This window comes from Pectobacterium aquaticum (assembly GCF_003382565.3).
Classification (GTDB): Bacteria; Pseudomonadota; Gammaproteobacteria; order Enterobacterales; family Enterobacteriaceae; genus Pectobacterium; species Pectobacterium aquaticum.
Window position 1 is genome coordinate 3,456,827 of sequence record NZ_CP086253.1, and the last position, 57,671, is coordinate 3,514,497.

At 50.8% G+C, this 57,671-nt stretch carries 51 protein-coding genes, 3 pseudogenes and 1 riboswitch (2 of these 55 running past the window's edge); of the genes and pseudogenes, 33 read left to right on the top strand and 21 right to left on the bottom strand.

From position 1 onward, the window contains the following. From DMB82_RS16045 to DMB82_RS16055, 3 genes are all read right to left on the bottom strand, one after another. Positions 1-319: the start of a methyltransferase gene (locus DMB82_RS16045; protein WP_116164921.1), read on the bottom strand. The gene continues 713 nt to the left of window position 1, outside the view; only the first 319 of its 1,032 coding nucleotides appear in the window; it begins with the start codon at positions 317-319; its stop codon lies off the left edge, out of view. A 310-nt stretch (positions 320-629) separates the two neighbouring features. Further along, positions 630-1,556, bottom strand: a complete 927-nt coding sequence (locus DMB82_RS16050) for an AEC family transporter (protein ID WP_116164919.1) — start codon at positions 1,554-1,556, stop codon at positions 630-632. Between the two features lie 147 nt (positions 1,557-1,703). Continuing rightward, a complete protein-coding gene (locus DMB82_RS16055) occupies positions 1,704-2,597 on the bottom strand; it encodes a LysR family transcriptional regulator (RefSeq protein ID WP_116164917.1) in 894 nt (297 codons plus the stop codon). A 538-nt stretch (positions 2,598-3,135) separates the two neighbouring features. Between DMB82_RS16055 and DMB82_RS16060 the strand changes: the two genes are divergently transcribed. From DMB82_RS16060 to DMB82_RS16070, 3 genes are all read left to right on the top strand, one after another. Further along, a complete protein-coding gene (locus tag DMB82_RS16060; protein WP_116164915.1) occupies positions 3,136-3,825 on the top strand; it encodes a helix-turn-helix transcriptional regulator in 690 nt (229 codons plus the stop codon). 14 nt (positions 3,826-3,839) lie between these two features. Then, a complete protein-coding gene (locus DMB82_RS16065; RefSeq protein WP_116164913.1) occupies positions 3,840-5,156 on the top strand; it encodes a purine-cytosine permease family protein in 1,317 nt (438 codons plus the stop codon). Between the two features lie 184 nt (positions 5,157-5,340). After that, positions 5,341-7,206, top strand: coding sequence for an Svx/AvrXca family virulence/avirulence protein (locus DMB82_RS16070; RefSeq protein WP_102118253.1), 1,866 nt, complete (start codon positions 5,341-5,343; stop codon positions 7,204-7,206). A 122-nt stretch (positions 7,207-7,328) separates the two neighbouring features. On the opposite strand, the gene azuC is transcribed toward DMB82_RS16070, so the two are convergent. Beyond that, on the bottom strand, positions 7,329-7,385 hold the full coding sequence (gene azuC, locus DMB82_RS20815) for a stress response protein AzuC (RefSeq protein ID WP_125176151.1): 57 nt from the start codon (positions 7,383-7,385) through the stop codon (positions 7,329-7,331). A 418-nt stretch (positions 7,386-7,803) separates the two neighbouring features. Between azuC and DMB82_RS16075 the strand changes: the two genes are divergently transcribed. Together DMB82_RS16075 and DMB82_RS16080 are read left to right on the top strand one after the other, a co-directional pair. Next, on the top strand, positions 7,804-8,997 hold the full coding sequence (locus tag DMB82_RS16075) for a multidrug efflux MFS transporter (RefSeq protein ID WP_102118252.1): 1,194 nt from the start codon (positions 7,804-7,806) through the stop codon (positions 8,995-8,997). Between the two features lie 141 nt (positions 8,998-9,138). Beyond that, positions 9,139-10,500 carry an esterase-like activity of phytase family protein gene (locus DMB82_RS16080; protein ID WP_116155499.1) on the top strand — a complete coding sequence of 454 codons (1,362 nt, stop codon included), beginning with the start codon at positions 9,139-9,141 and terminating at the stop codon, positions 10,498-10,500. A 66-nt stretch (positions 10,501-10,566) separates the two neighbouring features. Here DMB82_RS16080 and DMB82_RS16085 read toward each other — a convergent pair whose 3' ends face one another. The 6 genes from DMB82_RS16085 to DMB82_RS16110 all read right to left on the bottom strand — a co-directional run bounded on the left by DMB82_RS16085 (position 10,567) and on the right by DMB82_RS16110 (position 18,224). Then, positions 10,567-11,253 carry a GntR family transcriptional regulator gene (locus DMB82_RS16085; protein WP_010309278.1) on the bottom strand — a complete coding sequence of 229 codons (687 nt, stop codon included), beginning with the start codon at positions 11,251-11,253 and terminating at the stop codon, positions 10,567-10,569. A 197-nt stretch (positions 11,254-11,450) separates the two neighbouring features. Then, positions 11,451-12,917, bottom strand: a complete 1,467-nt coding sequence (locus tag DMB82_RS16090; RefSeq protein ID WP_116164911.1) for a mannitol dehydrogenase family protein — start codon at positions 12,915-12,917, stop codon at positions 11,451-11,453. A gap of 274 nt (positions 12,918-13,191) precedes the next feature. Beyond that, positions 13,192-14,562, bottom strand: a complete 1,371-nt coding sequence (locus DMB82_RS16095; protein ID WP_116164909.1) for an MFS transporter — start codon at positions 14,560-14,562, stop codon at positions 13,192-13,194. Between the two features lie 200 nt (positions 14,563-14,762). After that, positions 14,763-15,785 (bottom strand): Zn-dependent oxidoreductase, encoded by a 1,023-nt coding sequence (locus DMB82_RS16100; RefSeq protein ID WP_116155496.1) that lies wholly within the window; start codon positions 15,783-15,785, stop codon positions 14,763-14,765. 29 nt (positions 15,786-15,814) lie between these two features. Continuing rightward, positions 15,815-17,029, bottom strand: coding sequence for a D-mannonate dehydratase ManD (gene manD / locus DMB82_RS16105; protein ID WP_039283781.1), 1,215 nt, complete (start codon positions 17,027-17,029; stop codon positions 15,815-15,817). A gap of 292 nt (positions 17,030-17,321) precedes the next feature. After that, positions 17,322-18,224, bottom strand: coding sequence for a LysR family transcriptional regulator (locus DMB82_RS16110; protein ID WP_102118247.1), 903 nt, complete (start codon positions 18,222-18,224; stop codon positions 17,322-17,324). 276 nt (positions 18,225-18,500) lie between these two features. Here DMB82_RS16110 and DMB82_RS16115 point away from each other — a divergent pair, with 276 nt between their 5' ends. The 6 genes from DMB82_RS16115 to DMB82_RS16140 all read left to right on the top strand — a co-directional run bounded on the left by DMB82_RS16115 (position 18,501) and on the right by DMB82_RS16140 (position 24,998). Then, positions 18,501-19,466, top strand: a complete 966-nt coding sequence (locus DMB82_RS16115; RefSeq protein WP_116164907.1) for an alpha/beta hydrolase — start codon at positions 18,501-18,503, stop codon at positions 19,464-19,466. Between the two features lie 517 nt (positions 19,467-19,983). After that, on the top strand, positions 19,984-20,682 hold the full coding sequence (locus DMB82_RS16120) for a 4Fe-4S dicluster domain-containing protein (protein ID WP_102118245.1): 699 nt from the start codon (positions 19,984-19,986) through the stop codon (positions 20,680-20,682). Next, positions 20,675-21,637, top strand: a complete 963-nt coding sequence (gene nrfD / locus DMB82_RS16125) for a cytochrome c nitrite reductase subunit NrfD (protein ID WP_116164905.1) — start codon at positions 20,675-20,677, stop codon at positions 21,635-21,637. The genes DMB82_RS16120 and nrfD overlap by 8 nt, the downstream gene beginning before the upstream one ends. Further along, positions 21,638-23,014 carry an MFS transporter gene (locus DMB82_RS16130; RefSeq protein WP_116164903.1) on the top strand — a complete coding sequence of 459 codons (1,377 nt, stop codon included), beginning with the start codon at positions 21,638-21,640 and terminating at the stop codon, positions 23,012-23,014. A 65-nt stretch (positions 23,015-23,079) separates the two neighbouring features. Further along, positions 23,080-23,427 carry an FMN-binding protein gene (locus tag DMB82_RS16135; protein ID WP_102118242.1) on the top strand — a complete coding sequence of 116 codons (348 nt, stop codon included), beginning with the start codon at positions 23,080-23,082 and terminating at the stop codon, positions 23,425-23,427. Between the two features lie 41 nt (positions 23,428-23,468). Beyond that, a complete protein-coding gene (locus tag DMB82_RS16140) occupies positions 23,469-24,998 on the top strand; it encodes an FAD-dependent oxidoreductase (protein WP_102118241.1) in 1,530 nt (509 codons plus the stop codon). 130 nt (positions 24,999-25,128) lie between these two features. On the opposite strand, the gene DMB82_RS20700 is transcribed toward DMB82_RS16140, so the two are convergent. Next, on the bottom strand, positions 25,129-25,260 hold the full coding sequence (locus tag DMB82_RS20700) for a hypothetical protein (RefSeq protein WP_264293055.1): 132 nt from the start codon (positions 25,258-25,260) through the stop codon (positions 25,129-25,131). A 371-nt stretch (positions 25,261-25,631) separates the two neighbouring features. Between DMB82_RS20700 and DMB82_RS16145 the strand changes: the two genes are divergently transcribed. Beyond that, on the top strand, positions 25,632-26,411 hold the full coding sequence (locus tag DMB82_RS16145; protein ID WP_102118240.1) for an L-threonylcarbamoyladenylate synthase: 780 nt from the start codon (positions 25,632-25,634) through the stop codon (positions 26,409-26,411). A 318-nt stretch (positions 26,412-26,729) separates the two neighbouring features. Here the strand turns inward: DMB82_RS16145 and DMB82_RS16150 are convergent, their stop codons facing one another. Continuing rightward, the gene (locus DMB82_RS16150; RefSeq protein WP_116164901.1) at positions 26,730-27,200 is read right to left on the bottom strand and encodes a multidrug/biocide efflux PACE transporter; all 471 of its coding nucleotides are present in this window, start codon (positions 27,198-27,200) and stop codon (positions 26,730-26,732) included. Between the two features lie 139 nt (positions 27,201-27,339). Between DMB82_RS16150 and DMB82_RS16155 the strand changes: the two genes are divergently transcribed. Both DMB82_RS16155 and fumA read left to right on the top strand, forming a co-directional pair. After that, positions 27,340-28,218, top strand: coding sequence for a LysR family transcriptional regulator (locus DMB82_RS16155; RefSeq protein WP_102118238.1), 879 nt, complete (start codon positions 27,340-27,342; stop codon positions 28,216-28,218). Positions 28,219-28,709: 491 nt separating this feature from the next. Beyond that, on the top strand, positions 28,710-30,353 hold the full coding sequence (gene fumA, locus DMB82_RS16160; RefSeq protein WP_116155491.1) for a class I fumarate hydratase FumA: 1,644 nt from the start codon (positions 28,710-28,712) through the stop codon (positions 30,351-30,353). A 208-nt stretch (positions 30,354-30,561) separates the two neighbouring features. Here the strand turns inward: fumA and DMB82_RS16165 are convergent, their stop codons facing one another. Further along, entirely contained in the window at positions 30,562-31,770 is a 1,209-nt protein-coding gene (locus DMB82_RS16165; RefSeq protein ID WP_228400007.1) for an IS256 family transposase, read from the bottom strand. A gap of 25 nt (positions 31,771-31,795) precedes the next feature. Between DMB82_RS16165 and DMB82_RS16170 the strand changes: the two genes are divergently transcribed. Beyond that, on the top strand, positions 31,796-32,377 hold the full coding sequence (locus tag DMB82_RS16170; RefSeq protein WP_226887661.1) for a hypothetical protein: 582 nt from the start codon (positions 31,796-31,798) through the stop codon (positions 32,375-32,377). Between the two features lie 31 nt (positions 32,378-32,408). Here DMB82_RS16170 and DMB82_RS16175 read toward each other — a convergent pair whose 3' ends face one another. After that, on the bottom strand, positions 32,409-32,861 hold the full coding sequence (locus DMB82_RS16175) for an acyltransferase (RefSeq protein ID WP_116165002.1): 453 nt from the start codon (positions 32,859-32,861) through the stop codon (positions 32,409-32,411). 160 nt (positions 32,862-33,021) lie between these two features. Between DMB82_RS16175 and DMB82_RS16185 the strand changes: the two are divergent. Then, positions 33,022-33,264 (top strand): annotated as a pseudogene (locus DMB82_RS16185) (fumarate hydratase C-terminal domain-containing protein); the annotation flags it as partial. A 396-nt stretch (positions 33,265-33,660) separates the two neighbouring features. Here the strand turns inward: DMB82_RS16185 and norR are convergent. Beyond that, positions 33,661-35,211 (bottom strand): nitric oxide reductase transcriptional regulator NorR, encoded by a 1,551-nt coding sequence (norR, locus tag DMB82_RS16190; RefSeq protein ID WP_116155490.1) that lies wholly within the window; start codon positions 35,209-35,211, stop codon positions 33,661-33,663. A 165-nt stretch (positions 35,212-35,376) separates the two neighbouring features. On the opposite strand from norR, the gene norV reads away from it, so the two are divergent. The 3 genes from norV to tehB all read left to right on the top strand — a co-directional run bounded on the left by norV (position 35,377) and on the right by tehB (position 39,028). Continuing rightward, on the top strand, positions 35,377-36,906 hold the full coding sequence (norV, locus tag DMB82_RS16195) for an anaerobic nitric oxide reductase flavorubredoxin (RefSeq protein ID WP_116165000.1): 1,530 nt from the start codon (positions 35,377-35,379) through the stop codon (positions 36,904-36,906). Between the two features lie 7 nt (positions 36,907-36,913). After that, positions 36,914-38,065, top strand: a complete 1,152-nt coding sequence (gene norW / locus DMB82_RS16200) for an NADH:flavorubredoxin reductase NorW (protein ID WP_228400008.1) — start codon at positions 36,914-36,916, stop codon at positions 38,063-38,065. A 102-nt stretch (positions 38,066-38,167) separates the two neighbouring features. Continuing rightward, on the top strand, positions 38,168-39,028 hold the full coding sequence (tehB, locus tag DMB82_RS16205; RefSeq protein WP_116164996.1) for an SAM-dependent methyltransferase TehB: 861 nt from the start codon (positions 38,168-38,170) through the stop codon (positions 39,026-39,028). Between the two features lie 87 nt (positions 39,029-39,115). Here tehB and ribB read toward each other — a convergent pair whose 3' ends face one another. Next, positions 39,116-39,769 (bottom strand): 3,4-dihydroxy-2-butanone-4-phosphate synthase, encoded by a 654-nt coding sequence (gene ribB / locus DMB82_RS16210; RefSeq protein WP_102118232.1) that lies wholly within the window; start codon positions 39,767-39,769, stop codon positions 39,116-39,118. Positions 39,770-39,896: 127 nt separating this feature from the next. Next, a riboswitch (FMN riboswitch) is annotated at positions 39,897-40,086 on the bottom strand. A gap of 201 nt (positions 40,087-40,287) precedes the next feature. Between ribB and ubiK the strand changes: the two genes are divergently transcribed. Then, positions 40,288-40,578 (top strand): ubiquinone biosynthesis accessory factor UbiK, encoded by a 291-nt coding sequence (gene ubiK / locus DMB82_RS16215; protein ID WP_039472052.1) that lies wholly within the window; start codon positions 40,288-40,290, stop codon positions 40,576-40,578. Positions 40,579-40,706: 128 nt separating this feature from the next. Here the strand turns inward: ubiK and DMB82_RS16220 are convergent. Then, positions 40,707-40,990: pseudogene (locus DMB82_RS16220) on the bottom strand (transposase); the annotation flags it as partial. A gap of 401 nt (positions 40,991-41,391) precedes the next feature. On the opposite strand from DMB82_RS16220, the gene DMB82_RS16225 reads away from it, so the two are divergent. From DMB82_RS16225 to DMB82_RS20710, 6 genes and pseudogenes are all read left to right on the top strand, one after another. Next, complete coding sequence (locus tag DMB82_RS16225; protein ID WP_116155487.1) at positions 41,392-42,177, top strand: arylamine N-acetyltransferase family protein; 786 nt, start codon at positions 41,392-41,394, stop codon at positions 42,175-42,177. A gap of 7 nt (positions 42,178-42,184) precedes the next feature. Further along, positions 42,185-42,748, top strand: a complete 564-nt coding sequence (locus DMB82_RS16230; RefSeq protein WP_116155486.1) for an RBBP9/YdeN family alpha/beta hydrolase — start codon at positions 42,185-42,187, stop codon at positions 42,746-42,748. A 2-nt stretch (positions 42,749-42,750) separates the two neighbouring features. Then, entirely contained in the window at positions 42,751-43,935 is a 1,185-nt protein-coding gene (locus tag DMB82_RS16235; protein WP_116155485.1) for an MFS transporter, read from the top strand. A 313-nt stretch (positions 43,936-44,248) separates the two neighbouring features. Beyond that, complete coding sequence (locus tag DMB82_RS16240; RefSeq protein ID WP_102119602.1) at positions 44,249-45,376, top strand: ISAs1 family transposase; 1,128 nt, start codon at positions 44,249-44,251, stop codon at positions 45,374-45,376. Between the two features lie 55 nt (positions 45,377-45,431). After that, positions 45,432-45,635 (top strand): annotated as a pseudogene (locus DMB82_RS20705) (ATP-grasp domain-containing protein); the annotation flags it as partial. A 48-nt stretch (positions 45,636-45,683) separates the two neighbouring features. Beyond that, positions 45,684-46,079: a hypothetical protein gene (locus DMB82_RS20710; RefSeq protein WP_267132200.1), complete on the top strand. Its 396-nt coding sequence runs from the start codon at positions 45,684-45,686 to the stop codon at positions 46,077-46,079. A gap of 128 nt (positions 46,080-46,207) precedes the next feature. Here the strand turns inward: DMB82_RS20710 and yjeH are convergent, their stop codons facing one another. Further along, positions 46,208-47,449, bottom strand: a complete 1,242-nt coding sequence (gene yjeH / locus DMB82_RS16250) for an L-methionine/branched-chain amino acid transporter (protein WP_116163166.1) — start codon at positions 47,447-47,449, stop codon at positions 46,208-46,210. Between the two features lie 114 nt (positions 47,450-47,563). After that, positions 47,564-48,592: a cell division protein ZipA gene (zipA, locus tag DMB82_RS16255; RefSeq protein ID WP_189338669.1), complete on the bottom strand. Its 1,029-nt coding sequence runs from the start codon at positions 48,590-48,592 to the stop codon at positions 47,564-47,566. Between the two features lie 224 nt (positions 48,593-48,816). Between zipA and cysZ the strand changes: the two genes are divergently transcribed. From cysZ to crr, 5 genes are all read left to right on the top strand, one after another. Next, a complete protein-coding gene (gene cysZ, locus DMB82_RS16260; protein ID WP_189645163.1) occupies positions 48,817-49,644 on the top strand; it encodes a sulfate transporter CysZ in 828 nt (275 codons plus the stop codon). 162 nt (positions 49,645-49,806) lie between these two features. Beyond that, on the top strand, positions 49,807-50,775 hold the full coding sequence (cysK, locus tag DMB82_RS16265; RefSeq protein ID WP_102118228.1) for a cysteine synthase A: 969 nt from the start codon (positions 49,807-49,809) through the stop codon (positions 50,773-50,775). A gap of 453 nt (positions 50,776-51,228) precedes the next feature. Next, positions 51,229-51,486, top strand: coding sequence for a phosphocarrier protein Hpr (gene ptsH / locus DMB82_RS16270; protein WP_005971891.1), 258 nt, complete (start codon positions 51,229-51,231; stop codon positions 51,484-51,486). 45 nt (positions 51,487-51,531) lie between these two features. Further along, on the top strand, positions 51,532-53,259 hold the full coding sequence (ptsI, locus tag DMB82_RS16275) for a phosphoenolpyruvate-protein phosphotransferase PtsI (protein ID WP_102118227.1): 1,728 nt from the start codon (positions 51,532-51,534) through the stop codon (positions 53,257-53,259). Positions 53,260-53,407: 148 nt separating this feature from the next. Continuing rightward, complete coding sequence (crr, locus tag DMB82_RS16280; protein WP_010301392.1) at positions 53,408-53,917, top strand: PTS glucose transporter subunit IIA; 510 nt, start codon at positions 53,408-53,410, stop codon at positions 53,915-53,917. A gap of 65 nt (positions 53,918-53,982) precedes the next feature. Here the strand turns inward: crr and DMB82_RS16285 are convergent, their stop codons facing one another. After that, on the bottom strand, positions 53,983-55,350 hold the full coding sequence (locus DMB82_RS16285) for an ATP-binding protein (protein ID WP_116163170.1): 1,368 nt from the start codon (positions 55,348-55,350) through the stop codon (positions 53,983-53,985). Then, positions 55,350-56,030, bottom strand: a complete 681-nt coding sequence (locus tag DMB82_RS16290) for a response regulator transcription factor (RefSeq protein WP_039283743.1) — start codon at positions 56,028-56,030, stop codon at positions 55,350-55,352. Before DMB82_RS16290 ends, DMB82_RS16285 begins: the two co-directional genes overlap by 1 nt. Before the next feature lie 250 nt (positions 56,031-56,280). On the opposite strand from DMB82_RS16290, the gene DMB82_RS16295 reads away from it, so the two are divergent. Both DMB82_RS16295 and DMB82_RS16300 read left to right on the top strand, forming a co-directional pair. Continuing rightward, entirely contained in the window at positions 56,281-57,480 is a 1,200-nt protein-coding gene (locus tag DMB82_RS16295) for an efflux RND transporter periplasmic adaptor subunit (protein WP_116163172.1), read from the top strand. Positions 57,481-57,483: 3 nt separating this feature from the next. After that, positions 57,484-57,671, top strand: partial view of a MacB family efflux pump subunit gene (locus DMB82_RS16300; RefSeq protein WP_116163173.1) — the 5' end (the start) only. 1,765 nt of this gene lie beyond the right edge of the window; the window shows 188 of its 1,953 coding nt (coding positions 1-188); its start codon is at positions 57,484-57,486; the stop codon falls past the right edge of the window.

The following is a 57,671-nucleotide window of genomic DNA, read 5'->3' on the forward strand; positions in this document are numbered from 1 at the left end:
GATAGTATTCATTACCGAACAGCATACAGAAATGCTTCATTGAGCTGATGTTATCCGACATCAGCAGCGCAGAACGTGCATTATTTTTAATAACACTTCCATTTTTCACTTCAAAAAAGCCAAAGACCTCAAGCACCTTGATAATATCAAAAATGTTCTTTTCACTCGCCTGACAGTCCTTTGACAATTCAGCGATGGTTGTCCCCTGCTCCCCTATTTTATCTGCTATCCCTATTTCCGCTGCAACGCATAATGCTTTTGCGGCCAAAGGCATCATCATAATTTCTGAAATACTTCTAATATGCTCAGCGGAATTCATATATTTCCCTTTATTCTCTGATTTCATAGTGAGGATGCGTTTACGAGCTAGATCGTCATTTATGCCGATACGCAAAGTATGCTGAAATCAGGCTAAAAACATATCATCCGTTTGACCGAACGGTAATCAGCCATCTACCATCCGGTCAGAAGGAATAAGGAATTAAAACGTCATGATTTAATGATAACCATACGAATTATTATTGTTATTTCAACGCAAGGATTAATTCATTTAGAATATAATCAGATAGAAAAGAACCGATCACCATGTCGTTAACAAATCATTGTTACAAAAAGAACATCCGAGGAATTTACAGTAGGCCACTCAGCCCAAGGACTGCCAGCGGCAGCGCGACGCCCGCTACCAGTGTCTGAACCGCAATGATACCCGCCATCAACGGTGCATCACCACCTAACTGACGAGCCATGATGTAAGACGACGATGCCGTCGGCAGCGCCTGAAACAGCAGTGCAGCAATTGCTGCTGGGCCTGACAGACTAAAGAGGTGGCAGGCAACAATCGTCACCAGCGGCATAGCAACAAATTTCGCGCATGATGCCATCACGACAGGGCGCAGCCAGCTACGCGTGGCAGAGAAATCCAGCGCAGCGCCTACACACAACAACCCCAGCGGCAGCGACGCCTGTCCCAATGATTTCATTACCGGCTCAATCCCCGGCGGCAAACCTAACTCGGTAATCTGCAAAGTAATGCCAATCGCACAGGCCACTACCAGCGGGTTTAGCGCCAGCAACCGCACGGTATTCTTGAATGACAGCGTCCCAGCATTGCCGTAGCGGGCGAAGATCAAAACACAGAGAATATTGACCGTCGGCACAATTGCCGCGTTCGCGACGGCGGCAAGCGCCACACCGTGTGCACCAAATAGCCCAGCAGCGGCAGACACGCCAACGTAGTTATTAAAACGGACGCCGCCCTGAAATATCGAGGTAAACGCTGCATCATCAACGAGAAAAAAGCGACGCACCGCGACCAACCCGACAGCAACGGCCACCGTCGAACACACCAGCGTCAGGATCATCGCTGTTACCGGCACGCCATCCAGACGCGCCGTCGCCAGCCCATGCAGAAATAGTGCGGGAAGTAGAATGTAATAACCCAGCCTTTCAGCCTGTGGCCAAAACGCCGCCGTCAGAAAAGCACGTTGACGTAACCACGATCCCAGCACGATCAGTAGCGCGATAGGCAACAGCGCCAGCAGGAGCGAGACGATCATAAACTGACACGCCACGGCGCAGAAGGTGAAAGCGGGAAGGATTGCGGGTTGGACACCATGAGTCAGTACCTGAAAGTGACGAAACAGGCACTACCATAGCGGGACTTCTGATGAGAAAAAAACGAGATTAACTCGACATTAAGTCAATTATTTCTCATGAATCGCATCCTCATCCGCCTGCGTTCGAATGGCTTCAGCCAGTGCCGCAGCAAGACGTCCCGCAGGGCGATCTTCACGCTCCAGCAACACAACGCGGCGCTGCTGTTGAGGATCGGCGAACGGAAGGCATGTCAGATGAGTCAGGCGACTCGTTTCCCGCTCGGACAGCGGAATAATCGCCACGCCAAGCCCGCAGGTAACCATCTGCATAATCGCATCCTGACTGTCCAGCTCCATATCAGTTTTTACCCGCAGCCGCTGGCGACGGAGCTCACGATCGATAGTTCGTCCAGCCCAGGCGCGGCGATCAAAACGAATGAAAGGATGATCTTGCAGGAGCTGTCTGACATCCCGAGACGCCAGCGCCGGTGGTGCAATAATCCAGAATCCTTCCTGATAGAGCGGCGTACTCACCAGACCAGTTGGGTAAGGTTTTACCGGCTCAGTGGTCACGGCAGCGTCCAGTTCGCCAGCATCAATACGAATGGCCAGCTCTGCCGACATCCCCGAATTCACCAGAACACGCAGGCGTGGATGAGCGCGACGCAATGCGGCCAGCGCGGCGGGCAAAACGCCAGCCAGCGCAGTCTGGATCGCGCCAATTCGCAGGCGTCCGGCCAGTTCCCCACCCTCGCCTAACTCGGCGGCGATACCGTCATACTGCGCAAGGATATCCCGCGCCAGCTCCACTGCGCGATGTCCGGCTTCGGTGAGTACCGGAATGCGACGTGAGCGATCGAAAAGCGACACCTTGAAGTCTTCTTCCAGGCTGCGGACATGCAGACTGACGGCCGATTGCGTCAGACACACAGCTTCAGCCGCACGGGCAAACGATCCATACTGAGCAATCGCAACCAACGTGCGTAAGGCTTTTAACGACATTCGATCGACTCTCCGATAGAGAAAAACAGCGTAAGCAGTCACAATGTCGCCTTTTTGCATAGGTTGCAACATACGTAGGCGGAGGAGATGAACGGGAGAGATACGCCAGCGAAACAGTGATACGTTTCGCTGACATAAACTGGGCGAGGCTCTGCACCCTGACGGGACACAGAAGAATTAACGATATAAAAACGCTGAATAATCAGTGAGTAACGTGTAAATAATGTATTTTTTATTTTTTGATGTAAGACCAAATACCATCCCTTACAGGATTCGGTATTATTTCCCTGGTGCGGCGAATATTTGCTTAATTTTGTGACGCTATCGACATATAATTAGCGTAGAACGTCGTGGCTTTAAATTATAGCACAAGAATAGAAAACCATAAAAGGTGAAAAACACCCTTGCCTGAAAAAAATAATAATGATAAGCGAATATTTTGCAACTCAATAAATTAGCAAGATAATAATGATCAATAAAATATTAACCAAAGCGAATATCAACATTCATTTAATTAATACCCATCAAGGAGAGCTGTATGTCACCAGCAGCGGAAAACACGACTGACTACATTCATAATCTGATTACTATGATGGAGTGTTTAAGCGAGCCATGGGGTATTAAGGATTTATCATCGCGGCATATTTACATGAACAAGGCGGCCTATTTTTATACCAGTACACCAGAGAGATTTGATATCGAGGGCCGATTTGATGACGAATTCCCGGCCAGTTGGGCGGAACTCTCAGATGATTTAAAAGAACACGACAGATTGGCAGGAAATAGTGAACAACGGGTGACGGTAATCGAAACACATTACTGGTATGGCAAAAAAACTCTCACACCTTGCATTAGTGAAAAAATTCCTATTTTTGATAAAAACAAGATCTGTATTGGAACCATGTGGAGTGCCAGACAGTTAGATTCGCGTTCTCCCTTGATCTATATTAATCAGCAAAAACCCACCGTATTACAAACGGAACTCTCTACCGATGTTTTTACACCGGCAGAACTCGACATTATATTTCTGTTATTGCAGCGTTTTTCAAATAAGGAAATTGCCCGAAAAATGAACGTATCACCAAAAACAATAGAGAACAGAGTCTATAACATGTACCAAAAAACCGACACGCACTCTCTACCTCAATTTGAAGAATTTTGTCGGAATCTTGGTGTAGACGGTTATATTCCTAACTCTCTCATCGAGAAAGGCATTCAATTTATATAAGAGAACCTATTTACATGGAAAAAATAGATGACTACCCGGTCAGCCGCGTTCCGCTGAGTGTCCGGCTGCCTTTTTTAAATGTGGCATTAGTGCACATCGGCATGTTAACTGCGCTAGACCAGTTTATGTTAGGTGCGGTGCTCGGCCATTCAATGACGCTGGGCCAGGCATTCCTCGCCATCTTTATTGGCAGCGCCATTTTTGGCGTGGTGACCGTGGGGCTGGGCTACGCAGGAATGAAAGAAGGCATGTCGGGCAGCCTGCTCGCACGCTGGTGCGGCTTTGGCCGTATTGGTTCCGTCCTGATTGGGCTGGTGATCGCCGTTAGCCTCATCGGCTGGTTCGGCCTCCAGAACGCCGTATTCGCCAAGGCGCTCAACTTTGCGATGGCGGATAAGCTCGGTTTTGGCTGGTCTGCTGCCCTGTCCGGCATTGCGCTAACGCTGCTGGTTGCCTTTGGTTTCAGGGCGTTACGCTTTACGGCCAAAATCGCCGTGCCGATGTTTGTCATCGTCGTCGGCTATATCTCGATCATGACGCTCTCCGGCCACAATATTGCTGAACTGATCGCCTCCGCACCTAACGGTGAAGCCATTTCCATTAGCGCTGGCGCGACGATGGTCGTAGGCGGCTGTATCGTCGCGAGTTTGATTACTCCCGATATGACGCGCTATTCCCAAAAAGGAAAACACGTTTTCTGGATGACGATGCTGTCAATTATCGTCGGGGAATTTGTGGTAAATGGCCTCGCCATCATTATTGCCCGTGCGCTCAATACCGCAGACGTTGTGACGATCATGTCTCAGGCGGCGGGCGGCATCGGGCTGATTGCCGTGATATTTTCGACACTGAGGGTGAACGATATCAACCTTTATTCCTCCTCTTTGGGAATCGCCAATGCCATAGAGGGCGTCACGGGGAAGAAATTACGCTATGTCTCAATCACGCTAGTGATTGGGCTCATCGGCACACTGCTTTCAGTTGCCGGTATTCTGGACCGCTTTATCGATTTCCTGACGCTATTAGGCGTGCTGTTCCCACCGATTATCGGGGTGATGCTGGTTGATTATTATATTTTGCGCACCCACAAGACATTGCTCGAAACCAGCCGTGCCGAAGGCCAATTACCCGACAGCGCACAAACACCGTTGATTGGCTGGCCGGCTATTATTGCCAGCACTGTCGGTGCCATCGTCGGATTAGCCTTTGAGTGGGGCGTACCCGCGTTTAATTCGTTAATGGCCGCCAGTCTGCTTTATTGGGTAATACAGCATCACATCAATAATCACGTTTATTTTAGGAAACTAAAGCATAACCAAAATTTAAAATGAAATAGGTAACAAGATAAAATTAATCTATAATCCTATCGGCCTCTTCTTACAGAGGTCGATAGTTTTTTACTTAAGAAAAAATAGGCCATGATGGCCTTGGGATGGGGCCTTATCTATCTACGAGAAATTCTCTCTCGTGAAATAATAAGGCTGATTAGCAATAGTCATGCTAGGAAAAGGATTTATGCCAAAAATAAAAACACTTCTCACGCCACTAAACTGTCTACTCGTTTTAAGTGGCGCATTGATGGTCAATACGGCAAACGCCGCTGAGGCTTGTGTCGCGGGAAACTGGCAGGTGGATAATTCCATCACCGATATGCCTTCCGTGAAATACCAGACTGAGCACTTTGCCTTCCGCTGGAATAATAACGACGTTAACCGCAATGATGCGGTAGCCGCAGGGCAGAAACTGGAACAAATTTGGGATAAGTTTATTAAACAAATTGAGTTCCCCGAGCCTTATTGCAAACAGACCGTGAAATATAAAGCCAATATTCACATCGACCCGACCTTTGGGCTCAGCGGGGGAGTTGCGGGTGGTGGCAGCATGGGAATGTGGATTGGCCCTGCGTCACTCAAGGATAACTGGGGGCTGGCGCACGAATTTACCCATGCGCTGCAAGGGCAAACTGGCGGCTTCCAGAGTTCAGGCGATAACTACGTTGGCTGGATTTGGGAATCCCACGCGAACTGGATGACGCACCAGATGGATGAATTCCGCGGTACGTCGGCACACTGTTCGGAAATGCAGGTCAACTACTCGCATATTTATCTGGGTTCAACGCGTAACCGCTACTGCAACTGGCAGTTTATGGAATACCTGAAGAATCGCTTTGGCTATGGTGCCATCAACGATATGTGGGCAAAAGCGCCGAAATGGGGCGAAAGCGGCCAGTCAACTGCCGATCCATTGTCCGTTCTGCGTACCAACATGGGCTGGAGCCAGTCTGAATTCAACGACGTCTTCGGCGACTGGGCAATGCACAACGTCAACTGGGATTACATCGATCCCGACGGTTTCGACCGTGGCCGTTTTTACCGCTCAACATACGGCAGCTATGGCGCGGTGCAACCCAACCAGAATAACGCTGACCGTTTGCTGAGAACCACAGAGCTTGAACCGGTTGTCGGTGCCAGCGCCAGCCTTCGCCGCTTCTCCGTACCGTTCGATCAGGCTCCGCAGCAGTTAGGCTACAACATCGTCAAACTTATCCCAGAAAGCGGTGCGACGAAAATCACCGTTAAATTCCGTGGTATGGTGCAGAGTAAATCGGCCATCACCCGCTTCCCTGGGCTGAAAAACGATCCGGCCACCATGCCGCAGCCGAATTCCGACTGGCGTTGGGGGATTGTCGCTATCGGTTCGGACGGCGTTTCTCGCTACAGTGAATTGCAGCGCGGCGCGTCTGCCACGGTGAAAAATTTCACGATTCGTCAGGACGATCGCGGCATTTACATGGTGGTCATGGGCACACCGTCGCAAATGCAGAAGATCAAGTGGGATCAGGCTTACTATTCCCTTTACCGCTACCCGTGGATGGCTGATTTCACCGGCGTCTGGCCGGAAGGCAGCCAGCCTGGTGCACCGAATCCAACCGCTAACGGTTCCCGTCACGCCAACGGCGGCGGCTGGGTATCCAACGCAGCCAATGTTGCCCCTACCGCCTACGTCGGGCCTTACGCTCGCGTCATCGGCGGGACGGTGAGAGATAACGCCAGAATTGAAGATCGTGCAACGATTCTGAGCGGGACAGTGGAAGGACGCGCCGTTGTCAGCGGCCTGACGGTGATGCAGGGTAATACCATCGTGCGCGATAACGCGCGTCTGCATACCGTCTTCATGGGGCCGGGTGCGTTTGAGCGCGGCATTGTGCTGTCAGGCAATGCGCAAATGCGTGGCGATGCGGAAATTCGCGGTGCTTCCGCGTCGCAGGGCGTGTTCTATGGCTTTATTGATGAAAATGAAGTCAGAAGCAGCGAAGCCGGTGCTTACCTGACCGAAGCCGTTCCAGAAGTAACGGCCGTTCCGGTCTACAGCACGAAGTAATATCACCACAAAAAGGGAACCGACTCAGAACCACGTTACGTGGCTCTCAAAATAAGTCGGCCCCATAAATAAACAGGCCGCCCTATTGGCGGCCTGTTTCATACGATGCATAGCACAGACTCTTAGAACAGTGCGCCGGGCGGCACGTCTTTATAAGTATTCAGGTAAGCCGCCAGCATTTTTTTAAAGAAGTTACGCACTTTTTTCACCTTGGTTTTACTTAACTTATTGTTTAACTAAGCGATGGAATGACTGTTTAGCGATGACTTGTCTTAATGGCAGCGCCCCGCTTGATGGGGGGGAATTGTACACGCTTGTTGAGCAAAAGCACATTTTTTGTGATGCAAGTCACACAATAAAATTCACTGGTCCTCCCCCAATCCAACTTATACCCACGCTGATTTTCTTTTGTTGCGAATCATTATCCTCAGTGACCAATACGCCGCTAGCTATGCTATGCTCATGATGAAAGACGAAATTTTAGTCACTGTCCGTTATTAACTGAGCGCCATTCACTGTCGGTTAGCACACTTTTCACGCGCAGTCACCACGGTTTCGCCATTGGTTATTCGCTGACGAAGGCCCATTCCTACCCCCATGGAAACCTGGAAACTTAACCTCTTCTCTGCCTGGCTGGGATGCTTTTTCACCGGGCTGGCCATGAGCCAGATATTACCCTTCTTGCCGCTGTACATTGAGCAGCTTGGCGTTCACTCGCACGAGTCGCTGAGCCTGTGGTCCGGCTTGATCTTCAGCTCGTCTTTTCTCATCTCAGCCGCCGTTGCGCCACTGTGGGGAAGCCTCGCCGATCGTAAAGGCCGAAAGCTCATGCTGCTGCGCGCCGCACTCGGCATGGCTATCGTGATGTCATTGCAGGGGCTGGCGACCAACGTATGGCAACTGTTCATCCTGCGCTCGCTCATGGGGCTGACCTCTGGGTACATTCCCAACGCAATGGCGCTGATCGCCTCACAGGTTCCACGTGAAAAAAGCGGCTGGGCGCTGGGAATGCTATCGACTGGGCAGATCGCTGGCGTTATTCTCGGCCCCTTATTCGGCGGCTTTATGGCCGATTATATCGGGCTACGCATCGTCTTTTTCATCACCGGTGGCTTGTTGTTTATCAGCTTCCTGATTACGCTTTTCGCAATTAAAGAGAGCGTGGTTAAGGTCACCAAAGAGAATCGACTCAGCGGAAAAGCCGTCTTCGCTTCGCTGCCGTATCCGGCGCTCATCATCTGTCTGTTCATTACGACGATGATGATCCAGATGGCGAACGGCTCTATCAGCCCGATCCTGACCCTATTCATCCGCGATCTGGTTCCCGGCACCGACAATATTGCTTTTATCAGCGGCGTGATTGCGGCCATTCCCGGCGTGTCCGCCCTGTTATCCGCACCGCGGCTTGGCCGGTTAGGCGACCGGATCGGCGCACATCGCGTCCTGATCGCCGCACTGGCAATCAGCGTGCTGCTGTTCCTGGTCATGGCGATGGTACAAAGCCCTACACAGCTCGGCATCCTGCGCTTTCTGCTGGGCTTTGCCGATGGCGCACTGATGCCAACCGTGCAGGCACTGCTGGTCAAATACAGCAGTCAACAGGTGACGGGTCGCATCTTCGGCTATAACCAGTCATTCATGTATCTGGGCAACGTACTGGGGCCGCTGGTGGGTTCCGGCGTATCCGCCCTGATGGGATTCCGCTGGGTTTTCGTCATCACCGCCTTTCTGGTGCTGTGTAACACAATCCAACTCTTTTTCGCCTTCAGGAAACCGCGCGGAAAAGGATAACGCCCCGGTCAGCAATTGATATTCAATGAAAACCGCATGCTTCATGGCAAAATCAAGTGTGCGGTCACAAAACTGACATGATGATTATCTATGCTCCGACGATACTTCTGTCAAATCGCCCCACATCAAAGAGCTAATCCCATGAAACACACGTTGTTAGCACTGCTGGTTGCCGGATTTTTGCCGTTCAGCGTTCAGGCCGCAGGAGAAAAAGTGACACGCTACGTCGTTACCTTCCCAGCCAGCGATCATGTTGCGTATCAGGGCAAATTCGCCCAGAACTTCCCCAACGGTTTGCCTGTCGGCATTGGCTCCGGCCTCTATTTTACTGGCAAACAGGGTAACGACCTGATGTTCACCACCGTCACCGATCGCGGCCCGAATGCCGATGCACCGCTGGTCGGTGAGAAAGAAGCCAAGATCTTCGCCAGCCCTGACTATGCGCCGCTGATGATGAATATTCGGGTCAGCGCGAAAGCCGCCGAGGCGATCAACGCCCGCCCGCTGCACGATGCCGAGGGCAATATCACCGGCCTGCCGCTGCCCGCAGACATTATCGGCACCACCAATGAAGTCGCACTGAATGATGCGCTGCAACCGCTCAGCACCAGTCAGCGCGGGCTGGACACCGAAGGCGTTACGCCGGATGGCAAAGGCGGCTTCTGGCTGTGTGACGAATACGGTCCGTTCCTGATTCACGTTGATGCCAGCGGGAAGATCCTGCAAAAATTCGGGCCAACGCCTGCGGGCAACGAACACTCGGTTGCCAGCGGTTTACCGAATATCATCAAGTGGCGTCAGCCGAATCGGGGTTTTGAAGGGCTGACCCGCCTGCCGGACGGCACGATCGTCATGGCCGTGCAAAGCACGCTGGATATCGACGGAAAAAGCAAAAACAAAGCGCAGTTTACGCGTCTGGTGATGTTTAACCCGGAAACCAAAACCAGCCGTATGGTGGGCTACCCCATCAACATCGACAGCTATAAGAAAGCGAAGGATGCCAAGATCGGCGATATCGTGGCGCTGGATAATCAGCGCATTCTGCTGGTCGAGCAAGGCGCAGACAAAGACAAGCAGATGCAGAACCGCATCTATCTGGTCGATCTCAGCAAAGCGAGCGATCTGACGCCGTTCGATGCCGATGGCAAATCGCCAGAATTTGACGATCTCGCCCAGTTGGAAAAACGCGGCATTACGCTGGCGCACAAGCAGGAGCTGGTGGATCTGCGTAAGCTTGGCTGGCAGCAGGAGAAAGTGGAAGGTCTGGCACTGGTCGATAAGCAAACGCTGGCCGTCATTAACGACAACGATTTTGGCCTGCAATCTGTACTGCAATCCCCAGTGAAAGCAAAAGATAAAGCGGACGACTATCAGGTTACTGCCGATGGAAAACTGACGCGAGATGGCAAGGCGGTCGAGACGACGTTAGCCATCAAACCGTTGGAGAAGCCAGAAGCCGATAATGAACTGTGGGTGATTCATCTGGCACAGCCGCTGAAGTAGTCTTCTGTGAAATGGCTTCCACCGGAGACGGGGAAGCCACTGTTCAACGCACTCAGGTTAGCGCGCTCAGGCGTGCTCGAACCAGTCGCTATTCTGTTGCGCAATTGGCGTGATCGAATAGATCATTTCCTGCAAATGCTCACGAATGGCTTTTTCTGCGGCATCAGGATCGCGCGCTTTCAGGGCGCTAAAAATCAGGTAGTGCTGTTGGATCAGGCTGGTCGGCGGTGAAACCTGACTCAGGCTGAGAAAACGCACGCGGTCCATCGTCGCTTTAATCGACTCGATGGTTTCCCACGCCAGTGGACAGTTGGCAATCTGCGTCAGAAGCTGATGGAAGCTGTCGTCAAGGCTGAGAAACTCACGCACCTGCTCATTCTGCGCGGCCAGTTCCTGACGGCGTAAGTTGTGCTCCAGCGTCAACAGCTGTTCTTCCGTCACCATTTCTGCCGCCCGGCGCACAATCGCGCACTCCAGCGCTTGACGGATAAAGCGGGCATCCGCCACGCGCTGCTCGGAGATTTTCATCACAAACGTGCCGCGCTGCGGCATAATTTGCACCAGTCCGGCCTCTGCCAGCTTGATAAAAGCCTCTCTGACCGGCTGGCGGGACACATCAAAACGCACGGAAATTTCTTTTTCAGACAGCAGTTTACCCGGCGGAATATTGCACTCCACAATGTCTTTGCGCAGTACGCGATAAATTTGCTGATTGACTGGTTCGTTGTTGTTGATCTGAAAAGAGGTGTCCATGCCGCTGTGCTTACCCGAGAAATTTACCGCTTATGATACACGCTTAGCGCAGCGAGTGTCAGTGTTACAACGCCTGTCGTGGTGAGATCGGGAGACACAGGATAAGGCATTGTCGGCACTCGCCTCACCCTGTGTTGCTTTATGATTACGACTATCTAATGCAGTCACGCAACGGCCGTCGCCGTCGCGCTTTCATCCTACCAGTCGGTACCCTGCAATGTTCCCTTCACGCCCTTCGCTAACAGCGACAGGTAGTGCTGCGTCACCGCATCGACAAAGACAGGATTCTTCGGTAAGTCTTCACCAAAAATCGCCGTCAGCGTCAGCAATGCCGCGACTCGGCTTTCACCTTCCGAGCTGCATTGCACCGTTTCCGCGATCAAGTCTTTCAGCGGATCGCTAATTTCAATCGGTTGTCCTTGCTCATCCACACCGCCGACATAGCGCATCCACCCTGCCACGCCGAGCGCCAACGCATCAAAACGGCTGCCGCGAGCCAGATGCCAGCGGATCGAATCCAGCATCCGCTGTGGTAGTTTTTGCGAACCGTCCATCGCAATCTGCCAGGTACGGTGTTTTAACGCACGGTTGCGATAGCGATCCAACAGCGCATCCGCATAGGCGGCGAGATCGACCCCCTGCGTACGCAGCGTCGGTGCCTGCTCACGCAGCATCAGATGATGCGCCGCCGCGACCAGTTCGCTGTCCTGCATGCACTCACTGATATGCTGGTAGCCAGCAAGGTAGCCCAGATACGCCAGAAACGAGTGGCTGCCGTTCAGCATACGCAGCTTCATTTCCTCAAACGGCAGGACATCCTGTACCAGCTCCGCGCCCGCTTTTTCCCACGCAGGACGGCCGTTGACGAAGTTATCTTCAACCACCCACTGGAAGAACGGTTCACAGGCGATCCCCGCGGGATCGGCTACACCCAGCTGTCCCTGAATCGTCTCCAGCGTTTCTCCGGTGATAGCTGGAACAATCCTATCCACCATCGTGGACGGAAAGGTGACGTGCTGTTCAATCCAGCGCGCCAGTTCGACATCCTGCAACTCGGCCAGTTGCACGATCACGTTGCGCGTGACGTGCCCATTTTCCGGCATATTGTCGCAGGACATCACGCTGAATGCCGGTAGCTGGCGTTCCCGTCTGCGTTTGATGGCAGCCAGAATCACACCGGGCAGGGAGCGTGGTTCTGCGGGTAACTCCAGATCGTGGCAAATCAGCGGATGTTCACTATTCAGCTGCCCCGTCGCCGGATGGTGGCAATAGCCTTTCTCCGTGACGGTAATCGACACAATGGCGATATCCGGCGCGCTTAGCGCTTCCAGCACGGCGTCGATACCTTCGACTTCCGCATGCAGCGCGCAGGTTGCTACGCCAATGACCCGGCTATTCCAGCCGCTGTCCGCCATTTCGGACACCGACCACAGCAAATCCTGTTGGCGAATGGCTTCAATCTGCTGCTCGCCGCCAATCAGGTTGATTTCGCAATAGCCCCAGTCGCTACCGTGCTCCGCCGCCAGCTTATCGGCACAGACCGCCTGATGCGCCCGGTGGAATGCGCCAAAGCCAATATGCGCAATACGTGTTTTTAGCAGGCGTCGGTCGTAACGCGGCACCACAACCTGCGGTTTAAGAGTGGAAAATTCACTGATACTCATCGTTATCCCTGATAGGTGATTCAAAAAATACGTCAACTGCTGGAAACCTGAGAGGAACGGGGATAATGGGTAGATCGTAAAGACGCTGTGAATACATCCCTGTACGCTCGGATTGCGCGAATATGAATCTCATCCCTGAGATTCACCCTTTCAGGGCCGTCGCTAGCGACGTTCAAAAACGTTCCTGACGTTTTTGTCCATGGCGCAAACGCTTTACTCTTCTATCCCATTATCCCCGTTTTCGCTCCGCAAACGGGAGCGCTGTGGTGTTCTATTATACCGCGTCGTCTAATTCATCTAAGTCACGGTCTTTCACTTCCGGCATACAGATAGCCGCGACCAGACCGATCACAGAATAAACAATCATCATCACGACAATCGGCCACCAGGAACCGGTCATGTTGCAGAAAATACCCGCTAACACCGGACCAAAACCAACGGCAACCAGGCCACCTGTTTCTTTGGCAATCGCCATTTGCGTAAAGCGGCTGCGTCCACCGAATATTTCCGCCATGGTGATGTTTTCCAGCGCAAATAATCCCAGCACAGCAAAGTTATGAATAATGATAATACTGACGACAATCACGTTAACACTATTCTCTTTATCGACGATAAGAGAGAGCATCGGGTAGGCTAACAATATCGCCGAGATATTCAGAATAATATACGGTACGCGGCGACCAATTTTATCCGAGAGCCAGCCTAATAATGGAATAGTGATAAAACCAATAATAGAGCTGATCATCAATGCATCGGTAGGAATAGATTTATTGAACAAGAGCGTTTGGACTAAATATCCCGCGAGGAAAGTCTGAATTAACCCTGAATTTCCCGCCTGTCCGAAGCGTAATCCTGTTGCCAGCCAAAACGCCTTGCTTTTGAACATGGACAGTACTGATTTTTGCTCGCTTTGCTCAACCACCAGAGCAGGTGATGACTCCTCAGTACCAGAGACATCATTACTGACTTTTTCAAAGACCGGGCTTTCTTTCAGGTTCATACGCAGCCAGATCGCGAAGATCATCACGACTACGCTCGCCAGGAACGGTACACGCCAGCCCCACGCCAGTAACTCTTCTCTAGAGAGGGCAAAAAACATAACGGCCCAGATAGCCGTAGCACTGAGCGTGCCACAGTTGGTACCCATTGCCACCAGTGAGGAAATAATCCCGCGTTTCCCTTTCGGCGCGTATTCAGCCAGCATGGTACCGGCACCGGAAATCTCGGCTCCCGCTCCTAACCCCTGCACGATACGCAAGGTCACCAGCAAGATGGGCGCGAAAATACCAATCTGTGCGTAGGTCGGTAACACGCCAATTAACGTGGTACAGATCCCCATCATGGTAATGGTGATAAAGAGCACGCGCTTTCTGCCGATGGAGTCCCCCATTCGGCCGAAAATAAAGGCACCGACGATACGTGCGACATAGCCTGCGCCGTAGGTTCCCATTGCCAGAATCAGCGCCATTGCCGCCGATTGTTCAGGGAAGAATATTTCATGGAAAACCAATGCCGCACCGAGCGAATACAGTTGGAAATCCATGAATTCCAATGCGGTGCCCAACCAGCCGGACACCGCCGCTTTAACTAAGTCAGAGGTACTTCTTGCAGGTTTTTCTTGTCCAGATGCTATTTTCGTATTCATATATACTCTCGACGATTTGTAATTATGGTAGAGCACAGTAAGTAAAATTACCGTTCATCATGGTGTCGCAATCCACTCCAGACCCGTTATTAATGGTCTGGAGTGATTAAGAGAGAAATAATTACTTCAAAGGAATCATTATAGTTTTCTGTAATCGATAATGTGTTTCCCTTTTATATATCCCGGTTGCCAATAACGTGTCATGCATCATTAAATGTCAGCAGGACTTTGCAGCAGCGTTTTTGATCTTTTTCAAAAACTTCAATTGCCTGTACAACCTCCTGATAATCAAACCGGTGGGTAATCAGTTTAGCCGGATCGATACGTTTCTCTTTCAGCCACGCAATCACGATAGGGAATTTATTGGCATTCAAGCGCGATGAGAAAATGGAGATCTCTTTGCTGGTTATTCCCTGTTGGCTAACCTGACAAGGCTCGCTGGAAAAACCCATGATGGCGATACGTGCCGCAGGAGACGCAATCGTAATCGCTTCCTGCAAAATAGACGGATGGCAGGCAGCATCAACAATCAGCGTAGGCTTGATATTGAGCGCTTCCAGCTCGTCTTTTAATGACAGCGATGCGTTGTTGATAACCCTGTCCGCTCCGCTACGTAATGCCATATCCAGACGTTCAGGAATGCGATCGACGACAATGACTTCCTTCACGTTGAACACGCCTTTCAGCACCTGAACCGAGGTCAATCCCATCGGTCCCGCGCCATAAATCAGGGCGATATCCTGCTCCGTCGGTTTCACCTGTGCGGTCACGTTGGCTGAAATCGTGAAGGGCTCGATCATCACGGCGAACTCATCAGGGATCTCGTCTGGGATAGTGTGTGCATTCTTCGCCGGTACGGCAGCGTACTCGCTGAATCCGCCATCACGGTGCACACCCAGCACCACCAGCGAGGTACAGACGTTCGGCTTGCCGATGGAGCAAGGGTAGCAGTGGCCGCAGCTCACTACCGGGTCGACCGAGACGCGTTCGCCCAGACGGGATGCCTCCACGCCCTCACCCACCGCCTCAATCACGCCGAAGAATTCATGCCCGATCACACGCGGGTATTTAGCAAAAGGGTTATGCCCGCGATAGATGTGGCTGTCCGAGCCACAGATGCCCGCCAACTTTACCTTCACCCGAACGTCACCTGCCGCTAGCTGCGGAATAGGACGCTCTTCAATCACCAGTTCATTTGGCTGCTGTATCACAATGCTTTTCATATTTTGGTCTCTGATTACCTATTCCACTCTTACCAGTTCCACAACGTGCCATCTTCCAGACGGGCAACTGGGAGATAAGCGGGGTCATAGGGGTATTTGGCCGCCAGCTTTTCATCAAACTCAATGCCTAATCCCGGTTTTTCGCCTGGGTGCATGTAGCCGTTATCGAATGTCCAGTTATGCGGGAACACTTCCAGCATTTGCTCCGAGTACCCCATGTATTCCTGCACGCCGAAGTTTGGCACCCAGAGGTCAAAATGCAGCGCCGCCGCCATGCAGATAGGCGACAGGTCCGACGGCCCGTGTGAACCGGTGCGCACCTGATAGAGCGAAGCAAAGTCGGCGATGCGACGCATGCCAGTAATCCCGCCCGCGTGGGTAATCGTGGTACGGATGTAGTCGATGAGCTGTTCTTCGATCAGCTGTTTGCAATCCCAGATGCTGTTAAAGACCTCACCCACCGCAATCGGCGTAACCGTGTGCTGACGGATTAAACGGAAGCACTCCTGATTTTCCGCAGGCGTCGGGTCTTCCATCCAGAACAGACGATAGTCCTCAATGCTTTTACCAAAGCGCGCCGCTTCAATCGGCGTCAGACGGTGGTGCATGTCGTGCAGCATGTGCTCGTTGAAGCCAAATTTGTCGCGCACCGCTTCAAACAGCTTAGGCGTGAAATCGAGGTATTTTTCCGTCGACCACAGTTGCTCTTCCGGCAAGTTGCCTTTCGTCGCCGGCTCATACGCCAGCCCTTTGCCTTTCGCCATGCCGTAGGTGGTTTTCATACCCGGCACGCCGCACTGTACGCGAATCGCCTTGAAGCCCTCATCGCGGTGCTTGGCGTAATCATCCAGCACTTCATCAATCGAGTGACCCGTGGTGTGGCAATACACCATGACGCCCGTACGCGATGCGCCGCCCAGCAGTTGGTAGAGCGGCATGTTGGCGGCTTTGGCCTTGATATCCCACAGCGCGGTATCGACTGCCGAAATCGCGGACATGGTCACTGGGCCACGACGCCAGTACGCGCCTTTGTAGAAATACTGCCAAATGTCTTCGATCTGGTGCGCATCGCGGCCAATCAGCTGCGGACACACATGATCTTTGAGGTAAGAGGCGACCGGCAGCTCACGCCCGTTGAGCGTCGCATCGCCGAGGCCGGTTAATCCGCTATCTGTCGTAATTTTCAGGGTGACAAAGTTTCGCCCCGGGCAGGTGACAAACACTTCAGCGCTGACAATCTTCACGTTACTTATCCTTCTGTGCATGTAGCCATTCGTTTATGCTGACTACCATACAAGTATATTAATCAAGATAATTTGAATCGCCTCACATTTATTCACATCTGCAACATTTATCTAAAATTCATGAAAAGCGAGAGGAAGAACCGGAGTGCGCCGCGGGGATAAAACGTGGGCAGATAAAAAGGTTGGCGGCGGCTTGTGCGCTCAGCGCTGCTAGGGCTGGATACGCACAGAGCATGTTATCTGTTACAGTGCATGCCTTGGATATCGGCACCTTTTGAACAAGGAAAATCTCCTACTGGGCAGACTTGCTGTTGTAGTCTTGCAGGAAATCTAGAAACAGGCGCACCATAGGAATGTTCGTGCTGCGCTTCAGATAGCTAATGGCGAAAGTCCTTTTCAGTTGCTCTTCCAGCGGAATCACCGCGACGTCGTAAGCGGTCAGGCTTTTGGCGACAGACGAACAGAGGAAAACCACGCCGGATAGGTTGATCACCAGATCCATAATGATGTCCATATTGCTGCATTCACGAAAGTAGCTGGGGTTGATGCCCTGCCGAGTGAAGGATTCAGAAACAGCAGCATGCTCCCCTGTCCCTTTCTGCGGCACGATCAGTTTTTCTTTTACCAGTTGCGGCAAGCTTAGCGTCTTATTGCCCGCAAGCGGGTGCGACGTCGCCATCACCGCAACAACGTCATCGATCTGACAAATGGTGTGATGAAATAACGGATCGTTCAGGTATTCATCAAAAGGCGTCGAGAAAGACAGGTGAATCTCGCCATTACGCACCCTTTCCAGCAAATCGGTGCTCACGCCGTCAATGAAAGAGATATCGATATTGGGATAGGCTTTCTGAAACAGGTTAAACATATTGTAGTGTGCCAGACGGTTAAAAATCGGGATCACGCCAACCAGTAGCGCACCATCCGTGCTTTCCTCATAGCTGCTGACGAACTGTGCCAGTTCATAATGCTCCTTAATCATCCCCTGAATTTTGTCCGCAAAGATCTCCCCAAATGGTGTAAGAGAAAACTGCCGGGTGGTTCGGTTAATCAGCTTTCTTTCCGTTTCAATCTCCAGGCGGGCGATCTCCTGTGACAAAAAAGCCTGAGAGATATTCAGCGCCTTTGCCGCCTTAGTGAAACTCCCGACTCGGATGAGCTCCTGATAATAAATCACACGCTTTATGCTGAACATTGTTTTATATTACGCATCAACGATAACTTCTATAATCGGCCATGATAACAATTATAATGATTTGTAAATAATCAAATGTGATTAGATGCACATTTAATTCATGAGAAATAACGTTAATAGTAGAGATAGTCAACTTATTATCAACGAGGAAATAATTCATTCATTTAAGACGAAATACCAATAATATTAAAGATTTTTTAATATTACCTTTACAAATATGACATCACCTCTCTCAAACAAAAAAATTTACATACCACTAACAAAAGGACTTAAGATATGGATTATTCGAAAACGACAAAAATAGGGTTAGCGACCTTGGCAATGATGAGCGCGACAGCAATCAATGCAGCACAGAACCAGCATGAAATCACCGTCAAACAGGAAACGACATCCGTGAAGTTAATCTCTGACGTCGTTTACTCTCAGGTATCGGTGCGGGGCTACCCTAACGTCGCATTAAAAATGGATATCCTTCAGCCTGAAGCGAAAACCGCACTTCCCGTCGTATTATTCATTACCGGCGGCGGATTCGTTAATGCCAATAAAGATAATTACCTGCAACAGCGTCTTAACCTTGCCGAAGCCGGTTATGTCGTTGCCAGCATGGAATATCGTGTCGCCCCCACCGTGCTTTTTCCCTCTCCGCTGGAAGACGTCAAGTCCGCCATTCGTTATCTGCGTGCCAATGCGAAAAAATTCGGCATTGACGGACAACACGCTGCGGTTTTCGGTGCGTCTGCGGGAGGCTATCTGGCAGCATTTGCTGGGACGACAAATGGTTCAAAGGACTATGATAAAGGCGATAATCTCGATCAAAGCAGTGATGTTCAGGCCGTGATTGATTTCTATGGCTTATCCGACCTGACGCTTGTGGGTGAAGGTTTCCCTGACGATGTCGTTCAGAAACACGCATCATCTTCCGCGACAGAAGCAATTTGGGTCAATGGCACCTCGGTATTTAATGAAGGAGGCGCAATCACCCGCTACCCTGAAAAAGCTGCTGCCGCTAACCCTATTAACTTTATCAACAGCGCGACGCCCCCATTCCTGATTATGCACGGCACGAACGATACCGTAGTTTCTCCACGTCAGACCGAGAGGCTGCATCAGGCACTAACAGAGAAAAAGATCGCGTCAACCTACTATAGTGTGAAAGGCGCAGAGCACGGTGGACCGCATTGGCTGCAACCGGAAATCATGAAAATTACCATCCGCTTTCTTGATAAGCACTTAAAACCTTGATGCCTGCAGACAATTAAAATTTTATCCCCGAATAACTCATGTTGCATAAACGTTAGAGCCTAACAAGCACTAACGTTTTTTATTTGTTACCAAAAATGCCATTATCAATTCCTCTCTCATTTATTATCACATAAAAAAACGTATAATCTGATATACATCAATTATTCAAAATCACCGTACATAGAGAAAATAAAAAAAATCACCCTAGTGGAAGCCTTGATGACTAAAAACAGGAAGAACTAAGAATAAAGCGATAACACAATAAAACTTCATTTATAACAAATCTATATTTGTTATATACGGATCTACAAAAAAATAAACGTGACCAATCGCACACTTACCCGTTACTTCCCATGTTTCAATAAAACCACAATAACAACGTGGTCTGCTTATTATTTTCATCGTAATAACGGAGCGTTATTCCTATTAGCGCCACACTGAGAAATATTAATGCTATTGCTGGATGCATAATATCTAGCCGTCGCGCGGCTATCACCCCAATGTGAAGATTTATAATATGGAAGACTTATCTCGCCGTCGTTTTATTGCCTATATGGGAGGTACGATTGCCATGAGTGGGCATATCGGTCTCGCACAAGCGCAAAATGAACCCGAAAAAACGCAGGGTAAAGTAGCCGTTAAATATGGCTTATTGCATAACGAAATGCGCTGTATCGGCTGCAAAGCCTGTATCAAGGCCTGTAAAGAGACCAATAACGTGCCCGATGGCGTAACCCGGCTGGATATACTGCAAACCGTCGATATTCCTGCCGTCGAGAAGACACGCGCCATCAAGCAATTTTTCCGTAAATCCTGTCAGCACTGCGAGAATCCGCCCTGTGTTGCCGTCTGCCCAACGGGAGCCTCCTTCAAAGATGCGCTCACCGGCATTGTTGATGTGAACGATAAACGCTGCGTGGGCTGCCGCTACTGTATTGCCGCCTGTCCTTACCATGTGCGTTTTATCAATCCCGTCACGAAAACGGCAGACAAATGCAATTTTTGCCGAGAAACCAATCTGGCCGCTGGGAAACAGCCTGCCTGTGTCGAAATCTGCCCCACCAAAGCGTTGGTATTTGGCGATCTCAACGACCCTGAAAGCAACATTGCCAAAATGATCGAGAGCAACGCGACCTACCGCTCCAAGGTCTATTTGGGCACTGAACCCCAGCTCTACCGTATGCCGGGGAAACGAGGAGAAATCGACAATGCATAATGCCTTCACGTTCGACACGTTGGTATGGGATTGGCCCATCGCCGTTTATCTTCTTCTGGTCGGCATTTCAGCGGGAATGGTATCGCTCTCGATGCTCCTCAGGCACTACGTTCCCAGCGAATATCGCGGCAGTAATCTTGTCATCAAAACCACGGCTATCGTCGCACCGCTCGCCGTGATCCTCGGGCTGGGGATTCTGATTTTCCACCTGACCAAACCCTTTACCTTTTGGTATTTGATGGTCTTTTACAACCCGACCTCCATCATGTCGCTTGGCGTGATGCTCTTTCAGGTGTATTTCGTCGTGATGCTGTTATGGCTGATCACGCTTTATCATGATACATGGCTGACGCAGCTTGAAACCGTCTGGCACCGACCTGCGCTGGCGGCGCGAGCCCGTCAGTTAACAGCGGTAATCGTCAAACAAGCGGCGGTGATTGAGAACCTGCTGCTGGTGCTGGCAGTCTTGCTCGGCTGCTATACCGGCTTTCTGTTGTCCGCGCTGAAATCGTTCCCGCTGCTGAATAACCCTGTTCTGCCCGTCCTGTTTCTGGTATCCGGCACCACCTCCGGCATTGCCGTCATGCTGCTGGCCAGCGCATGGGGCCGTAATACATCGGAGCATTCACGCTCCCTGCATTTCATCCACCGCGTGGAAACGCCAGTGGTGTATGCCGAATTGTTCCTGCTGTTTGCGTTCTTTATCGGGCTGCTGCTTGGCGGCGGGCAAAAGGTTGTCGCCGCACAAACCGCACTATCGGGTTTCTGGGGCGGCGTATTCTGGATCGGCATTATCGGCATCGGTATTGTGATTCCCGCTATTGCCAACCGGGTACGCAAGCCCTCTTCCCATTCCGGCAAAGGGCAAGTGATTACGTTAGCCGTCATGAGCCTGTTCGGCGTGTTCCTGCTACGACTGTTCGTGCTTTATGCCGGACAAATGACGGTGGCCTGAATGAATACGTCATGGGTCTTATTCTGGATTGCTTCTGCCACCTTTTTCATGCAATCGCTGGATACCACCATGGTGTATGTCGCCATCCCCGCCATCGCGCAGTCGTTACACCAGCCGGTGTTGCATATGGAGACGATCGTGATCGCCTACATTGTCACGGTCGTCGCGTTTACGCCGGCCAATAGCTGGCTGGCGGAACGGCTAGGGGAACGGAAAACCTACCAGATTGCGATTGCCATTTTCACGCTCGGCTCGCTGCTGTGCATGACAGCAACCACACTCGGCAGCTTAAGCATTTTCCGCTTTATTCAAGGCATCGGCGGTGCGCTCATGCTGCCCATCATCAGAACCGTGATATTACGCACCACACCGCAGAAGCTGAAATTACGCTTCCTGAATCGGGTGACCTTATTGGGATTACTTGGTACCCTGATCGGCCCCGTTTTCGGCAATATTCTGGTTAGTTTTCTCTCGTGGCAGGCTATTTTCCTCGTGAATATCCCGCTGGCTTTACTCTGCTTTTTTCTGGCAACCTACTATATTCCTACTGCAACGATAAAAGAGACATCACGCACGGGTGCCTATGAAGTCGCCTTTCCCATTTTAATGTTATTTCTCGTGGCCTTCATGTTGACCACCGCCACGAAGAATATATTGCCAACGTTCGTCATGCTATTCCTGTCTTGCAGCACGCTGGGCTTGGTATTTATTTACTATCGGCAGCATCTCATTGCAGAGACGACATTATTCCCTCGCGCCCTGTTTGGCATCAGAACCTTTTCTGTCGGCGTTATTGGCGGCGTCGCAACGCGCACATTACTGGCATCAACGCCCGTCGTGCTTTCGTTAATGCTGCAAACGACGCTGGCCTGTAAACCTGCGGAAACCAGCTTGGTTTTGCTGCTCTTTTCCAGCGGTGCGTTACTATCAAAAATGCTGTTCGAACCGCTGGTCACGCGTATTGGCTACCGTCGTTTGTTGATGCTGACAACCAGCGTCACGTCTCTGTGTATCCTCGCGTTGAGCGTCGCCGTGCAAGAGAAATTAATGCCGCTCATCGGCATCATCGCCATGATATTAGGCGTGCTGATTTCGACCTTATATTCAGCAGAAAGTACGCTGGCCTTTAGCAACCTGAATAACAGCACGTACCACAGCGGTAATAATCTTTTAACCATTAGCCAATTACTTTCCGTCATGCTCAGTATGACGCTGACATTTCCGATATTACGTTTTCTTTCTCAGTTTGAAATCCTCTTCAACCTTAATCACTTCAGTCTGTTGTTTTTATTACTCGGCATTGGCTTACCCCTTTGCTGCCTGATATTCAGGCCCCTCAATAACGACGATGGTTATCACTTTATTCATGGGAGATAGCGTTATTTATGGGAAATAGATTTGTGATTCACCGTATTCATTCAAAAACTACTGGAACTATTGATATGAAAATCTGCTCAGGAATCCTTCCACTCTGCCTGTTATTCGCAATGGGAACCGCGGTGGCGCAAGAAGGAAATTTTAAAGCGGGCACCTATTCCGCCGCGAGACAGGGTATCGGCGGGGACGTCACCGTTACGCTTGATATCGATGCGCAGGGGAAAGTCCTTAAATCGACGATTGATGCCCCAGAAGAAACGCCGGAAGTCGGCGGGGAAGCCGCCATAGAACTCGCGAAAACCATGACCGAAAAGCAGAGCATCCAGGTTGATGGGGTGTCCGGCGCCACGATGACCAGCGGTGCGGTGAAAGAAGCGGCGGAAGACGCGTACTCGCAGGCTAAGGCGAATTAATACCGTGTGGTAAGAATACTAATAATATTAAGGAAAACATCATGAAACGCTTCAGAAAAAGTGTACTCGCAACGCTCTGCCTCTCGATGATGAGCTGGTCTACCGCACAGGCGGCGGATGCGGCAACGCCGGAAATCCCGAAAAGCGCCGATATCGTGATTATCGGCGCGGGTGCGGCGGGCACCTCGGCAACCATGGCCTCCGCAGAGAAAGGAGCGAAAATCGTCTTACTGGAAAAACAACCGATTGTCGGCGGCACGGGTAACTTTGCCGAAGGCATCTTCGCCGCCAACAGCAGTATGCAGAAGCGTCAGGGGATTGTGGTCACGCCGGATATGGCCTTTAAAACCATCATGGAATACAGCCACTGGATGGCCAATCCCTTTGTGGTTCGTGCTTTCGTCAACCGTTCTGCAGACACGATTGAATGGGTGAAATCGAAAGGCATCAAGTTTGAATATATCGGCCCCGGCGGCCCTGGCGGTATGCTGACCTGGCATGTGATCGACGGCCCCGGCCACGGACGCCACTTGATCAAGACATTCCACGAGCAGTTTAAAACGATGGATGTCACCACGCTGGTGAAGACGGCGGGTAAAGATCTGATCGTGAAAGACGGCAAAGTCACGGGCGTCGTCGCACAGGATAGCGAAGGCAACACCTTCCAGATCGACGCCAAGGCCGTCATCATCGCGACCGGCGGCTATGCCAACAATAAAGAGATGCTGCAAAAATACGCCGCCTTCCCCGATACCATTATGGTCGGCAACGTCGGTAAAGACGGCGACGGGATTAATATGGCCTGGAAGGCCGGTGCCAAACCGGACGGCTTGGGTCTCCTGCAAGCCTATCGCCCAGGCCTGCCAGACTACGCGCCGAACTCTCACCTGTTGGCTGCCGCACGTCAGCCTTATCTGTGGGTTGACCAACACGGCCGCCGCTTTACCGATGAATCCAACGTCATTATCTGGCCACACTCCGGCAATGCGCTGTCCAAAGCGGGCGGCATCATGTACTCCATTTTCGACGAAACCTCCCGTAAGCATTACGTCGAAGACGGCATTGATGTGCCGATTGGTGAATGGGTAATCGCCAATACCAAGCTGACTAAATTTGATAGCGAATTTACCAAGGAAAGTCAGAAAAATCGCGGCTTCGTCTTCAAATCTGCCACCATTGACGGGCTGGCCAAAGAGATGGGCGTTGATGCCAGCGTGCTGAAGAATACGCTGGAAGAAAACAACAAATTTGCGACGCAAAAGCGGGATGAGGTGTTCAACAAAAACATGGATTACCTGCGTCCGGTAAAAACCGGCCCGTTCTATGCGGTGAGAATGCAGCCCGCCGCGCTGGGCACGTTAGGCGGCGTGAAGATTGACGAGAAAATGCAGGCGATAGATAAATCCGGCGAGGTCATTCCGGGTCTGTACGTCACGGGTAATGATGCTGCTGGCATGTATGGCGACACCTATGACCTGCTGTTAGGCGGTGGCACGTTTGGCTTTGCACTCAACTCCGGCCGTATTGCGGCAGAAAGCGCCCTCGATTATATGAAGTTCAGCAAGAAATAAGCGCCAGCGCTTAAGCCTGATGCCGATCGTTTGAGCATTGAGATACACGGGGCAACTACAGGGGTGAGGCCTCCCTACGGGAACCTCCCCCTGTGTTTCCCCTAACAGCGGGCTTAAATGACCAGCATGATTAAGACAGCTTGTAGTGCTCAATACAGGCTGGCACTCCTCTTATCCCGCTTCCGCACAGGATAACTGTGCCCGGCGCCAGCGTTTCCGTCCAGCGACGCGGCGCTTCATCGGCAAATAAATCAAAATTCACGATAACGACTCCCCTCGCGGATGCGCAGCTTATTCTTTCTCCAACTGCTCTTTCTCCAACAGGGCGCGTTTACGCACGATGCCCCAGCGCGAGTCAACATCCTGAAACAGCGTATCGTTAAGCATCGTATGCACCTCAACCTCATTCCAATCTCAGTATGGCTGCCCGTCTTGATACGACTAAAAGCCACGCCATGCGTTAACGCTAAACCTGCGCCACCTTACGCACACGTCCCACTCTTGCTTTTTCATTCGGATCGCCCCGATGTTGATATTTCCGTCGACATTATTGGTTACTTTTCAAACAAATATGTCATGCAAATAAATGGTACACAGTGAGACTCCGTTTTTTCTCTACAATCAGGGGGCAACATGAGCGGAAGTAAAGTTCACTGGAATGGCGGTTTGCATGATGATGCGGTGCAAATTATGTCACGCGGCGGGGGAATCATCGTTTCTCCAACCAAGGTGGGTTATATCATCATGGCTTCAGATAAAGCAGGGCTGGAGCGCAAATTTGACGCCAAACAGCGCAACCGAAACAAGCCGGGTGTAGTGCTGTGTGGCTCCATTGACCAGTTGAAAGTGCTGGCACAGTTGAATCCAGAAATCGAACAGTTATATCAGCGCCATTGGGACGCCGACGTGCTGCTGGGCTGCATCCTTCCCTGGCACGACAGTGCATTAGCGCGTATCCCCAAAGATGGCTCGAAAGCGCTGATGATGGACGATCGCAAAACCAGCTGTTTCGTGATTAAATTCGGTAAACCGAGCGAAATCCTCACGCAGGCGCTGTGGGAAGAGTATGGAAAATTAACCTTTGCCAGTTCAGCTAACCCGTCAGGTAAAGGCAACCGAGGCGAGGTGGAGGGGATCGGTGAACGTATTAGTGCCTTTGCCGATCTGATTATCGAAGCCGACGATTACGTGAAATCTATCCAGCCAAATAAGTCCCATGACACACGCTACGAGCAAGGCGTGATGGTGTCGATGGTGGATACAGAAGGTCAACTGGTGCCGGAACAAAAAGGGAGGCGGAACGTGTACCCGTGCCCGACGCTGATACGCAAGGGGCTGGATGTGGACAAGGTGATGTCGCTACTGTCTGATACCTTCACCACCTGGGACTATCGGCACGGCGATTATTATTAGCACGTAACAGCGGCATAGCCTGCCGCTGAAATAGCCCTTCCTACATGGCGCGCTATGCGGCAATCTCCTATGCTCGTTTTCTGTCCTTTGCGTTCTCATTACGGAAGCCGTTTATGCCATCCCATCTGCCAGCAGATTTCACGCAGCGCGCCAAAACTCATCTCAGCGCTATCAATACGCGCTGGGCCTACAATGTCAGCCTTATCGTACGGTGGCATCCTGGTATTTATGGCGAGCGCTTGAGCTACCGGCGTATCAGAGCGTTAAGCTGACACACCGGTAACGCAGAGTTAACACAGGCAAATTAACGTAGACGAATTAGCGCAGACGAGAACTGGCTGAGACCTGCTGAGCGTGATGGCGGCGGTTCACAATGCGTTCCCGCAGCGTATCGTAGGCCCAGTTATACACCACGGTGTACGGCAGGAAGAACAGGAAGAAGCCGATCTCCACCATCAGCGCCTGCCACAGCGTGACGTTCAGCATCCACGCCGCCAGCGGCAGACCAATCAGGATAAAGCCGCCTTCAAACCCCAGCGCGTGAGCAATACGAACCGGCAGCCGACGCTTAACGCGATCCACCGGCCATAGGCGATCGAATATCGAGTTGTAGATCATATTCCAGATCATCGCGACGCTGGAGAGCATAATTGCCAGTGCGCCCATATCGAAGAGCGGCTTATTCAGCAGCCAGGCACCCGCTGGCGCACAGATCGTCAACGCGATGAGCTCAAAGCCCATCGCATGGTACACACGCTCACGTAAGGTTTTACTGGTTTTGTTCTGCATAACACATTCACTTTATTTATTGCGAGTTACGGGTCAATTTTCGCCATGACCATGGATGGCATCGTATTACAGCCTTATTTTCATCGTATAAGGTGGTAGAGTACAGTTAGATTCCATCGATAAAAACGATAGAGACACAATGCGATATTCACCGGAATCCCTGCTGGCTTTTGTTACCACCGTTGATGCGGGCTCGTTTTCCGCCGCCGCACGACGCTTGCATAAAAGCCAGTCCACGATCAGCGCGGCCATCGCTAATCTGGAAGCCGATCTGGGGCTGACGCTGTTTGATCGCTCCAGTCACCAGCCGGTGCTCACGCTGGCGGGCAGAAAAGTGCTTTCCCACGTACAGGCGATCTTATCCGCCAGCGAAGAGCTGGATGAGTTGGCGATTCGCCTAGCCGACCATATCGAACCCCGCCTGACGTTTGTGTTGTCCGATATCTGGCAAGCAACCCACTACGAACCCGTGCTTCAGCGTTTCGCCCATCACTTTCCCGATATTGAATTTGAATGCCTGATTGCGGAAGGCGATGACGTGATCGATCTGCTGCAAACAAACCGTGCGCATGTCGGGTTACTACGCGCCCAAACGGATTACCCGCCCGATATTGCCGCCGCGCGTTTGCAGGTTAAGACCGAAATGGCCATCTTTGTGTCGGCAGCGCACCCGCTCGCAACGGAAAAAACCGTGACGCGCAGCCAGCTAGCGACAGTCCGCCAGCTCTATCTCAATACCTATAAACGCAGCGATCGGCTGCAACCGGAAGGGATCGTCTGGTCTGCGCCGTCTTATCTTATGCTGTTGGAAATGGCACAGCAGGGGCACGGTTGGAGCATTCTGCCACGCTGGCTGGTGGCGCAATATGACCAGCGGAAACTGGTGGAGCTGCCTGTCGCAGGCTGGCCGCAGTGGATCGACGTAGACGTTGTCTGGTCCAAACCCCATCCGCCCGGCCCTGCTGGGCTGTGGATGATCGACAATCTCCTTGCCCAACAAGAGACTACGCCGCCATAACTCCGTCACTGGATTGGCAACATTATATCAGTCATCACATCGACCACCGCACCGTGGCTTTTGTGATCGGTCTGTTTTTTCATGAAGCGATAAAAAGCCAATAACGGTTTCTTTATATCGCCAACGAATAACATTAAAGATTAAATGGTTATTGTTTTTAATTTCACCATTTACTTTACTTAATTAAGCCAATTGAAAGAGGAATATTTTCACGTTAAATCGCGTGCCGTTTCCCGTGGCGTCCGCACACAGGAAACCTATGCCATGTCGCCGTTCCACGTGTCTGCTACGGGGAAAAAATAACACGCACATCATTATTATTGTGATGTACCAAAGTAGTACTTCCCGACAAAAAACCATACTATTATGGTGATTACTACTTTTGTATTCGAGACATCCCTGTAGTGCTGCGGTAATACGCCTTAATAATAAGATGCTGAATCCTATAAGGTGAAAATTTACTAATTGATGCAATTGCAAGTGAGAAAAAAATGTCGAATAAACCCTTCTATTACCAAGATCCTTTTCCACTCAGTAAAGATGATACCGAATATCGCCTGTTGAGCAGCGACTTTGTCTCTGTCGCACAGTTTGAAGGTCAGGACATCCTGAAGATCGAGCCAGCCGCATTGACCCTTCTGGCACAGCAAGCCTTCCACGATGCTTCTTTCATGCTCCGCCCCGCTCACCAGCAACAAGTTGCCGATATTCTTCACGACCCCGAAGCCAGCGAAAACGATAAATACGTTGCCCTGCAATTCCTGCGCAACTCAGAAATTTCCGCCAAAGGCATCCTGCCGACCTGTCAGGATACCGGTACGGCGATCATCGTCGGTAAAAAAGGCCAGAACGTCTGGACTGGCGGTAACGATGCCGAAGCGCTGTCCAAAGGCGTGTACAACACGTTCATTGAAGACAACCTGCGCTATTCGCAAAACGCCGCGCTGGATATGTACCAAGAGGTCAACACTGGCACCAACCTGCCCGCGCAGATTGACCTCTACAGTACCGAAGGCGAAGACTATAAATTCCTGTTCGTCACCAAAGGCGGCGGTTCAGCCAACAAGACGTATCTGTATCAGGAAACCAAAGCGCTGCTGACGCCGGGTAAGCTGAAAAGCTTCCTGATCGAGAAAATGCGCTCGCTGGGCACCGCGGCCTGTCCGCCGTACCATATCGCGTTTGTGATTGGCGGCACCTCGGCAGAAACCACGCTGAAAACCGTTAAGCTGGCGTCGACCAAGTACTACGACGAACTGCCGACCGAAGGCAACGAGCACGGTCAGGCGTTCCGCGATGTCGCGCTGGAGCAAGAGATTCTGGAAGCCGCGCGCGATCTGGGTCTGGGCGCACAGTTTGGCGGGAAATACTTTGCACACGACGTGCGAATTATCCGCCTGCCGCGCCACGGCGCCTCTTGCCCCGTCGGTATGGGCGTGTCCTGTTCCGCTGACCGTAACATCAAAGGCAAGATCAACCGCAAGGGCGTCTGGCTGGAGCAGTTAGAGCAGAATCCGGGGAAATATATCCCTGAACACCTGCGTGAAACGGGCGAAGGCGATGCGATTAAAATCGACCTGAACCGTCCGATGGCCGAGATTCTGAAAACGCTGTCGCAGTATCCGGTATCCACCCGTCTTTCCCTGACAGGCACCATCATCGTGGGTCGTGACATTGCTCACGCCAAGTTGAAGGAACGTTTGGATAACGGAGAAGGCCTGCCGCAGTACATCAAAGATCACCCGATCTACTACGCAGGCCCGGCGAAAACGCCAGAAGGCTACCCGTCCGGCTCGTTAGGCCCAACCACCGCTGGCCGTATGGATTCCTACGTTGATTTATTGCAGGCCAACGGCGGCAGCATGATCATGCTGGCGAAAGGCAACCGCAGCCAGCAGGTGACCGACGCGTGCCATAAACACGGCGGCTTCTACCTCGGCAGCATCGGCGGCCCGGCAGCGATTCTGGCGCAGAACAGCATCAAGAGCCTGACCTGCGTGGAATACCCTGAACTGGGTATGGAAGCTATCTGGAAAATCGAAGTCGAAGATTTCCCAGCCTTTATTCTGGTCGATGATAAAGGCAACGATTTCTTCCAGGTGATTCAGAGCGCCAAGTGCGTGAAGTGCGGTTAAGGAAGCCCTACGGCGGTTAGAAGTTAGGCGATATTTCGTGTGCGATAACAATCGGTATTTTCATGCAGATTCTCTGCACGCACCCGACAAGGAGCAGCCAATCGCCGCTGCTCCTTGACCTCAGGCTTTTTGGCGGAACGGGGTCGCTACGCGATACCTTCACCGCCAGAGGCGAGCCTGTAAATAATTCTGTGTAACTGCCACCGTATTAAAGGTGATCGCTCAGGCGGTCACCGAACTCGATAATAAAGCGGCTCATCGCCAGCCGCCAGTTTTGGATCGGCATACTCCATTTTTTTGAGGCATCTTTAATCGCCAGATAAATCACTTTCCGCACTGCGTCGTCTGTCGGGAACACTTTACGCTTCTTTGTCGCCTGTCGGATCACGCTGTTCAGTGACTCAATGGCATTCGTGGCGTAGATGGCCTTGCGGATATCGGGCGGGTAACCGAAGAAGGTGTTGAGATTTTCCCAGTGCGCACGCCAGCTTTTGCTGATTTGCGGGTATTTATCGTCCCAGAGACCCGCGAACGTATCCAGTGCCATCAGTGCGGCTTCCTCTGTCGGAGCCTGATACACTGTTTTCAGTCCACCAGTAACGGCTTTGTAGTCCTTCCATGATACGTATTTCAGGCTGTTGCGCACCATATGGATGATGCACAGCTGGATGTGTGTCTGAGGGTAAACGCTGTTTATCGCATCAGGGAAGCCTTTTAATCCGTCCACACAGGCAATCAGGATATCTTGAAGTCCTCGGTTTTTAAGCTCTGTCAGCACACTTAGCCAGAACTTTGCGCCTTCATTTTCTGCCAGCCACATCCCCAGCAGCTCTTTCTGACCTTCGGTATTAATGCCCAGAGCGAGGAACACGGCTTTGTTAATCACACTGCCATCCTGACGAACTTTTACCACAATACAGTCAAGATAAACAATAGGATAGAGCGGATCCAATGACCGGTTTTGCCACTCAGTAACCTGCTCTTTAACCGCATCGGTGACTTTGGATATCAGTGTGGGTGAGACATCAGCATCGTACATTTCCTTGAACGTGGCGACGATTTCCCGTGTGGTCATGCCTTTGGCATACAGAGATAAAATCTGGCTGTCCATCTGCGTGATGCGCGTCTGGTTTTTCTTGATGAGCTGAGGTTCGAAGGTGGCGTCACGATCGCGCGGAGTACGCAGTTCGAGCGGGCCATCGCCAGTAATGACAGTTTTTGTGGAATAACCGTTGCGTGCGTTAAGACCCGCTTTGGGCTGGTTTTTCTCGTACCCGAGATGGTGGGACATTTCAGCATTAAGGGCGGCTTCAACACTGATTTTTTTCAGCAGGCGATCGAACTGGCTGAGATCATCAGGTGTTTTGAGATTTTTGGCCAGTTCGTTAGCCAGTGCCTGTAATTGTTTTTCGTCCATAAATTAACCTGCTTTTGATGTTGGATTGAACATATCAAAATCAGGCAATTACACAAATTTATGTACAGGCTCTTTTTGGACGGAAGATCCTACTCTCGCTGTCATCAATCCTCCTGTAGATACTGCTGGTTTCGGTGCTGCATTTCCCTATTTTGATATTATCAGCCAATGGGTTATTAATGTTTTCACTGGGAATTCAGAACTTCCGGAGAAAATTGTTATGCAGGACTGGTGCGCTGAACACATGGCTTCACTGCATGTTAAACGCTTTTATGACAGCTGGCTGGAAACCATCCGTATAGGGTTGCGGGCGGGCCTCATCCCAGATCCTTCTAGGGACTTTTCCTCTTACTGGAACATCATTACCAGTGTGGTTAAACCTGGCTATCTGGCTAGGCCGCCGGTAACTCCGGAGCCAGGTATGATAGATAATATGTTTGATTTCAGTACTGCAAAAATACAGATACTGTCAGGGCTGGGGAGAGAAGTTCTCAGTCATTTGCTTAGCAAAGGTGATATCACTGACGCTGAATACAGGGCGGCAGTTGGTAAAGAACCACAAGAATCCATTTCCGCATATCTACCATACTCGCAAATCTATCTCTGATAAAAAGGGCCGTAACAGGCCCTTTTACTTTTCATAATAGCCTGATTAATTTTGCTGGGTTTCCTGCATAAATCCCTTTTACCTCAATCTGTTTAACCACGACGGAACCTGCGCCGATGACGGAACCACTGCATATATATGGCGACAGAATGGTGGCTCCGCTTCCCACAATGACCGAATCTCCGAGGGAAATGGTGATCCAGTTATTCGGTGAAGGGTCCGGCACACCGGAATGAAACAGATCGTTTGCGAACGTCACGTTATGGCCGATGAAGCAGTTCATGCCTAATGTTACGTTTTCACAGATAAATGTGTGTGACTGAACCCGGCTACCACTACCAATTAGACACCCTTTCTGTATCTCAACAAAAGGGCCAATGAATACGTTATCCTTGAGTTCACATTCATAAATATTGGCAGGTCTGATGATGGTGACGTTATTTCCTGAAATCACGTCGCGAATTTCGCTTTCTAACAATTTCATAGAATTATCCAGAATAAGGTCTAATTAATAAGGTTCATCGCACTTTACTGGGGAACGCTGCTTTTATCTTCATAAAAAAGTAGTCGTTATCCCAGTATTCGTATGCCATCTGTTTTATCACTTTGATCCTGTTGTTCATTCCATCAAGTACGCTGGTATTCAGCAGGTGACCGACGCGTGCCATAAACACGGCGGCTTCTACCTTGGCAGCATCGGCGGCCCGGCAGCGATTCTAGCGCAGAACAGCATCAAGAGCCTGACCTGCGTCGAATACCCTGAACTGGGAATGGAGGCCATCTGGAAAATCGAAGTCGAAGATTTCCCAGCCTTTATTCTGGTCGATGATAAAGGCAACGATTTCTTCCAGGTGATTCAGAGCGCCAAGTGCGTGAAGTGCGGTTAAGGAAGCCCTACGGCGGTTAGAAGTTAGGCGATATTTCGTGTGCGATAACAATCGGTATTTTCATGCAGATTCTCTGCACGCACCCGACAAGGAGCAGCCAATCGCCGCTGCTCCTTGACCTCAGGCTTTTTGGCGGAACGGGGTCGCTACGCGATACCTTCACCGCCAGAGGCTTTTTAACGGACCACCAGTGACGCGATGACTCGTCTCATAAATGAGACTCGCCCTTCGGGCCAGCACATGTGCTGTTCAAAAACGTCTCTGACGTTTTTGTCCGACGCGGCACTGGTTTTCGCCGCATCCATGCGGCTCATCCTGAAAGCCTCTTTCGGTTCAGCCCCTTTTACGCCACTAAAAATCAGCGATCTTTTTTATCTAAAAGTGATAGCTGCCGAATTAAAAAACATCTTTTTTAATTTTTAGCCGCTTCGCCAGACGGTGCAGGTTGCCGCTGTCCATTTCCAGTTCTCTGGCGCAGGATGACCAGTTGCCCTCATGGCGTGCCAGCGTTTGTTGGATGATCCGGCGCTGATAGTCGTCCGTTGCCTCCCGCAGGCCGCCACTGATGAAATAGGCTGGCTCTATCTCGATAGCATTCGACGATCCCGTGGCGGAATGAGCAGGTTGAGCGGGAAGTTCAAGATTGAAATGCTCACGCCCCAACAGCACCTCGCCCGATTCCTGCCCTGCTCTCGCCAGCACAGTGGCACGATAAATGGCGTGTTCCAGCTCGCGCACATTCCCCGGCCAGTCGTATTGTTCCAGTAGCGCGCCCGCGTCTGCCGTCAACGCCAGCCGTGCCAGCCCCAGTTGCACACGGCTGCGTTCACAGAAGAACCCCGCCAGCAGCGCCACATCCTGACTGCGCTCACGCAGTGGTGGTACAGACAGCGGAAACACGCTCAGACGGTGGAACAAGTCAGCACGGAAAGCCCCATCCAGCACCGCTTGCCGCAGATCGCGGTTGGTCGCCGCCAGCACGCGCACGTTCACTTTCAGACTGCTGTCATCGCCCACGCGCTGGAGATCGCCATACTGCAATACGCGCAGCAGCTTCGCCTGTAGCGTCAGCGACAGTTCGCCAATTTCATCCAGAAACAGCGTACCGTTATCCGCCATTTCAAACTTGCCGGTTCGATGATGGATCGCTCCGGTAAACGCGCCCTTAACATGACCAAACAACTCACTCTCCGCTACCGACTCCGGCAGCGCGGCGCAGTTCAGGTACACCAGAGGATGACTTGCCCGGCTGGAACCGCGATGAATCGCCCGCGCCACCAGCTCTTTACCGACGCCGGTTTCTCCCATGATCAGCACGTTCAGGTCGGAACCCGCGACGATATCGACCTCTTTCTTCAGCCGCTGCATCGGTTCCGACAGCCCAACCATTTCATCCACGCTTTCCGCCGCCGGACTTTCGGCCCGCACCGGCGCGGGCAACTGCCGCTCAAGGCGTTCCATCAGCAGCGCATTACTCAGCGCCGCCGCCGCCATCGCCCCCACCAGCCGCAGTTCTTCATCGCTAAAATGGTCGAACTGACACGGATCCATACCGTCCACAGTCAGCGCGCCGATCAGATTCTGATTGGCAAACAGCGGCAAGCCAACGCAGGCATGTACCTTAAGATCTTCCTGACTGGGAATCAGACCGTCATACGGATCGGGAAGCTGGCTGTCCGCCGGAAAGCGCACCACGTCACCCGCGCGGGCAATCGCCTCCAAACGGGGATGATCGGACAGACGGAAGCGTCGCCCCAGCACGTCCGGCGCCAGACCGTCGATCGCCAACGGACGGAACAGCTGATTCTCGTAACGCAGCAGCGCAGAGGCATCGCAGCGCAGCAGCTGGCGCAGGCTGTTGATTAAGCGCTGGAAACGGTCCTGATTTGATAGCCCCATTTGCAGCTCGATAGCAATACGAGCAAGGGCGTTAATAGAGAGCGTCATGGTGTGTCCTAATGACAGAGCCTGTGTCATTAGGACAATAGAGCAACAATGTCATTTTGACAATGACGTTTTATTAAAACCATATAAATCAATAAATTAAAAACTGGCACACTTCCTGCAATCTCTACAGCATATCCCCGACTATGACTACTGAGGTTTCAGAACATGACAATTCACGTTAAGAACAATATCCACTGGGTTGGACAACGCGACTGGGAAGTCCGTGATTTTCACGGCACCGAATACAAGACGCTGCAAGGCAGCAGCTACAACAGCTACCTGATCCGCGAAGAAAAAACCGTGCTGATCGATACCGTCGATCACAAATTCAGCCGTGAATTTGTACAAAACCTGATGGCGGAAGTGGATCTGAACACGATTGATTATATCGTGATCAACCACGCCGAAGAGGATCACGCTGGCGCGCTGAGCGAGCTGATGTCGCGTATTCCCAACACGCCGATTTACTGCACCCACAATGCGATCGATTCCATTACCGGTCACCATCACCACCCTGAGTGGAATTTCCACACGGTCAAAACTGGCGACACACTGGATATCGGTAACGGCAAACAGTTGATCTTTATCGAAACCCCAATGCTGCACTGGCCGGACAGCATGATGACCTACATGACCGAGGATGCCGTATTGTTCAGTAACGATGCGTTCGGTCAGCACTACTGCGATGAGCACCTGTTCAATGACGAAGTGGATCAAACCGAACTGTTCGAACAGTGCCAGCGCTATTTCGCCAATATTCTGACGCCGTTCAGCCGCTTAGTCACCGCCAAGATCCACGAAGTGCTGGGCTTCAACCTGCCGTTGTCGATGGTGGCGACCTCGCACGGCGTGGTATGGCGTGACGATCCGGCCCAGATCATCCACCGGTATCTGAAGTGGGCGGACAGCTATCAGGAAGATCGTATCACGCTGTTTTACGACACCATGTCCAATAACACCCGCATGATGGCCGATGCCATTGCGCAAGGCATCAACGATGTCGATCCCGGCGTCGCGGTGAAAATCTATAACGTCGCTCGTCACGACAAGAACGAAATTCTGACACAGGTCTTCCGCTCGAAAGGCGTGCTAGTCGGTTCATCCACCATGAATAACGTGATGATGCCGAAGGTCGCGGCCATGTTGGAAGAGATCACCGGCCTGCGCTTCCAAAACAAGAAAGCCTCGGCATTTGGTAGCTACGGCTGGAACGGCGGCGCGGTAGACCGCGTTCAAACCCGACTGATGGACGCCGGTTTTGAAACCACGCTGGCGCTGAAAACCAAGTGGCGTCCTGACGGTTCCGCGCTGGAAATTTGTCGCGAACACGGCCGCGAAATTGCGCGTCAGTGGGCGCTGCATCCGCTGGATAACACACCAGCCCGACGCGTCATCTCGCCCGTAAAACAGACCGCTGCGGCACCGCAAACCACCACCGCCCCGCAGAATGTGAGCGCCCCAGCCGAGAGCGCCTGCGGATGCAATGAAGTCGCTGCGCCACAGTCAACCGCACAGCCAGCGGTACAGTCAGAAAACGGCTGTATGCAGTGCAGCGTCTGCCAGTGGATCTACGATCCGGCGCTCGGCGAACCGATGCAGGATGTCACCCCTGGCACCCTATGGTCGGACGTACCAGACAGCTTCCTCTGCCCAGAATGTGGGCTGGGTAAAGACGTTTTCAATCCGATTCGCTAGGGAGAGGATGATGAAAGATATCGTGATTATTGGCGCGGGCTTTGCCGCCCGCCAGCTCATCCGACAGTTGCGCAAGCAGGATGCTCACAGCCCTATCCGCCTGATTACCGCCGACAGCGGCGATGAATACAACAAGCCGGATTTAAGCCATGTGATGAGCCTGCAACAGCACGCCGACGATCTGACCAAACTGTCGGCAGCCGCGTTTGCCGAAGAAAACCGTATCACGCTGCTGGCCAATACGCGTGTCACCACCATCGACCGCCATGCACAACAGGTCATCTGCGGCACGGATCGTTACGATTACCACAAACTGGTGTTCGCAACCGGAGCCAGCGCGATGGTGCCGCCGATTCCGGGACGCGAGCATATGCTGACGCTCAATAGTCAGCAGGAATACCGCACCCACGAAAGTCGGCTCTGGCAGGCTGAACGCGTACTGGTGCTCGGTGCCGGACTCATCGGAACCGAGCTGGCAATGGATTTGGGCCGCGCAGGAAAACGGGTCACGCTGGTAGACTGCGCCAACAGCATTCTGCCCGCGTTGATGCCGCCCGAAGTCAGCGCGCGCCTGCAATTCACGCTGACGCAGCAGGGCGTTTCGCTGCTGCTGAACACGACCCTGCAACAGTTGGAGAAAACCGAAACCGGCGTACAGGCTACATTTACCGATGGCCGCGCTGTCGAAGTAGACGAAATACTCTCCGCTATCGGTTTGCAGGCCAACACACAATTGGCGAAAGCGGCGGGTTTGGCTGTGCAGAAAGGCATTCAGACCAATGCGCAGTTACAGACCACCGACCCACAGATTTATGCGCTGGGCGACTGTGCGGAGATTGGCGGTAAGCTCCTGCCCTTCCTGCAACCGATTCAGCTCAGCGCGATTACGCTGGCGAAAAACCTGCTGGGTGCCAGCGAGACGCTAACGCTGCCGCCGATGCTGGTTAAAATCAAAACGCCGCTGTTTCCTTTACAGATGGCTGGCGATACCACCAGCAGTGATTTGCACTGGCAGCAGGAATGGAACGCACAGGGGATGGTGGCGAAAGCGCTGGATGGTCAGCAAATGCTGCGCGCCTTTGTGGTCGGTGGCGAGCGGATGAAAGAGGCATTTCCGCTGCTGCGGCAGCTTTCCACCGTGAGTTCAACCACGGCCTGACACAGCAAAATAAATAATGCATTTAAAATACATATTTTCTGGTCAGCCTGCGTGCGGATTAATAGAATACGGCCATCGCTTTTGGAATTTACAGAGGTAAAAATGCAAGATCTCATTTGTTATAAGAAGATGCCGCAGTGGAACAGCCAGACGCTGCCTGCCGCGTTTCAGGAAAAGCACAACACGCAGGAAGGCACCTGGGCAAAATTGACCGTGCAGAAAGGGGAAATGGCCTTCTCCATGCTGACCGAAGACGGCGAGACGCTGGAGACGTTTCACTTCTCCGAACAGAACCAGCCGCCGTTTGTTGAGCCACAGGCGTGGCACCGCATCGTCTCGTTCTCTGACGATCTGGAATGTCAGCTCAGCTTTTTCTGCTCCGCGGAAGATTTTTACCATAAAAAATACGGTCTGACGCGTACCCATTCCGAAGTGATCAACGCCGTGCAGCACATCAAACCAGGCAAAACGCTGGATTTAGGCTGCGGTGGCGGGCGCAACGCGCTGTACCTGAACCTGCGCGGGTTTGATGTCACGGCCTGTGATAAGCACGAGCAAAGCATTGATTCGCTGAATAACATCATCAAGAGTGAAGCGCTGGAAAACATCCGGGCTGGCGTTTACAACATCAATCTGGCGGAAATCAAAGAACAGTACGACTTCATCCTGTCGACCGTCGTGCTGATGTTCCTGGAACGCGATCGTATTCCGCACATCATCAGCAATATGCAGAACAGCACCGTTAACGGCGGCTATAACCTGATTATCGCCGCGATGTCGACGGAAGATTGTCCGTGCCCAATGCCTTTCTCGTTCACCTTTAAAGAAAACGAGCTGAAGAACTATTACGCCGATTGGGAGATCCTCAAGTACAACGAGGATATGGGCGAACTGCACAAGACTGATGCGCAGGGTAACCGCATCAAACTGCGCTTCGCCACGCTGCTGGCAAGAAAGCCGTAAGCACCGATTAGCCGTTAAAAAACCTGACTCCATAAAATACAAAAGGGCCGATTACTCGGCCCTTCTTATTTCTATACACTGCGTGAATCAGCTGGCTTTGCGCGCTGCCGCAATACGGTAAGCCACCAGATCTTCAATCGTCAGTACCGGCATATCGTGCTGTTTGGCAAACGTGATCACTTCCGGCGCGTGCGCCATTGAACCATCATCGTTCGTCAGTTCACACAGAACACCAGACGGCTTCAGGCCCGCCAGCGTCATCAGATCGACCGTCGCTTCAGTGTGCCCCCCGCGAGTTAACACGCCACCCGGCTGGGCACGCAGCGGGAATACGTGACCAGGACGATTCAGATCGCTCGGCTTGGCGTTATCCGCAATCGCGGCACGAATGGTGGTCAAGCGGTCGGCAGCGGAAACGCCCGTCGTCACGCCTTCGGCGGCTTCGATCGTCACGGTGAATGCCGTTTGGTAATGGCTGGAGTTCTTCTCCACCATCATCGGCAATTCCAGTTGCTGGCGACGCTCTTCCGTCAGGCACAGGCACACAATGCCACTGCCGTGACGAATCGTCAGCGCCATTTGTTCAACAGTCATATTTTCAGCGGAAAAGATCATGTCACCTTCGTTTTCACGATCTTCGTCATCCAACACCAGCACGCCGCGGCCATGACGCAATGCATCAAGTGCGCGTTCTACGCGTTCGGTAGGATTGCCAAATTCAGAAAGTAATGTCTGATTCATGGTAAAAAACCTCAATGTTATTATGGATTACCAGAATCAGGGCGAGCTTGAGGAGTAACCATTACTACTGGTTGCATAGTAATAGCTAACAAAAATAACGCGAGCGAGCATATAGCTCGACAGATACCGTTACTCTCTCCCATCCGGACTTTAACCGTCGGCTCCGGAATTACACCGGATCTGCTGACCCCACGTTGCGAAACCGATAATAAAAAACCGGAAAACACAGCGAGAGCGCTCGCGGGCTTCCAGTGCGCAGAGACTGCGTTCACTGGTTTACCGCCGGTGGGGAATTACACCCCGCCCTGAGAATAAGCGGGTTTACTATAACGCTAATACCTCGATAGGGCAATTGATCCACAACAGGAAATAGGGCAAAACGTCTGCTGGATTACAGTAAAACTATTCTGAATTACAGTAAAACCATGCTGAATATGTGCAAAGCCGATGTCAGATTTTATTTATACCCATTACACTTGCTATAGTAATAACTTACATAACCTAATCAGGAAAGCGACATGATTGACCCAAAGAAGATTGAGCAAATCGCCCGTCAAGTGCATGAATCTATGCCAAAAGGTATCCGGGAATTGGGTGATGATGTGGAGAAAAAAATTCGTCAGGTCTTGCAGGCACAGCTGACCCGGTTGGATTTGGTGAACCGTGAAGAGTTCGATATTCAGACGCAGGTTCTGCTCCGCACGCGCGAGAAGATTGCTCGCCTGGAACAGCGTATGACCGAGCTGGAAGCGAAACTGTCTACGGAAGAAAAGCCCGCCGCAGCGCCAGAAAACGACCAATCGTCATAACACTCGTTTCATCACAACAGCTCGTCATCATCGCGATACAACGCCCTAATCAGGGCGTTGCTCGATTCCCTACTCTGCGCCAGCGACAGTCACGGGACCCTGTACACGATTCTGTGTAAATGCCTTTCTCAGAAATGACCGTCTAGGCGGTACTAAACTCGACAATAAAGCGGCTCATCGGCAGCCGCCAGTTTTGTATCGGCATCGTCCATTTTTTTGATGCCGACTGGATCGCTAGCCACACCACTTTCCTCGCAGAGTCATCTGTTGGGTACACCTTTCGTTTCTTGATGGCATGCAGGATCACGCGGTTTAGCGACTCAATAGCATTCGTCGTGTAGATCGCTTTACGAATGTCCGGTGGGTAAGCGAATAACGTGGACAAATTATCCCAGTTCGCCTGCCAGTTCCTGCCTGCCATTCGACAACCTGTTCCATGACCACTACATGGCCTAATCTGTTGCTCTTACCCGCTTCGGTGTTGTTGGGCGTAATATTATCTTTGATCACCGGAGCATTTAATAAATACCTATAAATAACATGACGTAATTATTTTAATTTTTAATTATTTCGTTTAAATAAAAATTCATATAGTGATAACTATATAATTATTAACTATATTATATAGAATCAATGAGATATGTATGTTTTCCCCCCCCACAAAGCAAGTAATGTTTTTTTACAAAATAAATCATGATTTTTAACATTGCATACTGCAAATTAAGCCGTATTATCACGTTTTCAATTCGTACATTTCAATGGAATCTATGGTTACGGTTATCTAGCAACTGTAGGAAATACATGGAGAGTTTTATGAACGATTTGCTACGTTTCACTTCTCGTATAAATATTTCCGCCCCTACTATTTCAGATGTAAGTTATCTTTTTAAATTGCATTGTGCTCACATATATTCAATTCCATTTGAAAATATGAGCATGAAAGAAAATGCATCCAAGGGAATTAGTTATTTAACTATAGCCGAATCCATCTTAGGAAATAGAAGAGGAGGGATTTGTTTTGAATTTTCTGTTTTGCTTAAACCTTTTCTAGAACATGTTGGATTTATATATAGGTGCCGATTGGCCAGATTGTTAACACCGATATTTACCCCTGCAACCCACCAGATATTCGTTATTTCAATAGAGGAGAAAGATTGGATCTTCGACATTGGTTATGGGGCTAAAGGCCCAAGGGCCCCTTTACTTTTAGCTGATGGGTATGAGCACCAACATTCTTTTCTTTCTTCTCGTGTAAGTAAATGTCACAAGCATGGATGGATCGTCTCAGTGAAAGAAAATAGTAAACCGGATGCATTGTGGGAAGATATTTATGCTTTTCATGATATTGAAACAACGATTGAAGATGTTGATATGGCGTATTTCTATACTTTGTATTCACCAAATAGTCTCCTCAACATGAACAATGTGGCAAGTATGCCAACGAAAAATGGGCGTATAAGTATACGCAACAACATTTTCACTGAGGTCGATGGGTTGTCTTCTTCTTCAAACGAAATAGCAAACCGAGAAGAACTATCGTTACTTCTTTCATCTCGATTTGGGATCAATATCGAACCTGAAAAATTACCCCATATGTGAGGAATGAATGGAAACTACTTATCTGATTGTCCCTGGCTATACTAACTCTGGTCCTGAACATTGGCAGTCTTACATGGAAAGGAAGTATACGAATGTTATCCGTGTCATACAGGATGATTGGAATAATCCTTGTCGCCAGACATGGGTAGAGCGTCTGGATCAGGCAATAAAGAATACTACAGGTGACATCGTGCTAATCGGGCATAGTTGTGGCGCTGTTAGCGTAGCCCAATGGGCAGAATCTTACGCCAGTGAGAAGGTCATCTATGCAGTTATGGTTGCGCTTGCTGACGTTGACGCTCAGGATGCTCTGGAGGATATTCGTCAGCAAAGGCCGCTACCTACCAAGAACCTTTCTATAACTTCCCTTCTGATTTGTAGCGATAACGACGAGCATCTTTCATTGCAACGAGCTCATGAGCTGGCCTCCGCATGGGGAAGTGAAATAAAAGTAATTCCTGGTGCTGGACATATTCATACAGCTGCAGGATACGGTGAATGGCTGACTGGGGAAAAACTAATTGAGGAGTTTACAGGTAGGAAATTAATCAGAAAGGGAGAAAAAGAATAAAAATGTTAAAAGAAATAGAGAGGTTTAGTCCTGCGGTTAGGAATTTCCTGATTGCGACTTTTTTAATGGGGCTAAGTAATGGCATGTTTGATGCTGTTTATAATTTCTATCTGGAAATTCGTGGGATTGATAAATCAGATACAGGGCATATTTACGCCATTGCAATGATAATGATGGCCGCAGCAGTAGTGCCTTTGATTTATCTGAGTAAGAAAGTTTCTCAGAAAAGTCTTCTTATCTATTCTTCCTTCATTTATGCATTCCCTTTCATTTTACTCCCCTTCTTGACAACAATAACTGCGAGTGCACTAACGTTAGGGTTGATCTTATCTGGCATGATTGCGTTGCTATCGCTCGGAAATTCATTGGTAGGATCAAATGTTGAAGCAAGTAGCCGTACTGCGCTATTTAGCTGTTTCTTCATTTCCTATCTGGGGGCAGCTATGGTGGGATCAGTTATAGTTAGCCTAATAACTTATTATTCTCGTGCGGCTAATCTAGTAAACTATCAGTTTATTCTAGTGGCATCTTTTTTTTCTGCCATATTGATGATTTATTTCCGATTGAGATCTTTAGATGGAATTGTTGAACCAGACAAAGAGGGAATAAAAATTTCAAGGGGTAGGGAAACTGAATGGTTTAATTTTTTTGTGCTATTTGTTGCCTCTTCCTTGCTTGGCGGCTCTATTACTTTGATATTTCGATTCATTAATATTGTATTCAATCTTGCGTATTCAATGAATGTCAGTGAAATCTCTCTTATAATGGGGGGGGACAAAGTCATTAGTATTGTTGGAGCAATTTTTGCGCCTTTGTTGGTTAAACGATTTTCCCTTAAACCAACTGTCATTATCGCTGGAGTGCTAACATTCATATGCATCTATGCTCAGTCTCTCCATATGTCAGTTGCGGTTTTTATCGCTTTGTATTTTATCAGGCTTTTACTTAATTATTGTCTGATGCCACTTCTTGATACGCTTGCTATTACGGGGTTCGCGAAAGAGAGAACACTATTATCGACAAGTATACGCCAACTTTCTTTCTATCTCGGGAGTGCTTTATCGGCAGTCATTTATGGAAAAATTCTTGATAGTGGCCATTGGGAAAATGCTCTTGTAATTTCAGCTGTACTTGCACTCACTGGTTCCATTTTTATGACCATGATTCGAGTTAAAAATAGTAATTAACAGTTACATGAGCTGAGGCATAATTTATGAATACTAATGTAGTGATCCCTGATAGTGAGAACGTTGCTATAATGTTGAAAAAGCTTTCCTTATTATGGAAAAGTAGGGCAGCGGTCAATAACAGACATTCAGAATATTCAGACCTTGAGTTTGATGTATTAAAAAAAGACTTTAGTGAGTCACTTCTACCATTTCGTTTGCATGAAGCATGGAAGGAGCAGGGCAAGATCATGAACGTTTTTTGCACAATTCGACGTCAACATTGACCTGACGAGTCGACTATGATCTTATGCTCCTCTTTTGAGGAGTGACCATGAATTTAGATACCATCAAAGCGCATTTCAGTATCATCCGCGATGAACGACAAAGCGCAAAAGTGGATTACCCACTGTTTGATATTTTGTTTGCTTCAATCTGCGCAGTGATAGCGGGAGGCCAGGGCTGGACTGACATTCGTGAGTACGTTCTCGGCCATCATGACTGGTTCCTTAAACAGGGCTTATTTGAAAAAGGTGTGCCCGTTGATGATACCTTTGCTCGCCTAATTTCAAATATTGAGCCCGCTGAATTCCGCGATTGTTTTCTCGCCTGGATGAAAGCCGTGCACAAGTTAACCTGTGGTGAAGTCGTCGCTATTGATGGCAAGACTTTGCGCGGCTCTTATGACAGAGACGACAGGCAAAGCACCATCCATATGGTAAGTGCCTATGCCAGCGCCAACCAACTCGTATTGGGCCAGCTTAAAACTGATGCTAAAAGCAATGAAATCACCGCGATACCCGCGCTGATTCAGATGTTGGACTTGCGAGGTGCCATCGTGACAATTGATGCGATGGCCTGTCAGACCAAGATTGCCAAGGCGATTACGAGCAAAGGTGGCGACTACTTATTGGCAGTTAAGGGCAATCAAGGCAAGTTAGCGGCAGCGATACAGGCCGCTTTTACCCCACATCGGCGCGCGCCAATTGACAGGGGCATATCTCAAGTTGAGAAGCAGAAAAGCCGAGTGGAGGCACGCACTTACCATGTACTGGATGCCAGTGATATGGTTGGGGATTTCTCTGCCTGGCTCGGGCTAACCAGCATAGTCATGGTCGAAAGTTACCGCGCAGCAAAAGGCAAAGCGCCAGAGTTGGAGTACCGCTACTACATCAGTTCAGCCAAACTAACCCCAGAGCAGGCCGGAGATGCGATACGGGCCCATTGGGGTATCGAGTCCATGCATTGGATTTTAGATGTCAGTATGCGAGAGGATGCTTGCCAGATTTACCGAGAAAACGCCGCAGAAAACTTGGCAGGGTTAAGGCACATGGCGCTGAACATGCTCAGAGCCGAGCCAACGAAGATTAGCGTACCGATGAAACAAAAACGCTGCATGATGAAACCCGTGTTCTTGGAGCAAGTTCTTATGGCTGGATTAACGTCAATGGTTAAATGTTGATCACTCATGCGGACGCCCTGATAGTGAACTGCTCATAGAACAGAAAATCGAAGGGATCGAGTATGTTGTTGACGCAGTAAGCAATGAGGGGGAGCATTTCATCGTAAATATATTCAGATATATAAAAGAACAGGTAGATGGAGTGCCTATTTATCGGCAGATGATTACTGAACCGGTAACTGAACATTCGTCTCTCGTTAACTATGTCAAAAAGGTCCTGACCTCACTCGGGATTGTTAACGGTAGCTCCCACAATGAAGTCATCATGTCCTCAGATGGCCCCGTATTGGTTGAGTCAGGAGCAAGAATGCATGGTGGGCTTGGGCCCCGTCTCGTGAATGAATGTAATTCACATTCCCTCATTGATCTTGGTTTGATGGCTCGTATTTCTTCTTCTGATTTTAGAGAGAAAACCATGAATACTCCGACATTGAAGAAGTATGCAGTTGAATATTTTCTCAGTTCATCCGCTTCAGGAATGGTAAAGGATGTGCATATAGAGGAGATGTGTTCACCATTATCAAGTTACGGATTTACTGCATGTAAAGTTAAGTCTGGCGACCATATAGAGAAAACTACCGATCTTGTCACATCTTATGGCCGTGTTGTGTTGTTCAATACTGATTTGGCAATTCTTGAACAAGATGCAGCGGCTATAGTTGAAATGGAGAGAAATAGTAGACTAATCACCCTCGAAAGCTAAATAGCAGATTATGTGGGTACCCGATAGCCACATCCCAAGCGAAATAGGGAGGAAATATTCCTCCTTTTCTAACCAATGGTGTAGCGGCACACTAATTTTCATCACCTCATAAAGCCCCTGTACACGACTCAGTGGAAATGCTTACGCGGCAGGAACAGCCACAGCACAGCCAGCATGATTAACGCATACAGCGATTTCCAGCCGATCATCAGCAACAGCGCACAGCAGAGCAGGCCGCCGATTGCCGCCATCACTTTGGCGCGCCCTTTCAGCAAACGCCACCCCGCCAGCATACACAGCAGATAAATCAGAACGAAGATACCGTTCGCGTACACAATCAGCATGTCCAGCGGCAACCTAAGCCAGTAAATTAACAGGCAGCACACCAGACAGCAGGCCACCACAACCGACAGCGCATTCACCGGCGCTTGCCCTGAGGACAGCTTCGCCAGAGCACTTCCTTTCGATGCCTGCGACCAGACTAAACGTGCAAAGCCCTGCGTATAGATATTCACGCTGGCAAAGCAGGCCAGATACCCGACAAAGCAGGCAATCCACAGCGCGTGTTCGCCAAACAGCTGCACAACGATGCTCGGCAGTGAGGCCGTTGCGGCAATTCCCTCTCCGTAAGCCTTAAAATGCAGCACGGCTACCGTACATCCCCAATACACCGCGCCAGCGACCAGCATGCCGATGAGTAAAGCCCGTGGGAAATCCCGCTCCGGCACCCGAAACTCCGTCGACATGTGGGCAAAGGCTTCAAGGCCGACGAAGCACCAGAACATCACAGCCAGCGCACCGAAAGTGTTAGACCACGACAGTTCACTCACCGACGGCCAGGGAATGTGTGCAGGCGTGATATCGCCCTGCCACCAGATCGCGGCAACCAGCCCCACCACCAGCATCGCAATGACGATCTGAATATTGGCGCTGGATCCCGCACTGCGCAGGCCAAGCAGCCAGATACCACCCAGCGTCAGAAGCTGTACGCAGAGTAGCCCCAGATCGCTCCAGCCAAATGCCGCCTGCCAGAATCCGGCGGCAATCTGCAAAGCAGCAGGCAGCCCCAGAGGAATAACGGACAGGAATAGCCAGCCGGTTACACGCGCCATGCGCGGCCCAAAAGCGAGGTTAACAAAGTGCGCAGCCCCGCCCGCATTCGGGAAATGTTGACCTAGCGCGGCAAAGCCAATGGCGATAGGAAAAACAAGCAGGATCAAGATCGGCCACGCCCATAGGCTGTCTTGCTGTGCCAACTGTGCAACCAGTGCGGGCACTGCAAACACCCCAGTTCCCAGCAAAGAAGTAGACAGCAACCCCACGCCCTGAATCAGCCCAAGCTCTTGTTTTAATCCTTTTGCTTCACTCACTACGTTTCACCTTTTGTTGCTTTTTTACACCACACCGCTGCCGGATCTAAAAATAAAAAAAGCCTCCACTAACGGAGGCTTCTCTCACCCACAGAATTCACAAGCTTTATACTATCAGGCGTTAGCTTTCAGCACATCACGAATGCGTGCTTTGTAGGATTCAACCTTCTGCGGCGTCATCATACGACGCTCGTCATCCTGCACCACACCGCCAACATCGTCAGCAATACGCTGTGCAGACTGTAACATCAGTTTAAAATTTTGGCTGGCATCGCCATAAGACGGCACCATCATGAAAATGGACACGCCGGGCGTCGAGAATTCGGACATCGCATCGACATTAAACGAACCAGGCTTAACCATGTTCGCCAGACTGAACAACACTGGGCCTGCGCCAGCGGGGTTCACATGGCGATGAAAAATGTTCATTTCACCAAACTGGAAACCGGCCTGAAGCAGGCTTTGTAACAGCAGTTGACCACCGATCCCTCCCCCATGATGGGCCACCACATGCAGAACCAAAACCGCTTCTTTTGCCGCCGCAGGTTCAACTGGCTCAGCAGGTTGCTGAGGTTGTGCAAGCACCGGCTGAACTTTTTCATGCAGCGAATGTGCGGCAGGCTGCTGTGGCGCAGATGCTGACGCGTCATACGCAAACGGCTCACGCAGAGCACCAATGCTCGGTTCGGGAATAGCGGTTTCTCTAGGGGCGACAACCTGCGGGTTAGCATCACCACGTACCTGCGCACGCGGAGAACCCACTGGCATCGCTTCATCCAGTAGGGGATCGTAAGAAGAGGCGGGAGACAAATGCTCGAACGGCGATTTCGCCACTGAACGAGCGTCTTCACGTTCACTGTTGTTATTAAATGAAGGATTATCAAATGATGCGTTATCAAGTGAAGCGTTGCCAAATGAAGGCTCACTCTGCAGCGGACGAGCCCCCTTCACGCGAACGTCGCCAACACCTTCATCCACATCGTCAAGCGGTGTTTCATCACGCGCTTTCTTTACACGTTTAGCTGGGCGGTCACGAAAAAGGGACGAGCGTTCTTTACGGCTAGTCCACAAGCCGTGCAGTAAAAGCGCTATTATAGCGATCGCGCCAACAACGATTAATATCAGACGCAAGTCCTGCATCATTGCTATCCCAATTGTTCCAAAAAAACATTGCCACTACGGCAAATACCTATACTACTAACTCTATTTGCCTGAGTACACAAGTGCAAGCCTGCACGGTACTTTATGACAATAAAGATAGATACAACGCACTTTTTTGCTGTTTTTTCATCCAAATGCGGGCTGGTCAGCATAAGATCATCCCGATATGATGTCTCAACAAACAAATGACTGAGTCTATAGGCACTATGTCTTCAGAAAAACCATCGTCTTCAGAAAAACCATCATCTTCTGAAAAATCGTCTTACGGTAATACCACAGGCCAGGTTCGCGGCGGCATACACTATTTTCTAGCTGGATGGCGCCTGCTCTCACTGCCAGGCATCCGACGTTTCGTTATTCTGCCCTTACTGATGAACATCGCACTGATGGGTGGGGCTTTCTGGTGGCTTTTTACCCAGTTGAATGACTGGATTCCGCAGATCATGAGCCACATTCCGAGCTGGCTGCAATGGCTCAGCTACCTCATTTGGCCACTTGCCGTGCTCTCCATTTTGCTGATATTCAGCTACCTATTTAGCACAATCACCAGTTTTATCGCCGCACCGTTTAACGGCTTGTTAGCCGAGCAGTTAGAAGCAAAACTCACCGGCCAAACGTTGCCGGACAGCGGCATACTCGGCATTGCTAAAGACGTCCCACGCATCATGAAGCGTGAAGTCCAAAAGCTGGGGTATTACCTGCCACGCGCCATTGTGCTATTGCTTCTCTATTTCATTCCCGGCATTGGACAAACTGTCGCTCCGGTACTGTGGTTCCTGTTCAGCGCGTGGATGCTGGCGATTCAATATTGCGATTATCCTTTTGATAACCACAAAGTGGGATTTGCCACGATGCGTCAGGCATTACGTCGCCATAAAGTCGCCAATATGCAGTTTGGCGCGTTGGTCAGCCTGTTTACGCTAGTGCCTTTTTTGAATCTGGTCATCATGCCCGTCGCGGTATGTGGTGCAACGCAGCTGTGGGTGGATCGTTATCGCGATCTGTCAGCAACCCTGCCGAAAAAATCGCCATAACAAGACAGCAAGCTCTGGCTGATAACGGCCAGTGTTTTCTATTGTAATGAAAAGATATTTCTTAAGAACATAACGATATAGCAATTCTTTACTTCACTGAAAAGTGTGAACGGGTATTCTCTCTACGTTCGCAAAAATTTCATACAGTTATAAGGACAGGCTATGAGCAAGATCTACGAAGACAATTCTTTCACAATCGGCCATACGCCGCTGGTTCGCCTGAACCGTATCGGCAACGGACGCATTCTGGCTAAAGTGGAATCCCGCAACCCCAGCTTCAGCGTAAAATGCCGTATCGGCTCCAACCTGATTTGGGATGCAGAAAAGCGTGGCGTTCTCAAACCGGGCATCGAACTGGTTGAACCTACCAGCGGAAACACAGGGATTGCCCTGGCCTATGTCGCCGCCGCTCGCGGTTACAAACTCACGCTCACCATGCCGGAAACCATGAGCATCGAGCGCCGCAAGCTGCTGAAAGCGCTGGGGGCTAATCTGGTGCTGACCGAAGGCGCGAAAGGCATGAAAGGTGCCATCGCCAAAGCCGAAGAGATTGTAGCCAGCGATCCGCAGCGTTATCTGCTGCTACAGCAGTTCAGCAACCCCGCTAACCCAGAAATTCACGAGAAAACCACCGGCCCTGAAATTTGGGAAGATACCGATGGTCAGGTTGATGTCTTTATCTCTGGCGTTGGTACAGGCGGTACGCTGACGGGTGTCAGCCGCTACATCAAGAACACCAAAGGTAAAGCCATCATCAGTGTGGCGGTTGAACCTACCGACTCACCGGTGATCACTCAGGCGCTAGCAGGCGAAGAACTAAAGCCAGGCCCGCACAAGATTCAGGGCATCGGCGCGGGTTTCATTCCAGGTAACCTGGACCTGAAACTGATTGACCGTGTAGAGAAAGTGACGAACGAAGAAGCGATCGGCACCGCGCGCCGTTTGATGGAAGAAGAAGGCATTCTGGCGGGTATTTCTTCCGGTGCAGCCGTTGCTGCCGCGCTGAACTTGCTCAAAGAAAAAGAATTTGAAGATAAAACTATCGTCGTTATTCTTCCTTCTTCCGGCGAACGCTACCTCAGCACAGCACTCTTTGCCGACCTGTTTACCGAGCAGGAACTGCAACAATAGCCCCTCGGTCACACTCGAACAACAAGTGACCAATGTGTTAAAAAAGCACCTATTTAGGTGCTTTTTTGTGGCACAGTTCAAACTTTCCACCACATATGGATTGCTTTTCTACATCAGGTTTAGTATTTAACCGAACAATTATTTTGATGCGTGAAATTAATATCCGGCAAGTACCACGCCTCATCACATTATGTTTTTCCTGCGCATGACCGCTTTTTTCCTGCGCACGATAGCCCACATCGCCGTTTTGCGACTGAGGTTAAGATAATGGGTGACGGAATCTGCGGTATTTGATGGTATTTTATTCAGGAAATACGTTTGACGGTTTTCTTGTCGCATCGTGGCCTGCCCCTGTAACATAAATCAGGAGCTAACCAAACAGGCTAAAGTTCAGTGAATCAACTAAACTTTAGTTCCACAACATTAATCTAATCCATAAGTTGGGGAAAAAGCATGTTCCAGCAAGAAGTGACTATCACCGCACCGAATGGCCTGCACACCCGTCCTGCTGCTCAGTTCGTCAAAGAAGCCAAAGGCTTCACCTCTGAAATCACAGTGACGTCTAACGGCAAGAGCGCTAGCGCTAAGAGCCTGTTCAAATTACAAACACTCGGCTTAACACAAGGAACTGTGGTTACTATCGCTGCGGAAGGCGAAGACGAACAAAAAGCGGTTGAACACCTGGTTAAGCTGATGGCTGAGCTCGAGTAAACGACGAGTTTTTTAGTGAACACCAGAATCGAGTAAGGTAGGGTTATGATTTCAGGCATATTAGTATCACCGGGTATTGCTTTTGGTAAGGCACTGTTACTGAAAGAAGATGAAATTCTCATCAACCGGAAAAAAATCTCTGCAGATCAGGTGGAGCAGGAAATTGAACGTTTTCTGACTGGCCGTTCCAAAGCATCCGTACAGTTGGAAGCTATCAAGAAGAAAGCAGGCGAGACGCTGGGCGCAGAGAAAGAAGCCATCTTCGAAGGCCACATCATGTTGCTGGAAGATGAAGAGTTCGAGCAGGAAATCATAGCCCTGATTAAAGATGAGCATGCTTCCGCCGACGCAGCTGCATTTTCCGTCATCGAAAACCAGGCTAAAGCACTGGAAGAACTTGATGATGAATATCTGAAAGAACGCGCCGCAGACATGCGTGATATCGGGAAGCGTTTGCTACGCAACATTCTCAATATGACCATCGTCGATCTGGGCGATATTCAGGATGAAGTCATTCTGGTTGCCACGGACCTGACACCGTCAGAAACCGCGCAACTGAATCTGGACAAAGTGTTGGGCTTCATCACCGACCTCGGTGGCCGCACGTCTCACACGTCCATTATGGCCCGTTCGCTGGAACTGCCTGCGATCGTCGGCACAACAAATGTGACTCAGCAGGTTAAAAACGGCGACTATCTGATTCTGGATGCCGTGAACAACCAGATCTATCAGAATCCGACCGCGGATAAAATTGAAGAATTAAAAGCGGTTCAGCAGCAATACCACGCTGAAAAGCATGAGCTGGCCAAGCTGAAAGATCTGCCGGCCATCACGCTGGACGGTCATCAAGTTGAAGTCTGTGCCAACATCGGTACCGTGCGTGATGTCGCAGGTGCAGAGCGTAACGGTGCAGAAGGTGTCGGCTTGTATCGTACCGAATTCCTGTTTATGGATCGTGACTCACTGCCTACAGAAGAAGAACAGTTCCAGGCGTATAAGGCAGTTGCCGAAGCCGTTGGTGCTCAGGCGGTTATCGTTCGTACCATGGATATCGGTGGCGACAAAGACCTGCCATACATGAACCTGCCGAAGGAAGAGAACCCGTTCCTTGGCTGGCGTGCTATCCGTATCTGTCTGGATCGTAAAGAAATCCTGCATGCTCAACTGCGTGCCATTCTGCGCGCATCAAAATTTGGCAAGCTGCGTATCATGTTCCCGATGATTATTTCCGTGGAAGAAGTTCGTGAGCTGAAAGCCGAACTGGAGATGCTGAAAGCACAGCTGAGAGAAGAAGGTAAAGCCTTCGACGAGAGCATTGAAGTCGGCGTGATGGTTGAAACACCTGCCGCCGCCGCCATCGCGTCACATTTAGCCAAAGAAGTCGACTTCTTTAGTATTGGGACAAATGACTTAACCCAGTATACTCTGGCAGTTGATCGCGGTAATGAGCTGATTTCTCATCTCTATAATCCGATGTCCCCCGCAGTCCTGACCCTGATTAAACAGGTTATTGACGCGTCTCATGCCGAAGGCAAATGGACAGGGATGTGTGGTGAGCTCGCCGGTGACGAACGTGCTACACTACTGTTATTGGGAATGGGGCTGGACGAATTCAGCATGAGTGCGATCTCTATCCCGAGCATCAAGAAAATCATCCGTAATGCGAATTACGAAGATGCGAAGGCGCTGGCGGAGCAAGCACTCGCTCAACCGACAGCACAAGAGTTAAGCAATCTGGTGAGTCGCTTTATTAAAGAAAAAACGCTCTGCTGATTCTGCTTTACCTAATAGATTTCAAGGTGGCAATCAGCCCCCCGACAGGCGATGCATTCGCAGTCGGGGTAGCGAAGAACGCCAATGCCACATCGACTTGAAAGATTAGGGTATACGCTGGCCCAATATTAATGCTTAGGAGAGAATCATGGGTTTGTTCGATAAATTGAAATCTCTGGTTTCTGACGACAAAAAAGACACTGGCAGCATCGAAATTATTGCCCCGCTGTCCGGTGAAATCGTCAATATTGAAGATGTTCCTGATGTCGTATTTGCAGAGAAAATTGTCGGCGACGGCATTGCCATCAAACCAACGGGCAACAAGATTGTCGCTCCGGTAGACGGCACCATCGGTAAAATATTTGAAACCAACCATGCGTTTTCCATCGAGTCTGACAGCGGTATTGAGCTGTTTGTGCACTTTGGTATTGATACCGTTGAATTGAAAGGCGAAGGCTTCAAGCGCATCGCCGAAGAAGGCCAGCGCGTGAAAAAAGGCGATCTCATTATCGAGTTTGACCTGGCTCTGCTGGAAGAAAAAGCGAAGTCTACTCTGACGCCAGTGGTTATTTCCAACATGGATGAAATCAAGGAATTGACCAAACTGAGTGGTACGGTTGTTGTCGGTGAAACGCCGGTTATCCGTATCAAAAAGTAAGCCGCCTTCTACGGATGGTTTACTACGTTTGCACGAAACGGCACCCGGATGGTGCCGTTTTCGTTTCAGGCTTTCCAGCGCGGTACGCACAGACGAATCACTAAACCGCACTGTTCACCATTCTCCGCTTCAATATGTCCACCGTGCGCCAGCACAACTTTGCGGGCAATTGCCAGACCCAGCCCATAACCTTTACCAGATAGCGGTGAATCGACTCGAATGAAAGGATCGAAGATACTGGAGAGCTTACTCTTTTCCACGCCAGGCCCCTGATCGGCGACCTGAATCATCCACTCCTGCTCAGTGCCGATGAGCGATACGGAAACCTGCTGCGTGGGAGCAGAAAAACGTAGCGCGTTGCGCATCACATTATCGACCGCCCTGCGCATCAGCTCCGCATTGCCTTTGATCGTGTAATCTTCTTTTTCATCCGCCGTCAGCAGGATTTCAACGCCAGTGACCTGCGCTTCATAGCGCGTATCGTTTACCACGGCCGCCACCAGCCCCAGCAAATCGAAATAGGCTTCCTCAATGCCGGAATGCTCCGTGCGCGACAGCGTCAACAACTCGCCAATCATCTTATCCATCAGCAGCGCCTCGCGTTCAATACGCTGCAAGGAACTCTCTATATTGTCGGGGTTCTGTCTTATCAGTCCGATAGCGAGCTGCAAACGCGCCAGTGGTGAGCGCAGCTCATGCGAGACATCATGAAGCAACTGTTCACGCGCGCTGGCCAGGCTGTCCAGCCGTTCGACCATCGAATCGAAATCACGCGCGACATCGCTGATTTCATCATGACGCTTATGCATCACTGGTAGCAGTCGCACGTTCAGATCGCCCTGCGCAACCTGATCAAACCCCGCGCGGATCTGGCTTAGCGGGCGTGCCAGACTCCATGCCAATACCGAGCTGAACAACAGGCCACCAACCCCCGCAATGATCACAAACGGCACAGGCACGTTGAGAAATTCGATCGGACGAGGGGGACGAAACTCGCTACGTAGCCGCTCGGCGTCATAGCGTATCTGATACCACTTTCCGGTTGGGCCGCTGATCTGTTTGATAACGACAGTGGCACGCTGCGCGCCACGTTTCTCCGGTGCAAAAGCCTCGTCGAGCAACGCGTTCTGCGGAGCGGAAACTAATTCCTGTTCCGACAGCGGCAACGGCGATGCCGTAACGGAAATGTATTTCTGCTCTTTTTGCGGCAGCAGCGACATCACATCGTTGAGTTCCCCCAAACCACCGTGTTGCAGCGCCGCAGCGATCAATTCCGTTTGCATCGTCGCAATGCGCGACACCACGATTTCTTCCAGTGGCTTATGGCGCTCACCGTACAGGGAAAAAGACAGCCACAGCAGTTGAGACATGACGAGGAACGTTAGCCAGAACCCCAGTAATATTTTCCAAAAGAGCCTTCCACGCATCATCATCAGCGAATCCGGTATCCCACGCTGCGCACGGTTTCAATCGTCATGGTGTTGCCCGGCAAGACGCCGAGCTTCTGACGAATATTGCTGATGTGCACGTCCACGCTGCGGTCATAAGCCTCGCGGCGACGCCCCAGGCATTTTTCGGACAGCTCATCCTTTGACACCACCCGTTCAGGGGAACGCAACAGCAGCTCCAGCAAATTAAACTCAGACGCCGTTAGATCAAACGGCTTCCCACGCCATTCACTGATGCGCGTGGCAGGGTTCAACACCAAATCGCCACTGGCGGCCAGACTCTCATCCCGTTTTGTACTCGGCTGATCGTCATAGCGGCGTAGCACCGCTCGCAGTCTCGCCACCAGCTCACGCGGATAGCACGGTTTGGGCATATAGTCATCTGCACCCATTTCCAGACCGATGACTCTATCGATATTATCGCCTCTCGCGGTCAGCATAATGACGGGCAACTGCTGGGTTTTTCTGATCTGACGCAGCACGTCAATCCCGCTCATATCGGGCAGCATGACATCCAGAATCATCGCCGTGTAATCCCCCGATATCGCGCCATCAACGCCCTCTTTGCCCGTCAGCACCCGCGAGGTCGAAAACCCTTCCGCATTCAGATACTCACAGAGCATATCGCCCAGCTCTACGTCGTCATCGACCAGTAAAATATTCATATCCTGTCCTCATTAATCGGGTATACCCTACGTATTCGAGTTGCGGGAAGGAAACGCACATGCAGCTTGAAGTATGATAGGTATAGATGCTGTATTCTCAGGCCTCACGTGAATATTCGCAGCCAGATTTACTTAATCCTTACCATTTCTTTCAGCAAAGATTACCGCTACCTTTACGGACTCGGGGTAAATTACTCACCTGCGTTATTTATTCCCGTTCAGATGCATTCATTAAGGACGACTTCCCCTGATGCAATCACGATTTTTTACACGACGCCGTACGACGATCGCGCTTGGCCTTATCGCCGCTGCCGTGCTGCTTCATCTGTTTTTCAACAAGCCATCGCCTACGCCCAATGCGCTTACCACCGCCGCCGAGATTGCGGATCTCGAACAGACCGTGCTCGCTGACGGTAAAATTGAGGCACAGAAGCTGGTCAGCGTCGGTGCACAGGCCTCAGGGCAAATCAAAGCGCTGCACGTCGAACTCGGTGATAAGGTGAAAAAAGGGCAATTGATCGCCGAGATTGATGACCTCACCCAGCAGGACACGCTAAAAAACGGTGAAGCGGCGTTAAAAAATATTCAGGCGCAGCGAGCGGCCAAACTGGCGGAATTGCGTAATAACGAATTAAGCTGGCAGCGTCAGCAAATGTTGATGAAGCGTGGCGTTGGGGCACAAGCCGACTACGACAGCGCAAAAGCGACGCTGGATGCTACCCGAGCCAATATCGACGCGCTGGACGCCCAAATCATTCAGGCACAGATTACCGTCAACACCGCCAAGGTTAATCTGGGATACACCCAAATTCGTTCACCGATGGATGGCAGCGTGGTGGCCATTCCGGTTGAAGCTGGGCAAACGGTCAACGCGATTCAGACGACGCCGACCATCGCCAAAGTCGCCAATCTGGACACCATGACCATCAAGGTGAAAATCTCAGAGGCCGACGTCGTCAAGGTGAAAACCGGCATGCCCGTGTGGTTCAGTATTCTGGGCGAACCGAATAACCGTTACGACGCCACGCTGAGCTCGATTGAGCCTGCGCCAGACTCCATCAACACGGACTCGACCACAACATCATCCAGTTCAAGCAGCAGTTCCAGTTCATCATCCAGTACCGCAATCTATTACAACGGCCTGTTCGATGTGAAAAACCCTGATGGCGTATTGCGCATTTCCATGACGGCACAGGTGTATATTCTGTTGTCTTCGGTGAAAAATGCCATTGTCGTTCCAGCGACGGCGTTAACCTCGCGCGATGGCATGTGGTACGTGCAGGTCGTGAATGCGGACAAGAAGATCGAATCGCGTCTCGTCACGCTCGGCCTCAATGATAACGTCCGCACTCAGATCCGTTCGGGACTCAGCGTGGGGGAACAGGTGGTTGTCAGCCCATCGTCCGGTGATGTCGCGTCTACGCATCCCGGCCCGCCGATGGGGATGTAACACATGTCCACATCCTTACTTAAGTTAACCGGCATTACCCGCTGCTTTTCCAACGGCGAACAGGACGTCACCGTCCTCAAGGACATCAACCTGACCATCAATCAGGGAGAGATGGTGGCGATCGTCGGGGCGTCCGGGTCGGGAAAATCGACACTGATGAATATTCTCGGCTGTCTGGATAAACCGTCCGC

Bases quoted from the DNA above. Each gene is read 5' to 3' on its own strand.
- DMB82_RS16165 (WP_228400007.1), bottom strand. From the start codon at position 31,770: ATGGACGAAAAACAATTACAGGCACTGGCTAACGAACTGGCCAAAAAT.
- cysZ (WP_189645163.1), top strand. From the start codon at position 48,817: ATGTCTTCAGAAAAACCATCGTCTTCAGAAAAACCATCATCTTCTGAA.
- DMB82_RS16150 (WP_116164901.1), bottom strand. From the start codon at position 27,200: ATGCAGAACAAAACCAGTAAAACCTTACGTGAGCGTGTGTACCATGCG.
- DMB82_RS16290 (WP_039283743.1), bottom strand. From the start codon at position 56,030: ATGAATATTTTACTGGTCGATGACGACGTAGAGCTGGGCGATATGCTC.
- cysK (WP_102118228.1), top strand. From the start codon at position 49,807: ATGAGCAAGATCTACGAAGACAATTCTTTCACAATCGGCCATACGCCG.
- DMB82_RS16175 (WP_116165002.1), bottom strand. From the start codon at position 32,861: ATGAAATTGTTAGAAAGCGAAATTCGCGACGTGATTTCAGGAAATAAC.
- DMB82_RS16240 (WP_102119602.1), top strand. From the start codon at position 44,249: ATGAATTTAGATACCATCAAAGCGCATTTCAGTATCATCCGCGATGAA.
- DMB82_RS16090 (WP_116164911.1), bottom strand. From the start codon at position 12,917: ATGAGTATCAGTGAATTTTCCACTCTTAAACCGCAGGTTGTGGTGCCG.
- DMB82_RS20710 (WP_267132200.1), top strand. From the start codon at position 45,684: ATGCATGGTGGGCTTGGGCCCCGTCTCGTGAATGAATGTAATTCACAT.
- DMB82_RS16155 (WP_102118238.1), top strand. From the start codon at position 27,340: ATGCGATATTCACCGGAATCCCTGCTGGCTTTTGTTACCACCGTTGAT.
- fumA (WP_116155491.1), top strand. From the start codon at position 28,710: ATGTCGAATAAACCCTTCTATTACCAAGATCCTTTTCCACTCAGTAAA.
- DMB82_RS16225 (WP_116155487.1), top strand. From the start codon at position 41,392: ATGAACGATTTGCTACGTTTCACTTCTCGTATAAATATTTCCGCCCCT.
- DMB82_RS16235 (WP_116155485.1), top strand. From the start codon at position 42,751: ATGTTAAAAGAAATAGAGAGGTTTAGTCCTGCGGTTAGGAATTTCCTG.
- DMB82_RS16075 (WP_102118252.1), top strand. From the start codon at position 7,804: ATGGAAACCTGGAAACTTAACCTCTTCTCTGCCTGGCTGGGATGCTTT.
- norV (WP_116165000.1), top strand. From the start codon at position 35,377: ATGACAATTCACGTTAAGAACAATATCCACTGGGTTGGACAACGCGAC.
- DMB82_RS16285 (WP_116163170.1), bottom strand. From the start codon at position 55,350: ATGATGATGCGTGGAAGGCTCTTTTGGAAAATATTACTGGGGTTCTGG.
- DMB82_RS16100 (WP_116155496.1), bottom strand. From the start codon at position 15,785: ATGAAAAGCATTGTGATACAGCAGCCAAATGAACTGGTGATTGAAGAG.
- tehB (WP_116164996.1), top strand. From the start codon at position 38,168: ATGCAAGATCTCATTTGTTATAAGAAGATGCCGCAGTGGAACAGCCAG.
- DMB82_RS16070 (WP_102118253.1), top strand. From the start codon at position 5,341: ATGCCAAAAATAAAAACACTTCTCACGCCACTAAACTGTCTACTCGTT.
- norW (WP_228400008.1), top strand. From the start codon at position 36,914: ATGATGAAAGATATCGTGATTATTGGCGCGGGCTTTGCCGCCCGCCAG.
- DMB82_RS16295 (WP_116163172.1), top strand. From the start codon at position 56,281: ATGCAATCACGATTTTTTACACGACGCCGTACGACGATCGCGCTTGGC.
- DMB82_RS16135 (WP_102118242.1), top strand. From the start codon at position 23,080: ATGAAAATCTGCTCAGGAATCCTTCCACTCTGCCTGTTATTCGCAATG.
- DMB82_RS16110 (WP_102118247.1), bottom strand. From the start codon at position 18,224: ATGTTCAGCATAAAGCGTGTGATTTATTATCAGGAGCTCATCCGAGTC.
- DMB82_RS16095 (WP_116164909.1), bottom strand. From the start codon at position 14,562: ATGAATACGAAAATAGCATCTGGACAAGAAAAACCTGCAAGAAGTACC.
- DMB82_RS16060 (WP_116164915.1), top strand. From the start codon at position 3,136: ATGTCACCAGCAGCGGAAAACACGACTGACTACATTCATAATCTGATT.
- DMB82_RS16140 (WP_102118241.1), top strand. From the start codon at position 23,469: ATGAAACGCTTCAGAAAAAGTGTACTCGCAACGCTCTGCCTCTCGATG.
- DMB82_RS16050 (WP_116164919.1), bottom strand. From the start codon at position 1,556: ATGATCGTCTCGCTCCTGCTGGCGCTGTTGCCTATCGCGCTACTGATC.
- DMB82_RS16230 (WP_116155486.1), top strand. From the start codon at position 42,185: ATGGAAACTACTTATCTGATTGTCCCTGGCTATACTAACTCTGGTCCT.
- DMB82_RS16120 (WP_102118245.1), top strand. From the start codon at position 19,984: ATGGAAGACTTATCTCGCCGTCGTTTTATTGCCTATATGGGAGGTACG.
- nrfD (WP_116164905.1), top strand. From the start codon at position 20,675: ATGCATAATGCCTTCACGTTCGACACGTTGGTATGGGATTGGCCCATC.
- DMB82_RS16080 (WP_116155499.1), top strand. From the start codon at position 9,139: ATGAAACACACGTTGTTAGCACTGCTGGTTGCCGGATTTTTGCCGTTC.
- DMB82_RS16085 (WP_010309278.1), bottom strand. From the start codon at position 11,253: ATGGACACCTCTTTTCAGATCAACAACAACGAACCAGTCAATCAGCAA.
- DMB82_RS16115 (WP_116164907.1), top strand. From the start codon at position 18,501: ATGGATTATTCGAAAACGACAAAAATAGGGTTAGCGACCTTGGCAATG.
- DMB82_RS16065 (WP_116164913.1), top strand. From the start codon at position 3,840: ATGGAAAAAATAGATGACTACCCGGTCAGCCGCGTTCCGCTGAGTGTC.
- DMB82_RS16130 (WP_116164903.1), top strand. From the start codon at position 21,638: ATGAATACGTCATGGGTCTTATTCTGGATTGCTTCTGCCACCTTTTTC.
- ribB (WP_102118232.1), bottom strand. From the start codon at position 39,769: ATGAATCAGACATTACTTTCTGAATTTGGCAATCCTACCGAACGCGTA.
- ptsH (WP_005971891.1), top strand. From the start codon at position 51,229: ATGTTCCAGCAAGAAGTGACTATCACCGCACCGAATGGCCTGCACACC.
- DMB82_RS16145 (WP_102118240.1), top strand. From the start codon at position 25,632: ATGAGCGGAAGTAAAGTTCACTGGAATGGCGGTTTGCATGATGATGCG.
- ptsI (WP_102118227.1), top strand. From the start codon at position 51,532: ATGATTTCAGGCATATTAGTATCACCGGGTATTGCTTTTGGTAAGGCA.
- zipA (WP_189338669.1), bottom strand. From the start codon at position 48,592: ATGATGCAGGACTTGCGTCTGATATTAATCGTTGTTGGCGCGATCGCT.
- norR (WP_116155490.1), bottom strand. From the start codon at position 35,211: ATGACGCTCTCTATTAACGCCCTTGCTCGTATTGCTATCGAGCTGCAA.
- ubiK (WP_039472052.1), top strand. From the start codon at position 40,288: ATGATTGACCCAAAGAAGATTGAGCAAATCGCCCGTCAAGTGCATGAA.
- DMB82_RS16055 (WP_116164917.1), bottom strand. From the start codon at position 2,597: ATGTCGTTAAAAGCCTTACGCACGTTGGTTGCGATTGCTCAGTATGGA.
- crr (WP_010301392.1), top strand. From the start codon at position 53,408: ATGGGTTTGTTCGATAAATTGAAATCTCTGGTTTCTGACGACAAAAAA.